This window comes from Pseudomonas sp. Sample_14, from assembly GCF_004307515.1.
Lineage (GTDB): Bacteria > Pseudomonadota > Gammaproteobacteria > Pseudomonadales > Pseudomonadaceae > Aquipseudomonas > Aquipseudomonas atacamensis.
Genome location: NZ_RCOC01000015.1, coordinates 1 through 56,314, shown reverse-complemented (window position 1 = coordinate 56,314; position 56,314 = coordinate 1). Strand labels below are relative to the sequence as shown.

Genomic DNA, 56,314 nt, shown 5'->3' with positions numbered 1-56,314 from the left:
GTCCATGCCATAACCGAAGATGTAGCGGTCGATGCACGGCAGGCCGACGAAATCGGCTTTCAGGTCAGGACGTGCCTTGCGGTCGTGGTCCTTGTCGATCAGCACGGCGGTGTGCACTTTGCGTGCGCCGGCGTGTTTGCAGAAGTCGATGATCGCGCCCAGGGTATGACCTTCATCGAGGATGTCGTCGATGATCAGCACGTCGCGGTCGATGAACGAGACTTCCGGCTTGGCTTTCCAGAACAGGTCGCCGCCGCTGGTTTCGTTGCGATAACGGGTCGCGTGCAGGTAGGACGCTTCCAGCGGGAATTGCAGATGCGTCAGCAGTTTGCCGGAGAAGATCAGGCCGCCGTTCATCACGCAGAACACCACCGGGTTGCTGTCAGCCAGTTGCTCGTTGATTTGTGCACCGACGCGGGCGATGGCCGCCTCGACTTCAGACTCGGTGTACAGGCAGTCAGCCTCTCGCATGATTTGACGGATATGCTCGAGATCAGCGGACATGGCGCTCTCCAGGGGTTGGCGGAATTGGAAAAGCGGGCAAAGGTACGCATCCCGCGAGGTCGAATCAAGCTCTTATGGACTAACGTACAGAATGTCCTATAGGACATCACCCTCGGATAGATTAATCTAGGCCGGTTTTTTTGCCCGCCGCCGGAGCCTTTCCCATGCCCATCCTCGAGATCCGCCATCCGCTGATCCGTCATAAACTCGGCCTGATGCGCCGCGCTGACATCAGCACCAAGAATTTCCGCGAGCTCGCTCAGGAAGTCGGCGCCCTGTTGACCTATGAAGCTACAAAAGATCTGCCGCTCGAATCCTACGACATTGCCGGTTGGTGCGGCACCGTGTCGGTGGAGAAGATCGCCGGCAAGAAGATCACCGTCGTGCCGATCCTGCGTGCCGGCATCGGCATGCTCGAAGGCGTGCTCAGCCTGATCCCGGGCGCCAAGGTCTCCGCCGTGGGCGTTGCCCGCAACGAAGAAACCCTGCAAGCGCACACCTATCTGGAAAAACTGGTACCGGAAATCGACGAGCGTCTGGCGATGATCATCGACCCGATGCTCGCCACCGGCAGCTCCATGGTTGCCACCATCGATCTGCTGAAAAAGGCCGGTTGCCGCGACATCCGTGCCATGGTCCTGGTGGCCGCGCCGGAAGGCATTGCTGCCGTCGAACAAGCGCACCCGGACGTGACCATCTACACCGCGTCCATCGATGAACGTTTGAACGAGCACGGCTACATCATTCCTGGGCTTGGCGATGCTGGTGACAAGATCTTCGGCACCAAGCAGAAGGACGCGTGACCATGCAGCAAGAGTTCAACGATCCGCTCTGGCGCACGGTGCTGTCCGGTGCGCAGATGCTGTTCGTGGCCTTCGGTGCCCTGGTGCTGATGCCGCTGATCACCGGCCTGGACCCGAACGTGGCACTGTTCACCGCGGGTCTGGGGACGATTCTGTTCCAGATCGTCACCGGGCGACAGGTGCCGGTGTTCCTCGCGTCGAGCTTCGCCTTCATCACGCCGATCATTCTCGCCAAGGGCCAGTTCGGCCTCGCCGCGACCATGGGCGGGGTGATGGCGGCCGGTTTCGTCTACACCTTCCTGGGCCTGGCTGTGAAGATCAAAGGCACCGGCTTCATTGACCGTTTGCTGCCGCCCGTAGTGATCGGTCCGGTGATCATCTCCATCGGCCTGGCCATGGCGCCGATTGCCGCGAACATGGCGATGGGCAAGGCCGGCGACGGCACCGAGCTGATCCACTATCAGACGGCGATGATGATTTCCATGCCGGCGCTGCTGACCACGCTGATCGTGGCGGTGTTCGGCAAGGGCATCTTCCGTCTGGTGCCGATCATTTCCGGCGTGCTGGTGGGTTTTGCCATGTCGTTCTATTTCGGCGTGGTCGACACGGCGAAGATTGCCGCAGCGCCATGGTTCGCTCTGCCGCACTTCACCGCGCCCGAGTTCAACTGGCAGGCGATTCTGTTCATCGTTCCGGTGGCGCTGGCCCCGGCGATCGAACACATCGGCGGCGTGATTGCCGTGGGTAGCGTGACCGGTCGCGATTACCTGAAGAAGCCGGGCCTGCATCGCACCCTGCTCGGTGACGGCATCGCCACCACCGCCGCCGGCCTGTTCGGTGGCCCGCCCAACACCACTTACGCCGAAGTGACTGGCGCGGTGATGCTGACCAAGAACTACAACCCGAAAATCATGACCTGGGCGGCGATCTTCGCCATCACCCTAGCGTTCATCGGCAAATTCGGCGCGCTGCTGCAGAGCATTCCGGTGCCGGTGATGGGCGGGATTCTGTGCTTGCTGTTCGGTTCGATCGCAGCGGTGGGCATGAACACCCTGATCCGCCACAAGATCGACCTGGGCGAAGCGCGCAACCTGGTGATTGTTTCAGTGACGCTGGTGTTCGGTATCGGCGGCGTGCTGGTCGGCACCGGCACCGGTCCTGATGACTTCGGCCTCAAAGGCATCGCGCTGTGCGCGGTGGTGGCGATTGCGCTGAACCTGATCCTGCCGGGCAATGATGGCTGGAAGCAGAAGAAGGCGGATGAGCCGCTGATTTAACCCCCCGCAATGATCGTTCCCACGCTCCGCGTGGGGATGCCTCAAGGGACGCTCCGCGTCCAGTGACGCGGAGCGTCACGGGCTGCATTCCCACGCAGAGCGTGGGAACGATCACTGTGTGAGCGGGCTTGCTCAGAGGGCCAGCGGCGCTCTTTCGCAGAGCGTGGCCAACGCCTTGGCCCATTGCGGGTCGTCGTTCAGGCACGGCACCAGCAGCAACTCCTCGCCCCCCGCTTCGCGGAACTGTTCCTTGCCGCGATCGCCGATCTCTTCCAGCGTCTCGATGCAATCGGCGACGAACGCCGGGCACATCACCAGAATCTTTTTCACCCCGCTTTTGGCCAGTTCATCCAGCCGCGCTTCGGTATACGGCTCGATCCATTTCGCCCGGCCCAGGCGCGACTGAAACGACACCGACCATTTTCCGTCCGGCAGGCCCATGCTTTTGGCGAAGGCAGCGGCGGTGCGGAAACACTGCGCGCGATAACAGGTCGCCAATACCGCCGGCGAGGCGGTCTGGCAGCAATCGGCGCCCTTGAGGCAGTGATTGCCCGTCGGGTCGAGTTTGCTCAGATGGCGCTCCGGCAAGCCGTGAAAGCTCAGCAGCAGATGATCGTAATTCTGCTGCAGATGCGGACGCGCACTGGCGGCCAGTGCTTCGATGTATTCCGGCTGATCGTAGAACGGTTGCAGGATCGACAACTGCACATCGAGCTTCTTCTCGCGCAGTACGCGCCGGGCTTCTTCGATCACCGTGGTCGTGGTGCTGTCGGCGAACTGCGGGTACAGCGGCGCCAGCGTGATCTTCTTATGTCCCGCTTTGACCAGACGCAGCAGACAGGTTTCGATCGACGGCTCGCCATAACGCATCGCCAGATCCACCGGGCCGTGTTTCCACGTCCGGGTCATCTGCTCCTGCAAGCGGCGGCTGAGCACCACCAGCGGCGAGCCCTCCTCCCACCAGATCGAGGCGTAGGCATGGGCCGATTGCTCGGGGCGCTTGATCAGGATCAGCGACACCAGCAACCGCCGCAGCGGCCATGGCAGGTCGATCACGTAGGGGTCCATCAGAAATTGATTGAGGTAGCTGCGCACATCGGCCACCGAGGTGGAGGCCGGAGAGCCCAGGTTGACCAGAAGCAAAGCGTGATCGGTCATGCAACGTCCTATTTCAGAGGCGGCTGGAGAGATCATCCAGAGCCGCGCGTAAATCCGTAAAGCGGAAGCTGAACCCCGCTTCCACCAGGCGTGCCGGCGTCGCACGCTGGCCGCCGAGCAATAACAGTGACAGCTCGCCGAGCATGACTTTCAGCGCCAGGGTCGGCATCGGCATGAACGCCGGGCGGTGCAACACACTGCCCAGGGTCTTGGCAAATTCGCGGTTGCGCACAGGTTTCGGCGCGCAGGCATTATAAGGACCGCTGGCCTGATTCCGGTGCAGAAGAAAATCAATCAGGGCGATTTGATCGTCGATATGGATCCACGGCATCCACTGTCGACCATTGCCCAAAGGCCCGCCCAGCCCGAGTTTGAACGGCAGCAACAGCCGCGACAAAAAGCCGCCCTCGGCCGACAGCACCAGACCGGTTCGCACCAGCACCACGCGGACGCCGAGGTTCTCGGCACGCAGCGCGGTCTCTTCCCAGGCGATACACAACTGACTGGCGAAGTCGTCGATGCCGGGCGGTGATTCTTCAGTCAACTCGCGTTCGCCACCGTCGCCGTACCAGCCGATCGCCGAGCCGGAAATCAGCAGCGCCGGTTTCTGCGCGCGAGTTTCCAGCCACGCCAGCAGCGTTTCCGTCAGGGTGATGCGGCTGCTCCACAGCAACGCCTTGCGTCGATGGGTCCAGGGGCGGTCGGCAATCGGCGCGCCGGCGAGATTGACGATCGCATCCAGCGGCTCTTCGCCGAGGTCCTCCAGACGCGAAATTCCGCGCACCTGCGCGCCGCAGATCTGCGCGACTTTTTCCGCGCGGCGACTCCACACCGTCAGCCGATGGCCCTGCTCCAGCCAGTGCCGGCAGAGCTGACGTCCGATCAAACCAGTACCGCCGGTCAGCAATATGTGCATGACATCTTCCTCGCGTGGCGTTTAACCCGGATCACTAGTCTATTTTTATAGGCAGGGATCTTTTCGATCGGGCAGGCTCTATGGTTTAACAATAGGCCAAGCTGTCAGAACGAGAACGCTAGAAGTTATACCAAAAAACAGAATTGTACAGGTTTGATCGACGGCGTAGTCTGTACAGAAAGGTAAACGAGGCCCCTATGACTGTACCTATCGCAATCATCGGCACCGGCATCGCCGGGCTCTCCGCCGCCCAGGCTCTGACAGAGACCGGGCACACCGTTCAACTGTTCGATAAAAGCCGCGGCAGCGGCGGGCGCATGTCGAGCAAGCGCAGCGACGCCGGCTCGCTGGACTTGGGCGCTCAATACTTCACCGCGCGTGACCGGCGCTTCGTCACCGAAGTGCAGCGCTGGCAGAGCCAAGGCTGGGCCGCCGAGTGGGCGCCGCAGCTGTACACCTTCCAGGGCGGCCAACTGAACATGTCGCCGGACGAGCAGACCCGCTGGGTCGGCACGCCGCGCATGAGCGCCATCACGCGCGGCCTGCTCGATGGCCTGGACGTGCAGTTTGCCTGCCGCATCACCGAGGTCTATCGCGGTGAAGAACACTGGCATCTGCAGGACGCCGATGGCTGCACCCACGGCCCCTTCAGCCATGTGGTGATCGCCACACCGGCACCGCAAGCCACCGCGTTGCTGGCCGCCGCACCGAAACTTGCCGGCGTCGCGGCCGGGGTGAAAATGGAACCGACCTGGGCGGTCGCCCTTGCCTTCGAAACCCCACTCGATACGCCGATCGAAGGCTGCTTCGTACAGGACAGCCCACTCGACTGGCTGGCGCGCAACCGCAGCAAACCCGGGCGCGACAGCACTCTCGACACGTGGGTGCTGCATGCAACCAGCGCCTGGAGCCGGCAACACATCGACCTCTCCAAGGAAGCCGTGATCGAGCATCTGCACGGTGCGTTCGCCGAACTGCTGCACAGCGCCATGCCTGCGCCGACCTTCAGCCTCGCCCACCGCTGGCTCTACGCCCGCCCCGCTACCGGCCATGAATGGACCACACTGGCTGATGTCGATCTGGGCCTGTACGCCTGTGGCGACTGGTGCCTGTCGGGCCGCGTTGAAGGCGCCTGGCTCAGTGGTCAGGAGGCTGCACGTCGCTTGCACGAACACCTGCAATGAATCGCATCAATCCGCGCAAATTGCTGCTGTCGAAGTGGACAGCAGCCCATCCGCAAAATCGCGAAAAACATTTTCTGGTCACCGAACTGATCCGCGACGAGGAAGGTACGGTGCTGGAAGTTGAATTGCAGGCGGTGCTGACCCAGCGTAGCGAGAGGCTGGATTGGCAGGTGCTGAAAGACAGCAAGCTCTGGTTACTCGGCTGGAAATAGATTTCCCTTGTGGTGGCGAGCCTGCTCGCGAAAGCGCTCTATCAGAAACAAATTCCTTTACTGACCCACCGCTTTCGCGAGCAGGCTCGCTCCCACAGATCAACGCCGCACAAAAATCTTATACAAATCATTTGACTTGTACATCCATCGATCTATGCTGAGGAAAAGTTGTACAGAGATAACTCTCTGTACAGGTATAGATTCGAGGTGCTCATGTCTACTGCTTCCCTGTCCAAGCCGAAGATCGCCATCAGCGCCTGCCTGTTGGGCGAAGAAGTGCGCTACAACGGTGGGCACAAGGAATCGCGGCTATGCAGCCGTACCCTCACCGAATATTTCGATTTCGTCCCGCTGTGCCCGGAAGTCGCCATCGGCATGGGCATTCCCCGTGAGCCGATCCGACTGGTCGGCGACCCTGAACAACCCGAGGCCGTCGGCACCGTCGACCGGACCATCAACGTCACCAGGCCGCTGGCCGCATACGGCGAGAAAATGGCCGCCGAGTTGCAGGACCTGTCCGGCTACATCTTCATGCAGCAGTCGCCCTCCTGCGGGCTGGAACGGGTCAAGGTCTATCACGACAATGGCGCGCCAGTGAATGGTGGCGGACGTGGCATCTATGCGCAGGCATTCTGTGCCCAACATCCGGATCTGCCGGTGGAAGAAGCCGGGCGCCTCAACGATCCGGTGCTGCGGGAAAACTTCATCACCCGCGTCCTGGCCTACAGCGCCTGGCAGCAAGTGCTCGCCGAGGGCCTGAGCCGCCGCGCCCTCACCGAATTCCATTCGCGCTACAAGTACCTGCTGATGGCGCACAACCCGCTGCAATACAAAAACCTTGGCAAGATGCTCGGCAATATGGCTGACAGCGATCCCGCCGAGCTCGGCCCGCGCTACTTCAGCGAGCTGATGGCCGCGCTGAAGAAATGCGCCACGCGCGGCACCCATTGCAACGTGCTGCTGCACCTCAGCGGTTATTTGAAACAATCGCTGAGCGCCGAAGACAAACAGGAAATGCAGCAGATCATCGGCCAGTATCGCCAGGGCATCGTGCCGCTGGTGGTGCCGTTGACGCTGCTCAAACACCACTTTCGACTCCATCCGGACCCGTACATCGCGCAGCAGGTTTACCTGCAGCCGCACCCGGAAAACCTCAGTCTGCGAAACGCGATCTAATGAACGATAAAACCGACAGCAGCGCCCGGGAAGACCTCGGCGCCGACTTCAAGAAAGCCCTCGACGAGGGCTGGTTGCCGATTCGCGAAGTCGCGCGGCAGACCGGCGTCAACGCCATCACCCTGCGCGCGTGGGAACGTCGCTATGGGTTGGTGGTGCCCCAGCGCACGCCCAAGGGCCATCGACTGTATAGCGCTGAACATGTGCAGCGAATCATGGCCATCCTCACCTGGCTCAACCGTGGCGTTGCGGTCAGCCAGGTCAAGCCACTGCTCGATGCGCCGCAGGCCTTCACGGAAACCGTGGAAAACGATTGGCAGCGTCTGCATCAGACGTTGTTGTCGGCGGTCACCTCGCTCAATGAGCGCGCGCTGGATGACAGCGTCAATCAGGCCATCGCCTTGTATCCGCCACGGACGTTGTGCGAGCAATTGCTGATGCCGCTGCTGGCCGAGCTCGAACAGCGCTGGCAGGGCCAGTTCGGCGCACAGATGGAACGGACGTTTTTCTTTTCCTGGTTGCGCAGCAAATTCGGCGCACGCATCTACCATAACAACCGCCAGCTGCATTCGGCGCCGCTGCTGTTGATCAATCATTCAGACCTGCCGCTGGAGCCGCATCTGTGGCTGTGCGCATGGCTGATCAGCAGTGCCGATTGCCCGGTGCAAGTGTTCGACTGGCCACTGCCGGCCGGTGAACTGGCGCTGACCGTCGAGCATCTGCAAGCCCGTGGCGTGCTGCTGTATTCGAGCAAAGCCATGCAACTGGCGCAGCTGCCCAAGCTGTTGGCGAACGTCAATTGCCCGACCTTGATTGCTGGCCCCACGGTGCACATTCACCACACCGAGTTGTCCGCACGCACCGCCCAGACTGCCGATCTGTTCCTGGCTGAAGATCCGCTTGCCGCACACCAGGCGCTGCTCGAGCGCGGATTGATTTGATGATGGGTTTAATCACATGCAACTGATCTGGCTGCGCAGCGACCTGCGCCAACATGACAACACCGCCCTCGCGGCCGCCGCAGCGCGCGGCCCGACTGTGGCAGTGTATCTGTTGAGTCCGCAGCAATGGCTGGAGCACGACGATGCGCCGTGCAAAGTGGATTTCTGGCTACGCAATTTGCGCGAACTGAGCCAGAGCCTCGGCGCGCTGAACATTCCGCTGTTGATTCGCAGCGCGCCGCACTGGGATCAGGCGCCAGCAGAACTGCTCAAGCTGTGCCGGCAATTGAAGATCGAGGCGGTGCACGTCAACGAGGAATACGGCGTCCACGAAAGCCGCCGCGATGAAGCCGTGGCCGAAACGATGCGGGCCGAGGGCATCGAGTTCCACAGCTATCTGGATCAGTTGCTGTTCAAACCCGGCACGATCCTGACCAAGACCGGCACCTACTTCCAGGTGTTCAGTCAGTTTCGCAAGGTCTGCTACGAGCGCCTGCATCGCTCGATGCCTGCACTTGTAAAGGCACCGGGCAAACAGGCCGCGCTGGGTATCGAAAGTGACGCAATTCCGGAGGCGGTCAAAGGCTTCGCCACGCCAAGCGAATCCCTGCGCGCCTTGTGGCCGGCCGGCGAGCATGAGGCGCAGCGCCGCCTGGACACTTTCACCGACGCGCAGATCGACTACTACCGGAGCGAACGCGACTTCCCGGCCAAACCCGGCACCAGCCAATTGTCGGCGTACCTCGCCGCCGGGGTGATCTCGCCACGCCAGTGCCTGCACGCTGCACTGCAAAGCAATCAGGGCGAGTTCGAAAGCGGCAAGGTCGGCGCAGTGACCTGGATCAACGAGCTGCTGTGGCGCGAGTTCTATAAACACATTCTGGTCGGCTATCCACGCGTCTCGCGGCATCGCGCCTTCCGCCCGGAAACCGAGGCGCTGGCCTGGCGCGATGCGCCGGAAGAACTCAAGGCGTGGCAGGAGGCACGCACCGGACTGCCGATCATCGACGCGGCGATGCGCCAATTGCTCGAAACCGGCTGGATGCACAATCGCCTGCGCATGGTCGTGGCGATGTTCCTGACCAAAAATCTATTGATCGACTGGCGCGAGGGCGAACGCTTTTTCATGCGCCACCTGATCGACGGCGACCTGGCGGCCAACAACGGTGGCTGGCAATGGAGCTCGTCGACCGGCACCGACTCGGCGCCGTACTTCCGTATCTTCAACCCGTTGAGCCAGTCGGAAAAATTCGATGCCGAAGGCGTGTTCATCAAGCACTGGTTGCCGGAACTGGCCGGGCTCAACAAGAAGGAAGTGCACAATCCGGCGGCAGCCGGAGGGCTGTTCGGCGTGGCCGATTATCCGGCGCCGGTCGTTAACCTCAGCACTTCACGCGAGCGTGCGCTGACGGCGTTCAAGAACCTGCCGTCGCGCCAGCCTGTGGGCGGCAGCGATGAGTGAATTCCTGCGCAGCTTCGCCCGCGAGTTTTCCGGGTTGAACAAAGCCAACCTGTATCGCCTCGGCGAGCTGTACAGCGACGACATTCATTTCACTGATCCGCTGCACGAAGTTCAGGGCCTGGCACAACTGCGGGATTACTTCAGTGAGCTGTACGCCAACGTCAGCGATCTGCGTTTCGATTTTCATGGTTTCGACCAGATCCGCGAAGGTGAGGGTTACCTGCGCTGGGTCATGAGTTATCGCCATCCGCGCCTGGCCAAGGGCCGGGAAATCAGGGTCGGTGGCTGTTCGCACCTGCTCTGGCGCGACAAGGTTTATCGCCATCGGGATTATTTCGATGCCGGGGCGCTGCTGTATGAACACTTGCCAATATTGGGCCGGGCGATTGCCTGGCTGAAAAGGAGAATGGGATGAGTCGTACACCTCCACGGCGGTATTGGCTGACCGGGGCCAGCAGTGGCATCGGTGCAGCATTGTGTGAGGACATTCTGAAAAGTGGCGCGCACCTGGCGGTCAGCTCGCGCTCGGCCGCGCCGCTCAAGGTCTTGTCCCAGCGTTATCCGGGCCAGGTGCTGGTGGTGCCCGGCGATCTGACCAACAGTCAGACCGTGCGCGAAATCGGTGAGCAGATCGCCGAGGCCTGGGGTTCGCTGGACAGCGTGATTCTCAACGCCGGCACCTGTGAATATGTCGACGCGCGCCAGTTCGATTCGTCGATCATCGAGCATGTGGTGCGCACCAATCTGCTCGCCAGCAGCTATTGCATCGAAGCCGCCCTGCCGCTGTTGCGCAAAGGCACCGCGCCGCATCTGGTCGGCATGGCCAGCTCGGTGACTTACCTGCCGCTGCCACGGGCCGAAGCCTACGGCGCATCGAAGGCCGGGCTGCGTTACCTGTTCGAATCGCTGCGCATCGATCTGGCGGATGAAGGCATTGAAGTCACCATCATCAGCCCGGGTTTTGTCGAAACGCCGCTGACCGAAAGGAACGATTTCCCGATGCCGCTGAGCTGGCCTGCGGATAAAGCGGCGCGGCACATCTTCGCCAAACTCAAGGACCGTCCGCTGGAAATTGCCTTTCCGGGACTGTTCATGGCCGCTCTGTGGCCGCTGTCGAAACTGCCCGCCCGCGCGCAATTGGCGATCGGCAAACGCATGGTGCGCAAGAACCCTCCGCAGCGGGACCCGATATGAAAATCGCCGTAATTGGCAGCGGTATCGCCGGGCTCACCTGCGCCTACCTGCTGAACCGCCGCCACGACATCACCGTGTTCGAAGCGAGTGACTGGGTCGGCGGCCATACCCACACCGTACCGGTCAGCGTGGCCGGGCAATCGTTCGCCATCGATACCGGTTTCATCGTGTTCAACGACTGGACTTACCCGAACTTCATTCGCTTGCTCAACCAGCTTGGCGTGGCGTTCAAGCCGACCGAAATGAGCTTTTCGGTAACCGACCCGGACACTGGGGTGGAGTACAACGGCAACAACCTCAACAGCCTGTTCGCCCAGCGCAGCAATCTGTTGTCGCCGGGGTTCTGGGGCATGCTGCGCGACATTCTGCGCTTCAACAAAGAAGCCCAGCGCGACCTGATCGAACTGCGCATCGCCGCTGACACCACCCTCGATGATTACCTCAAGGCTGGCGGCTACGGCGAGCGTTTCATCCTGCATTACATCGTGCCGATGGGCGCGGCGATCTGGTCGATGCCGATGGCGGAAATGCTCAATTTCCCGCTGCAATTCTTCCTGCGTTTCTTCAAGAATCATGGCCTGCTCTCAGTCAGCGATCGTCCGCAGTGGCAGGTCATTGAAGGCGGTTCCAGTGCCTATGTGGCGCCGCTGACTGCTTCATTCAGCGACAGGATTCGTCTGAACTGCCCGGTCAAGCGCGTCGAGCGCAACCAGCACGGCGTAGTTATCCACAGCCCGGCCGGCCTCGAACATTTCGACAAAGTGGTGTTCGCCTGTCACAGCGATCAGGCGCTGAACCTGCTGGCCAACCCGAGCGACGCCGAGCGTTCGATTCTCGGTGCCCTGCTCTACGCCGACAACGACGTCGTGCTCCACACCGACACGCGCCTGCTGCCAACGCGCAAACTGGCCTGGGCCAGCTGGAACTATCGCCTCGGCGGCGCCGGCCATACCCGCGCGGCGGTCACCTACAACATGAACATCCTGCAGGGCATCGAGAGCGACACTACGTTCTGCGTCAGCCTCAACCAGACTGCCGGCATCAGCCCGGATAAAGTGCTGGCCCGCTATACCTACGCCCACCCGCAATACACCCTCGCCGCAGCGGCCGCGCAAAACCGTTGGGGCGAACTCGATGGCGAGCAGCACACGCATTATTGCGGCGCCTACTGGGCCAACGGTTTTCACGAAGACGGCGTGGTCAGCGGGCTGCGCGTAGCCGCCGCGTTCGGTGAAACCCTGTGAACAGCGCTCTGTACAACGGCGTCATCGGCCACCGACGTTTTTCGCCGCGCCGCCACGAATTCCGCTATCGCATCGGTTTGCTCTATCTCGACCTGAGCGAACAGGACGCCGTGCTGGCGCTGTCGCCACTGGCCGGGCGCAGCCGCTTTGCGCCGTTCTCGTTTCGCGAAACCGATTACCTGAAAGCCTTCACCGGCAAGGGCATGCGCCTGATCGACGCCGTGCGTCAGCAGGTCGGCGCAGCCATCGGTCATGAGCCACAAGGCGCGGTGTGCCTGCTGACCCAGCCGCGCAGTTGGGGGCTGTCGTTCAATCCGGTGAGTTTCTTCTACTGCCATGAAGCCGACGGGCAACTGGCGGCGATCGTTTGTGAAGTGACCAACACGCCGTGGCGCGAGCGTTATCACTATGTGCTGCCGGCGCAGACGCCGACCAGCCTGGTGGATTTCCATCAGCATTTCGCTGTGGCCAAGGCGTTTCACGTCTCGCCGTTTCTGCCCCGCGACCTCGAATACCGCATGAGCTTCAGCCCCGCTGCGCAAAGCCTTGGCGTGCATATGGCCGATTGGCAGGGCAACGAGAAACTGTTCGACGCCACGCTCAATCTGCGCCGTGAACCGCTCGATCGTCGCAGCCTGCATCGCTACCTGCGGCGCTTTCCGTGGATGACCGCAAAAACCGCTCTGGCGATTTATTGGCAAGCACTGCGACTGCTGCTCAAGCGCGCGCCGATCTTCCCTCACCAGGCTGCCGACGGCAGCTTTAAAACCGCCACTGTGCCTCCGAAGGAGCCGCACCATGAAATCCTCTAGCCTGCCGCTCGGTCGCTTCAGCACCAACGGTTTGACCGGCTCGCTGCTGCGCCGTGGCGTGTTGCGCCAATTGGCCCAGCTCAAACACGGACAATTGATGGTCGTCGAGGATGGCGAACAAATGCTTTTCGGCACCCCGGGCAGTGCTCTGCTCGGCGAAGTCCATGTACTCGACCCGGCCCTGTGGGGCATGGTCGCCAGCAGCGGCTCGATCGGCGCCGGCGAAGCATTCATCCACGGCTATTGGAGTTCGCCGGACCTGACTGCTGTGGTGCGCGTGTTCGTCAGCAATCTCGATGTACTCGATGCCATGGAAGGTGGCCTGGCGCGTCTGGGCCGGCCCTTCGTGCAAGGGCTGCACTGGCTCAATCGCAACACGCGAAAGGGTTCGCAGAAAAACATCGCCGCGCACTACGACCTCGGCAATGAACTGTTCGAACAGTTTCTCGACCCGACCATGATGTATTCCGCCGCCCAGTTCCTTTCGCCGAGCGACACCCTGGAACAGGCGCAACTGAACAAACTTGAACGCATCTGCCAGAAACTCGCGCTCAAGCCCAGCGACCACCTGCTGGAAATCGGCACCGGTTGGGGCAGCATGGCCCTGTACGCAGCGCAGCATTACGGTTGCCGCGTGACCACTACGACGCTGTCGAAAGAGCAGTTCGCGTTCACCGCCAAGCGCATCGAACAACTCGGCTTGCAGGATCGCGTCACCCTGCTGCTCAAGGACTACCGCGACCTCAGCGGCGAGTACGACAAACTGGTATCGATCGAGATGATCGAAGCGGTCGGCCATCGGTTCCTGCCCACCTACTTCAAGCAATGCGCGCAGTTGCTCAAGAGCAACGGCCTGATGCTGCTCCAGGCGATCACCATTCGCGAGCAACGCTACGAACAGGCCAAGCGCAGCGTCGACTTTATCCAGCGCTACATCTTCCCCGGCGGCGCACTGCCCTCGGTGCACAAGATGCTCGATGTGGTCAGCCGCGAAACCGACATGAACCTGCTGCACATGGAGGATTTCGGCCTGCATTACGCCAAGACCCTGCGCCTGTGGCACGAGAACTTTCGCCTCGCCCACGGTCGCCTGAGCGAACTGGGCTACGACGATTATTTCCTGCGTTTGTGGGAGTTCTATCTGTGCTACTGCGAGGGCGGATTCCTCGAACGCACCATCGGCACCGCGCAATTGCTGCTGGCCAAACCGGCGGCGATGACCGCGCCGTTGCTCGGGCGCTTCGATGCGTGAGCGAATCGCCAATGCCGTGCTGTTTCAGCTCGGCTGGCTGGCCTGCGTGCTCGGCGGCAACAGTTTGTGGCTGTTGCTGGCGGTGGCGGCACTGGTGATTCATCTGCGCTGGATCAGCAGTTGGGCGGCAGAAGGTCGTTTGATTCTGTGCGTGGTGATTGTCGGCACGGCGGTGGACAGCGTCTTGCGTTACCTCGACGTGTTCCGCTTTGCAGACGCGTCACCGTTGATTCCGCTGTGGCTGATGCTGCTGTGGGCGCTGCTCGCCACCACGTTGCGCCATTGCCTGGCCTGGAGCGCGCGGCCATGGTGGCTGGCGAGCGCACTTGGCGCGGTGGGCGGCGCATTGTCGTACTACGCTGGCGGACGCCTGGCCGGCGTGCAATTTCCCTACGGCGATATCCCCACGCTGATCTTGATCGGGCTGCTCTGGGCCGCGCTGTTTCCGTTGTTGCACTTGATGGCGCGACGTCTGGCGCCGTGAGCGTCCGTCAGCGCTTTCACACCCACAGCGATCACTGCCTTACACTGCCACGATGAAAACCATCCCCCACACCCAAATCGCCGAACCGGCGGTCACCTGCTCGACCTGTGCGGCGTGCTGCTGCCAGCTCGAAGTGATGCTGATCACCGACACCGGCGTACCTGATCGCTTTATCGATACCGATGAATGGGGCGGTGAAGTGATGCTGCGTCTGGACGACGGCTGGTGCGCGGCGCTGGATCGCGACAGCATGATGTGCACGATCTATGAACGACGCCCGCTGATTTGCCGCGAGTTTGAAATGGGCGCGCCGGAGTGCATCGAAGAGCGCCGGGGTATTGCGACAGCCTACCGCTGATTTCTTTGACAACGCAGAAACAACTGTGGGAGCGAGCCTGCTCGCGAAGGCGGTGTGTCAGCCACCATTTGAATTGACTGACACTCGGCTTTCGCGAGCAGGCTCGCTCCCACGTTGGTTCCGCGTAGCGGCGTGTTACAGCGGCATTGTGTAATGCAGCGCGTAGCTTTCTACACCATCGTTGTCGCTGGACAGGCCGGCGTTGGAGTAGTGCGTGGCGCGGATGCCGACTTCGTGGCCGCCGTTGAAGCGCAGGCCGACACCGATGCGGTCTTCGAACTGGAAGGAGCCGCCCAGCTTGTTGCTTTCGTATTCGGTGTTGGAGAAGAACGCCGCGCCGATACCCGCTTCCACGTACGGTTTGACCGACTGACCGGCAAACTCGTAAACGAATACAGGCGAGAACGACAGGCTGTTGTTGCTGGAAGTCTTGTCACCTTCCCAGTACGTGTAGGCACCGCTCCAGTAGCCAGTCAGGCGACCCACGTCGCTCTGCAGCCAGCTCTTGTCCCAGTCGAAATTCATGCCTAAGCGATACGTCATTGTCGAATCGCTGGTACCGCCGACGGCGAATTCAACGCCAGCGGCTTGTGCAGAAATGCTTTGCCCCATCAGTGCGGCCGCAATCGCGGCCAAGCAGAATAGTCGCTTCACTTTGAAACTTCCTTTTCCGGAACGATCGTTTGGTTTTTAGTTGCTGCTGTCGCTATAGAAATCCGCGCTTGGTCAGAAGTTCAGCGTTTTTTTAGTTATTTCACATTTTTTTTACAAGTCGAAGTTTTGCACATTCGACGCAGTTTGGCCCAGCAACGGTAGGATTTTTCTGAGGGATTGCGGATCGCCGCTGGTCCAGAACTTCACAGGCTGGCTCGGACGTTGCGCCAGCAGATCACGCTCGGCGAGCAGGCGCTGCAACTGCCGGGCCACGGCAGCTCCGGTATCGATCAGGCTGACATCGTCGGCGATCATCGACCTGAGTAACGATTTGAGGAAGGGATAATGGGTGCAACCAAGAATGATTGTGTCGCAGTTTTGCGCCAGCAATGGAGCGACGTAACCTTGCAATAAAGTGCGTAATTCGGCGCTGTGCAGATCACCCGTTTCGATCAGTTCGACCAGTCCCGGACAGGGCTGGGTGATGACTTTTATGTCAGCTGCGAAACGATCGAGCAACGCGGCAAACTTTGCGCTCTGCAATGTGCCGGTCGTGGCCAGGACGCCAACCACGCCGCTTCGCGTGGCCGCTGCGGCCGGTTTGACCGCCGGTTCCATGCCGACAATCGGCCAGTCGGGAAAGTCGCGACGCAAGTCGGCAACACCGGCCACGGTCGCGGTATTGCACGCCAGCACCAACGCCTTGGCACCCTGCTCGCGAAAAAATCCTGCCATCGCACTGCAACGCTGGCGGATGAATTCCGGGGTTTTCTCGCCGTAAGGAATATGCCCGCAATCGGCGACGTAAAGCAGCGATTCGTTGGGCAGCAAGCGCTGAATTTCGCCGAGGACCGACAAGCCGCCGACCCCGGAATCGAACACGCCGATCGGCGCTTCACGCATGGCGGGCGCCACAGACGCTGCAACCCGGATCACGCTTGACCCGTAATTCACGGAAGCGCGAGCCCAAGGCGTCGATCAACAACAGTCGCCCCACCAAGGGTTCGCCAAAGCCGACCAGTACTTTCAACGCTTCCAGCGCCTGCAAGCTGCCGACCAGACCGACCAATGGCCCGACCACGCCAGCCTCGCTGCAGGTCAGTTCGGCTTCGCTGCCGTGTCCGTACAGGCAGTGGTAGCAAGGGCTTTCGGCACGCCGTGGATCGAACACCGACAGCTGCCCTTCCAGACGAATTGCCGCACCGCTGACCAAGGGCTTGCGCGCGGCAACACAGGCGGCGTTGACTGCCTCTCGGGTAGAGAAGTTGTCCGAGCAATCGAGGACCAGATCCACCGCCCCCACCGCTGCGGCGAGGGAATCGGCGTCCAGCGCCTGACGATGGGCGACCAGTTGAATCTCGGGATTGATCGCGCCCAGGCGCTTGAGCGCCGAGTCGACCTTGGACATGCCGACACTGTCGGTGTCGTGAATGATCTGCCGTTGCAGGTTGGTCAGATCGACCGTGTCGAAATCCGCCAGATGCAACTCGCCGACGCCCGCTGCCGCCAGATACAACGCCACCGGCGCGCCGAGACCGCCAAGGCCGACGATCAGCACGCGGCTGGCCTTGAGCTTCAGTTGCCCGTCGATGTCGACGTGTTGCAGCAGAATCTGCCGGCTGTAGCGCAGCAATTCCTGATCATTCAGCACGGCAGGCGCCCCAGACTGATGCGTTGATGGCCGCCCAGATCGGTGCGGCTGTGGACTTCTTCAAAGCCACGAGTGAGCAGCAGATCACGCACGGCTTCGGCCTGATCATAGCCGTGTTCGAGCATCAGCCAGCCGCCGGCTTCAAGATGATCCGGCGCCTGCGCCACAATCAGGCGCAGATCGTCGAGGCCATCTTCACCGGCGATCAGCGCACTGGCCGGTTCGAAGCGTACATCGCCCTCGACCAGATGCGGATCGGCGGCGGCAATGTACGGCGGGTTGCTGATGATCAGTTGAAAGCGCTGGCCTTCAAGGGCGCTGAACCAATGGCTGCTCAGCACCGTAGCGTTGTTCAGGTGCAGACGCTGGCGGTTGCGTTCGGCCAGGGCCACGGCTTCGAGCACGCGATCCACAGCGGTGACCTTCCACGCCGGGCGTTCGCTGGCCAAAGCCAAAGCAATCGCGCCACTGCCGGTGCCCAGATCAAGAACCTTGGCCGGGGTTGCCGGCAGCAGCTCAAGGGCTGCCTCCACCAGCAGTTCGGTGTCCGGGCGCGGAATCAGCGTGTGCGGCGCGACTTCCAGATCGAGCTTCCAGAAGCCCTGCTGGCCGAGAATGTAGGCCACCGGTTCACCGCTACGCCGCCGTTGCAGATATTCGGCGAAGGTCAGCGCAGCCTCGCTTGGCACGATGCGCTCGGGCCAGGTGTGCAGAAAGCTGCGCGACTTGCCCAGTGCGGCGGCCAGGAGCAATTCAGCGTCCAGACGCGCAGTCGGCGAGTCCGGCAACTCGGCAGCGCGCAACAGGCTGGCGATGATGGTCATTTATTCACCTATCGCTGCGAGTTGGTCAGCCTGATATTCGGCCAGCAACGGCTCGATCACGGCTTCGACGCCACCAGCGAGAATTTCATCCAGCGAATACAGGGTCAGGTTGACGCGATGGTCGGTGACCCGACCCTGAGCATAGTTGTAGGTGCGGATGCGCTCGGATCGATCGCCGGAACCGACCAGCAACTTGCGCTCACTGGCAATCGCGTTGGCTGCCGCTGCGTTCTGCTGATCGTTGAGTTTCGCCGACAGCCACGCCATCGCCCGGGCACGGTTCTTGTGCTGGGAGCGTTCTTCCTGACACTCGACGACGGTGCCGGTCGGGATGTGGGTAATGCGGATCGCCGAGTCGGTGGTGTTGACGTGCTGACCGCCAGCGCCAGAGGAACGGTAGGTGTCGACACGCAGATCCGCCGGGTTGATCTCGATGGCTTCGCGCTCGTCCGGCTCGGGCAATACCGCCACGGTGCAGGCCGAGGTGTGGATCCGGCCCTGGGATTCGGTGGCCGGTACGCGCTGGACGCGGTGCGCGCCGGACTCGAATTTCAGCTTGCCGTAAACGTTGTCGCCTTCGATGCGCGCGATGACTTCTTTATAGCCGCCGTGTTCACCTTCGTTTTCCGAGAGGATCTCGACGCGCCAGCCACGCCGCTCGGCATAACGCGAGTACATGCGGAACAGGTCGCCGGAGAAGATCGCCGCCTCGTCGCCACCGGTGCCGGCGCGGATTTCGAGGAAGACGTTGCGCCCGTCATTCGGATCTTTAGGCAGCAGCATGCGCTGCAGATCGGATTCCAGCGTGACCAGCAACTCCTTGGCTTCGCGAACTTCTTCCACGGCCATTTCGCGCATGTCCGGGTCGTTGTCCTTGAGCAGCGCCTGCGCGCCTTCAAGATCGCTTTGTACGCCGAGCAGCTTTTTATAGGCGGCCACTACCGGCTCGAGTTCGGCGTACTCCTTGGAATAGGCGCGGAATTTGGCCTGATCGGCAATGACTTCACCGTCGCCGAGCAGCGCGGTCAGTTCCTCGAAACGGTCCTGGAGAATGTCCAGCTTGTTGAGCAGTGACGCTTTCATTGCGGTTTTTTATCCGAAAAACTATCCGGTGAGCCCTCAAGGGCAAAGAGTTCCTGGGCCATGGCCAGCGCATCGAGGCGGCCTTCGGCAGACAGCTTTTTCAACTGCACGCTGGGCGCATGCAAGAGTTTGTTGGTCAGGCCACGGGCCAGTTGTCCGAGCACGTCTTCGGCGTTGCCGCCGTTGGCCAGCAGACGCAGGGCCTTCTGCAATTCCTCGTCTCGCAAGCGTTCGCTCTGTTGACGATAGGCCTTGAGCACATCGACCGCCGCCAGTTCGCGCAGGCGCACCATGAAATCGTCGGCGCCGACCGAGACCATTTCTTCCGCCGCTTGCGCAGCGCCCTGACGGCTCTTGAGGTTCTCGGCGACCACTTCGTGGAGATCGTCGACGCTGTACAGGTAAACGTCGTCGAGTTCGCCGACTTCCGGCTCGATATCGCGCGGTACGGCAATGTCGACCATGAAGATCGGCTTGTGCTTGCGCAGCTTCAGCGCACTTTCCACCGCGCCCTTGCCCAAGATCGGTAACTGGCTGGCGGTCGAACTGATGACGATATCGCTGCGCACCAGCTCCGCCGGAATGTCCGAGAGCAGCACCGCGTGAGCGCCGAACTGCTCGGCCAACTGACTGGCGCGCTCCAGTGTACGGTTGGCAACGACGATGCGCTTGACCCCCAGCTCATGCAAATGGCGCGCGACCAGCGTAATCGTCTCGCCGGCACCGATCAGCAGCGCCTGGCTGCGTTGCAGATCGCTGAAAATCTGTTTCGCCAGGCTCACCGCAGCAAACGCCACCGACACCGGGTTCTCGCCGATCGCAGTATCGGTACGCACCTGCTTGGCGGCATTGAACGTCGCCTGAAACAGCCGGCCCAGCAGCGGGCCGATGGTGCCGGCCTCGCGGGCCACGGCGTAGGCCGATTTCATCTGACCGAGAATCTGCGGTTCGCCCAGCACCAGCGAGTCAAGCCCGGAGGCGACGCGCATCATGTGACGAACAGCCGCATCGTCTTCATGCACATAGGCACTGGCGCGCAGCTCGTCCAGGCTCAGATGGTGATAATCGGCCAGCCAGCGCAGCACGACATCGGCCGACAGCTGATCCTGTTCTATATAAAGCTCACTGCGATTGCAGGTGGAGAGGATCGCGGCTTCGCGGCTGTCGGTCAGTCGGCAGAGCTGCTGCAAGGCCTCCACCAGTTGCTCAGGGGTAAAGGCCACGCGCTCGCGGACGTCTACTGAAGCAGTCTTGTGGTTAATACCGAGTGCAAGGAAGGCCATTCAAGGTCGCTGGTGGTGACGTGAAGCCGGCAATTGTCCTACTTCGAAAGATTCAGAACAACTACCGCTGACTATTGTCCCAATCGTCAGCCCCTATAATGGCCACAATTGAGTCTCGGTTATGTTTGGCCGAAGGCTTGTGTCATGATGATCCGACCGCAGGTTAGTCGTCCTCTTCCTATATGAATAGATCTTCCGCGTTGCTCCTCGCTTTTGTCTTCCTCAGCGGCTGCCAAGCCATGGCGCCCGTTGCGCCGGACGGCATCCCGCCGGTCGAAGACACCACGCCCGCACCTGAAAAGCCCAAGGTTTACGGCTCATTCAGCGAGGAAACCGTGTTCAGCCTGCTGAGCGCCGAACTCGCCGGCCAGCGCAATCGTTTCGACATTGCCCTGGACAACTACGTGACCCAGGCCATCAACACCCAGGATCCGGGCGTCTCCGAGCGGGCTTTCCGCATCGCCGAATATCTGGGCGCCGATCAACCGGCCCTCGACACCGCGCTGATCTGGGCGCGCAACGCGCCGGACGATCTCGAAGCGCAACGCGCCGCCGCCGTGCAACTGGCCCGCGCCGGGCGCTACGACGACTCCATGGTCTATATGGAGAAAGTCCTGCAGGGCAAGGGCGACACCCATTTCGATTTCCTTGCGTTGTCGGCCGCCGACACCGATCAGGAAACCCGCAACGGTCTGATGAAAAGCTTCGACCGTTTGCTCCAGCGCCACCCGAACAACAATCAGCTGATTTTCGGCAAGGCCCTGCTGTTGCAGCAGGACGGCGACAATCAAGGCGCGCTGACTCTGCTCGAAGACAACCCGCCGGAAGACGGCGAAATAGCACCGATCCTGTTGCGCGCGCGCCTGCTTCAGTTGCTCAACCGTGGTGACGAAGCGCTGCCGCTGTTGCAAAAAAGCATCAGGAAATACCCGGAAGACAAGCGCCTGCGCCTGACTTACGCGCGCATGCTGGTCGAACAGGACCGCATGGACGACGCCAAGGCCGAATTCTCCACGCTCGTTCAGCAATACCCGGAAGACGACGAACTGCGTTATTCGCTGGCGCTGGTGTGCCTGGAAGCCAAGGCGTGGGAAGAGGCCAAGGGTTATTTGGAAGACCTGATCGCTCGCGAAAGCCATGTCGATTCGGCGCATCTGAATCTCGGCCGGATTGCCGAAGAGCGCAATGACCCGCAAGGCGCGCTCATCGAGTATGCCCAGGTCGGCCCGGGCAATGACTATCTGCCGGCACAGCTGCGTCAGGCCGATATCCTGATGAGCAACGGCAAAACCGCCGAAGCGCAGAGCAAACTGGCGGCCGAGCGTGACGAGCAGCCCGACTACGCGATCCAGCTGTATCTGATCGAATCGGAAACCCTGTCGGCCAATAAACAGGACGACAAGGCCTGGAAGGTTCTGCAACAAGCGCTGCAGAAATACCCGGACGATCTCAATCTGCTTTACACCCGCGCCATGCTCGCGGAGAAACGCAATGATCTGGCGCAAATGGAGAAAGACCTGCGCCTGATCATCAAGCGCGACCCGGACAACGCCATGGCGCTCAATGCACTGGGCTACACCTTGTCCGATCGCACCACCCGCTACGCTGAAGCGAAAACGCTGATCGAGCAGGCGCACCAGATCAATCCGGAAGACCCGGCGGTACTCGACAGCCTCGGCTGGGTGAACTATCGCCTGGGCAATCTGGACGATGCGGAGAAATACCTGCGCCAGGCGCTCGAGCGTTTCCCCGACCACGAAGTCGCCGCGCACCTTGGCGAAGTCCTCTGGGCCAAGGGCAATCAACGCGAAGCCAAACAAGTGTGGGGCAAGTTCCTCAAGGATCAGCCCGACAGCACCATTCTGCGCAGCACCATCAAGCGCCTGACCGGATCCGAGAATCTTTAAACCATGCTTTTGCGCCACGTTATTGTTTTCAGCTTCATCGCCCTGCTCGCCGGCTGCTCGGGGTTCGGCACTCGCGAATCGGTCGAGGGCCACGGCAGCCCGGCCCAGTGGGCGGCAAACAAACAGCAACTGACCGGCCTCGACGGCTGGCAGATCGACGGCAAGATCGGCATCCGCGCGCCGAAGGATTCCGGCAGCGGCACGCTGTTCTGGCTGCAACGTCAGGATTACTACGACATTCGCCTGTCCGGCCCGCTGGGTCGTGGTGCGGCACGGCTGACGGGGCGTCCGGGCAAAGTATCACTGGAAGTCGCTAACCAGGGCCGCTACGAATCGCAATCTCCTGAAGCCCTGCTCGAAGAACAGCTGGGCTGGAAATTGCCGGTATCCAATCTGGCCTGGTGGGTTCGTGGCCTGCCCGCTCCGGAAAGCAAAAGTCGCTTGAACCTGGACGCCAACAGTCGTCTGGCCAGCCTTGAGCAGGACGGCTGGAAAGTCGAATACACCGCCTACACCGAACAGAATGGTTACTGGCTCCCCGAGCGCATCAAGCTGCACGGCACCGACCTTGACGTAACGCTGGTGATCAAGACCTGGCAACCGCGCAAGTTGGGGCAATAAAGCATGACCGCTGCACGCCTGACCCTGCCCTCACCGGCCAAACTCAACTTGATGCTGCACATTCTCGGTCGCCGTGAAGACGGTTATCACGAATTGCAGACGCTGTTTCAGTTCCTCGATTACGGCGATGAAATCACTTTCGCCGTGCGCGATGACGGCGTGATTCAACTGCACACCGAGTTCGCCGGCGTGCCCCACGACAGCAACCTGATCGTGCGCGCGGCGAAGATGTTGCAGCAACAATCCGGCTGCGCGCTCGGCATCGACATCTGGATCGACAAAGTCCTGCCCATGGGCGGCGGCATTGGCGGCGGCAGCTCGAATGCGGCGACGACCCTGCTCGGGCTAAACCATTTGTGGCAACTGGGCTGGGATGAAGATCGTCTCGCCGTACTGGGCTTGTCACTCGGTGCCGACGTCCCGGTGTTCGTCCGTGGCCATGCGGCATTTGCCGAGGGCGTCGGCGAGAAACTGACCCCGGTCGACCCCGAAGAACCGTGGTATCTGGTGCTCGTGCCGCAAGTCGCTGTTAGTACGGCAGAAATTTTTTCCGATCCTTTGTTGACACGTAACACACCGCCCATTAAAGTGCGCCCCGTTCCCGAGGGAAACAGTCGAAATGACTGCTTGCCGGTGGTAGCAAGGCGTTATCCAGAGGTACGTAACGCATTGGATTTGTTAGGTAAATTTACCGAAGCAAAGCTCACCGGAACTGGAAGTTGTGTGTTTGGGGGCTTCCCAAGCAAAGCTGAAGCTGATAAAGTCTCGGCCCTTCTGACAGAGACCCTTACAGGGTTTGTAGCGAAAGGAAGCAACGTTTCGATGTTGCATCGCAAGCTGCAAAGTCTGCTCTAAAGGAATCAAGTGCCCGGCACTTGAAAGCAACAGATACAGGGGCGTCGCCAAGCGGTAAGGCAGCAGGTTTTGATCCTGCCATGCGTTGGTTCGAATCCAGCCGCCCCTGCCATTTTCTCTACTCATCCAGGTTACCCTCAGCCTCTAGGTACTGCGCGTGTCCAAGATGATGGTCTTTACGGGGAATGCCAACCCCGATCTGGCTCGGCGTGTCGTACGTCAGCTGCATATCCCTCTCGGTGACATCTCTGTCGGCAAGTTTTCCGACGGCGAAATCACAGCCGAGATCAATGAAAACGTTCGCGGTAAAGACGTCTTCATTATTCAGCCGACCTGCGCTCCGACCAACGATAACCTGATGGAACTGGTAGTGATGGCTGACGCCTTCCGCCGCTCCTCGGCTACTCGTATCACTGCTGTTATTCCTTATTTTGGTTATGCCCGTCAGGATCGCCGTCCGCGTTCCGCACGTGTGGCTATCAGCGCGAAAGTCGTTGCTGACATGCTTACCGTAGTCGGCATCGACCGTGTTCTCACGGTTGATCTGCATGCTGACCAGATTCAGGGCTTCTTCGATATTCCGGTAGATAACATCTACGGCTCCCCGGTTCTGGTGGATGACATCGAAGATCAGCGCTTCGAAAACCTGATGATCGTGTCCCCGGACATTGGTGGCGTCGTGCGTGCACGGGCTGTTGCCAAGTCGCTGGGCGTCGATCTCGGGATCATCGACAAACGCCGTGAGAAAGCCAATCACTCTGAAGTGATGCATATCATCGGTGATGTCGAAGGGCGTACCTGTATTCTCGTCGATGACATGGTCGATACCGCCGGCACCCTGTGCCACGCGGCCAAGGCCCTGAAAGAGCATGGCGCAGCCAAGGTCTTTGCCTACTGCACACACCCTGTGCTGTCGGGCCGGGCCATCGAGAATATCGAAAATTCCGTGCTGGACGAGCTGGTGGTGACCAACACCATCCCGCTGTCCGCTGCAGCACAAGCCTGTGCACGTATCCGTCAACTGGATATCGCACCGGTTGTTGCCGAAGCGGTTCGCCGCATCAGCAATGAAGAATCGATCAGCGCGATGTTCCGTTAAGGGCCCTGCCCTTCGCGAAATGTCTCGTTGACGAAAAGCGCCCCGCCCCGGCATTCCTGTCGGGGCGGGGCTTTTTTGCCCATACCGTGTTCGGCGCTGGTCGCAAACGCCACTCGGTCATGGCTATTTTGGAGATACAAAATGAACGATTTTACTCTGAATGCTGAAGTGCGTTCCGACCTGGGGAAAGGTGCGAGCCGCCGCCTGCGTCGTCTCGCCGCTCTGGTTCCAGCTGTTGTTTACGGTGGCGACAAAGCCCCTGAATCCATCAGCATGCTGGCCAAAGAAGTTGCCAAACTGCTCGAAAACGAAGCGGCTTACAGCCACATCATCGAGCTGAACGTTGGTGGCACCAAGCAGAACGTCATCATCAAGGCTCTGCAGCGTCACCCGGCCAAAGGCCACGTGATGCACGCTGACTTCGTACGCGTTGTTGCCGGCCAGAAACTGACCGCCATCGTGCCTGTACACTTTGTTGGCGAAGAAGCTCCAGTGAAGAAAGGCGGCGAAGTTTCGCACGTTGTTGCTGAAATCGAAGTGACCTGCCTGCCAAAAGATCTGCCTGAGTTCATCGAAGTCGATCTGTCGAAAGCAGAAATCGGCACCATCATTCACCTGTCGGACCTCAAAGCTCCTAAAGGTGTTGAGTTCGTTGCTCTGGCACACGGCGATGACAAGGCTGTTGCCAACGTCCACGCTCCACGTGTTGCTGCAGAACCTACCGAAGAAGGCGAAGCAGAGTAATTCACTCTGTCATGCCGGAGTGAGCAAGTAACATCGCGGACTGGAACGTAGCGAGAAAGCGGGCGAGAACGCGGAGTTTACATCCATGGTAAATGAGCATTTTTCGTCCACTTTCGCCGCTTTCCCCGATCGCGGCGATGTTATCCACCACTCCAAGGAAGGGCCCCTATCGTGACTGCCATCAAACTGATCGTTGGCCTGGGAAATCCAGGCGCTGAATACGAACAGACCCGGCATAACGCAGGGGCCCTTTTTGTTGAGCGCATCGCCCATGCACAGAATGTGAATCTTGTGGCCGATCGCAAATATTTCGGCCTGACCGGGCGCTACTCGCATCAAGGTCAGGATGTTCGTCTGCTGATTCCCACCACCTACATGAACCGCAGCGGCCAGGCCGTGGCGGCACTCGCCGGTTTCTTCCGCATCAAGCCTGAAGAAATCCTCGTGGCGCATGACGAACTCGACTTGCCTCCGGGCGTTGCCAAGCTCAAGCAGGGCGGCGGCCATGGCGGTCACAACGGGTTGCGCGACATCATTGCGCAACTGGGCAATCAGAATACGTTCTACCGCCTGCGGCTTGGCATCGGCCACCCGGGCGTTGCCAGTATGGTTTCAAATTTCGTCCTGGGTCGTGCGCCACGCGCCGAACAGGAAAAACTCGATGCCAGCATCGACTTTGCCCTCGGCGTGCTGCCGGATATCCTCGCCGGGGAATGGAACCGCGCGATGAAAAACCTGCACAGCCAGAAGGCCTGACTTTTACCCGAGGGGAAACACCATGGGATTCAATTGCGGCATCGTCGGCCTGCCTAACGTCGGCAAGTCCACCCTGTTCAACGCCCTGACCAAATCCGGTATCGCGGCCGAGAACTTCCCCTTCTGCACCATCGAGCCGAACAGCGGCATCGTGCCGATGCCGGATCCGCGTCTGGAAGCGCTGGCGGCCATCGTCAATCCCAAGCGCATCCTGCCGACCACAATGGAATTCGTCGACATCGCCGGCCTCGTCGCCGGCGCCTCGAAAGGTGAAGGCCTGGGCAACAAGTTCCTGGCCAACATCCGCGAAACCGACGCTATCGCTCACGTGGTGCGCTGCTTCGAAGACGACAACGTGATCCACGTGTCCAACAGCGTCGACCCGAAACGCGACATCGAAATCATCGACCTGGAACTGATCTTCGCCGACCTCGACAGCTGCGAGAAGCAACTGCAGAAAGTCGCGCGCAACGCCAAGGGCGGTGACAAGGACGCCGTGGTTCAGAAGGCTCTGCTCGAGCAACTGATCGCGCACTTCACCGAAGCCAAGCCGGCACGCAGCCTGATGAAAAACATGAGCGCGGATGAGAAAGCCGTGATCAAGGGCTTCCACCTGCTGACCACCAAACCGGTCATGTACATCGCCAACGTGGCTGAAGACGGCTTCGAGAACAACCCGCACTTGGACGTGGTCAAGGCCATCGCCGAAGAAGAAGGCGCCATGGTCGTTCCGGTGTGCAACAAGATCGAAGCGGAAATCGCCGAGCTCGACGACGGCGAAGAGAAGGACATGTTCCTCGAGGCCTTGGGCCTGGAAGAGCCTGGCCTGAACCGCGTGATCCGCGCCGGCTACGAAATGCTCCACCTGCAGACCTACTTCACCGCCGGTGTCGAAGAAGTCCGCGCCTGGACCGTCAAGGTCGGTGCCACCGCCCCACAGGCCGCTGGCGTGATCCACACCGACTTCGAAAAAGGCTTCATCCGTGCCGAAGTCATCGCCTACAACGACTTCATCCAGTACAAAGGCGAAGCTGGCGCCAAAGAAGCCGGCAAATGGCGTCTGGAAGGCAAGGATTACATCGTCAAGGACGGCGACGTGATGCACTTCCGTTTCAACGTCTAAGCAACAGCTGCACAAAAAAGCCGCGTTTAATACGCGGCTTTTTTTTGCCTGAAATTCAGTGACTGAGGACATTTCCCTGTGGGAGCGAGCCTGCTCGCGAATGCGGCGTGTCAGCTAAGCATTCGTCAACTGACACACCCATTCGCGAGCAGGCTCGCTCCCACAGTTCGATTCGTCTGTTCAGGGCTTTCTGGTACGCGGTAAAAAGATCGCCAACACACCAAACAACGGCAGAAACGAGCACAGGAAGTACACGTACTCAATCCCGTGCACATCCGCCAGATGCCCGAGCAGCGCCGCGCCAATCCCGCCGAAACCGAACATCAGGCCGAAGAAGATCCCGGCAATCATCCCGACATTACCCGGCACCAGTTCCTGCGCGTACACCACGATCGCCGAGAATGCCGACGCCAGAATGAAGCCGATCACCACGCTGAGAATGCTGGTCCAGAACAGATCGACATGCGGCAGGATCAAGGTGAACGGCGCCACCCCCAGGATGGAAAACCAGATCACTGCCTTGCGCCCGATCTTGTCGCCAATCGGCCCGCCGAAGAACGTCCCCGCCGCCACTGCGCCCAAGAACAGGAACAGATGCAATTGCGAGCTGGCCACCGACAGGTCGAACTTCTCGATCAGGTAGAAGGTGAAGTAGCTGGTGAAACTGGCCATGTAGAAATACTTGGAGAACACCAGTAGCCCCAGCACCACCAGCGCACTGGTCACCCTGCCCTTCGACAAGCCGTGCGTCGCCGCCTGACCGGCCTTGAGCTTGAACAAGTTGAGGTGATTGGCGTACCAGCGGCTGATGCGGTACAGCACGAACAGCGCAAACACCGCGAACAGACCGAACCACGCCACATTGCCCTGGCCGAAGGGAATGATGATCGCTGCAGCCAGCAGCGGGCCGAACGCGGAGCCGGCATTGCCGCCGACCTGAAAGGTCGATTGTGCCAGACCAAACCGGCCGCCCGAGGCCAGCCGCGCAACACGCGAGGCTTCCGGGTGAAAGGTCGACGAGCCAATGCCGATCAGCGCCGCCGCCAGCAGAATCAATGGGAAGCTGCCGACCACCGACATCATCAGAATGCCGATCAACGTACACACCGTGCCCGCCGGCAACAGCCACGGTTTGGGGTGGCGATCAGTGTGATAACCGACCCACGGCTGCAACAGCGACGCGGTCAACTGGAAGGTCAAGGTGATCAGGCCGACCTGGGTGAAGGTCAGGCCATAGTTGGCTTTGAGCATCGGGTAGATCGACGGCAGAACCGACTGGATCAGGTCGTTGATCAAATGCGCCAGCGCCACCGCGCCGATGATGCGCATCACCAAGGGGCTGCTTTGCGGAGCAGCGGTCGCCGAGGCAGCGGCGGTCTGAACGTTGCTGATAGCCATGGAAAATTCCGGACAGCAGATGGGTGCCCGCAGGCAGGTGCGCCAATGTGCCATTTTTCGGTGCGCTCGCGCTATCCCCTTAGGCAGCTAACTAACTGACTGGTCGTCGAGCAAACGGTGATAGCGCAACGCCATGGTCTGAATCTTGCCTTGCTTCTGCCCTTGAACACGATCGCCTTACAAAGGCGCTCGACAATGGGAAGTTTCGCTACAGAGCCGGCCTACAGAGCGGGCATGAGTGAACTTTCGAGGCCTTTTAGAGGGCACAGGTCGCAGCCGAAAGGTTCGCGATGCACGCCAATGGTGCGTGGTGTCCAGAGGAGTCATGAGGCATGCAGGCTTTCCTTTCACCGGGGATCAAATTGCTGGGGCGGTTTGGCTTCGCAGGTAAATTCCAATTGTTGTTTCTGCTGTTCATTCTGCCGCTGGCCGGCAGCCTGTTGATGATCGGCCATGACTATCGCGAGAAGCTCAATCTGATCTCGGGCGAACGTGCCGGCGTGCGTCAATTGCTCGCGCTGGATGCACTGGACAACCTGCTCGCCGCGCAACGCGACCGCGCCGCCCGCTGGCGCGCCACCGAGACCAATCGTCAGCCGACACCGGCCACCCTCGCCGCCATGGCTGCCTTCGACGGCGTGCAACCGGCGGTGCTGCAAGCCACCACCGAGCTGGGCAATGCCCTGAACCAGCAAGGCGCCGACGGCGCAATCCTCGAACGCTTTCAGGCGCTGCAAACCGCACTCAATGGCCTGGATACGAAAAGCCTCAGCAGTGTCGGCTGGTGGCCGGACGGTTATGACCGCTTCACCAATGCCCTGGGCGCGCTGCAAGCCTTGCGCGAGCAGATCGTCATGGACAATCGCCTGACCCTCGCGCCGTGGCTGGAAACCTACCTGCTGACGCAGATTTCCACGCAGCACGCACCGGACCTGATCGAGCGGGTCGGGCGTCTCGCCGCAGTCGGCCAGGCTTCGGTGGTCTCCGGGCAGTTCACCCTGCAGAGCCGCTTGCAGTTGCGCGACCTGCGCAGTCGCATTGGTGACGCCCGCGAGCAACTGGTGAAAACCGCCGGCCTGCTGGAGGCGCGTCTGCCAGCCGAGCTGCAAGCCTGGGCCGGTCAGTATCATGACAGCCTGAAACACCTCGACAGCGGCCTGAAAGTTCTCGACGACGGTGTGTTTGGCGGCAGCATCAACCTCAAGCCAGAGGACTTCGAACGCAGCCTCGACGCGCTGCTCACCGACCTTGCTTCCCTGCGCCAGCAATCCCTGGTCGCGCTGGATCAGCGGCTCGATGCTTATTACAGCTCGGCGATCCGCCAGTTCATTGTTGTCGCTGCTATCTTCGGTTGCCTGCTACTGGCCGCGTTATACCTGTTCGTCTGCCTGCAAGCCTCGATCCGCCGCAGTGCCAGCGGCATCACCCTACTCGCCGAAGCTTTGCGCGACGGCAACCTGAGCCTGCAAGTACCGGTGGTGGGGCGCGATGAGCTGGCAGCGATCAGCACCGCGCTCAACGTCGCCGTGGTGCAACTGCGCAGCAGCATGCTCGGCGTCGACCACGAGACCTCGCAGTTGAGCAACGCGGTACGCAGCCTCAACCAACACTCCAGCGGCGCCCTCGGTGAAGTTGAGGCGCAGCAGTTGCAGATCAGCCAGATTGCCGCTGCCGCCACGCAATTGGCCGCGACCTCGCAAGGCGTCGCGCAGAGTTGCGAACAGGCCTCCGGCAGCGCCCAGCAGACCCGGCGCATCGCCGCCGACAGCAGCCGCGACAGCCAACGCACCACGGCCAGCATTCAGCAGCTCAATCAGCGCCTGAACGACACTGCCGCCGCACTCGGCCGGGTCAGCGAGCAAGGCCAGCAGATTCAACTGGTCGTGGACACCATTCGCGGCGTCGCCGAGCAGACCAACCTGCTCGCACTCAACGCCGCCATCGAAGCCGCCCGCGCCGGCGAACAGGGTCGCGGCTTTGCCGTGGTCGCCGACGAGGTGCGCAGCCTCTCGCAACGCACGCAATCGTCCACCGCGCAGATCGCCGGCACCGTCGACAGCCTGCGCGCCACGGTCAACGAAGCGGTGAGCCTGATGGAAGCCGCCTGCGGCCAGGCGCAATCGGATGCCGAAGCGGTCACCGGACTCGGCGAACGCCTGGGTGAAATCGCCAGCGCCGTGCAGAGCGTCACCGACACCCTCGCGCAGATCGCCACGGCGGTTGAAGAGCAGGCGAGCACCGCCGATGAAGTCAGCGGCAATATCCAGCAGGTCGACCAAGCGGCGGTGCGTTTGCTTGAAGGTGCACGCGCGGTGAACCTCGCGGCGGACACCTTGAGCCAGGGCAGCGAAGCCCTGAGCGCCAATACCGCCAGATTCCAACTGCGCTGACGCCCTCCCCGGCCCCGATTTTCGGGGCTGGAGGATAAGCGGTTGAAAACAGGAAGAAATATTTTCGATTTACGCTTGACGCTTTGCCATTTCAGGGGAATAATGCGCGCCACTTGGCTACATAGCTCAGTTGGTTAGAGCATAGCATTCATAATGCTGGGGTCCGGGGTTCAAGTCCCTGTGTAGCCACCAAGTACTAAAAACGGCTTACCGAAAGGTAGGCCGTTTTTTTATGCCTGCAATAATTCCCCCTCCGGTTCCCCACCCACAGAAGGTCTATCTTCAGCCCTTTCGATTGATCAGTGGGCTCGCAGCCGCTCATCCGTCAGACTTTCTTACAGTTTGCACTGCGCCTTTTTTCATATAAGCCACATATCAAATTCAAGATAATGCCTTCCTCCCAACCAGGCTTTTAGCCAGGTATTACGGGCCCCGCCCGCCATAAAACTCTAGATAATCAAGAGCGCTATATGAGAAAAAACGCCGCTATCCCTTGAGGGTTAGCGGCGTTTTTCCTACGCAAATGGCGTTGCGGCTGTACTTGGATGATTCATCTATTCCGCTGTAATCACCAGACACCCTTTCATCACACGCACTTTGACGTTCTCGTTCACCTCGAATCCTGCCTGCCGTAACCACAGGCCGCGCAGTCTGATCCAGGGTACGGGTTTGGCGGGGCTGTAGGGCTTTTCCTTGGTGTGGACCGGGTAAAAATCAGCGGCGATTTTCAACCGGCGTTCAGTGATGGGGGTTGATGACGTATGCTTGGTTTTAGCCATGATCAGCTCCTGTTTAGCTGCTTGTGGTTAGCGGAGCCAGGGTGTTGGCGCACCCTGGTTCCGCGTTCTTAGGGTTACTTCAAATTTCTCTTTCTTCGTTGCTTGTTTTGGTCGCTGCCTGTGCGATCAGCGCGTCAAGCATCTGCGCAATCACCTTCTGTTGGACCTTCGAAAGCTCATTGATGGACTGCAGCCGTCGATACCACGTCGAGGTCAAGCTGCGTCTGGGCGTCTCCGTGTACGAGGGAACCCCGAGCAGGTCTTCAACGGGAACGCGAAGCGCAAATGCCATCTTCACCAGTGTCGTGACCGGCATGCTGCGCGTGCCCTCCTCGTAACCCTGAAAGGTCTGCCGGGAAAGACCTAAAGCCCTTGCAAACCGCGTCTGTGTTATCTCGTGCACCGTGCGTAAATGTGCAATGCGACTGCCCAACGCCACCAGAAAATCACGATCCTCATTGGAAATGCTCATGACAGCGGCCGACTGAAAATAAAATCGAATGGCAACGGACTCATCCTCTTCATCTGATATCCATCCTGGAAAAACTACAGAAACCATCCTCAGGCAGCGGCGCGTAGGTTGTCGACCTGAATAATCTGTAAGAGAAATCCGGCGTAATCCGCCATTCATACGAAAAGACTACAGGCGCGACCGACGATAATTTCGCCTGAATCAGGCGCAAAACCGACGCACTGAGATAGCCCTGTAGGAAGCAGGCTCTGCTCACGTAAGAACTAGATTTTTCGTCATTTCAAGTACCCGCCCCTCTCTCCCCGAACTCCCCCTGGACCGACAAGCTTCCCCGGCTCGATTCAAAGCCATACAGGGAGTTGTCATGGCTCGATTCAAATCTCTTTTCGACGAAGACTGGGCTTGGGCACGCGATTACGGCGGTGCGTCATGGGGCGGGTGGTTGCCACCTCGAGCGCCGGAGGAGTCGGTGTACATCGAGAAGGACGAGTGGCCTGCGCCCAGGCCACGCGAAGACAGGGTCTTTGCCAAGTCCTGCACGCCGGACAACTGGTGTCGCACGGACGCTGGCACTGCCAAGGAGCCAGCCAGCAACTTCGGCAAGATCATGGTCGCCGGCGCCATGCTCATGCCCTCCGCCAGTACCGCGGTCGCGACGGCGATAGGTGCTGACCTGGCTTTGGGGCGTCTGGCCGGCGGCGGGATTTTGCAACAGCGCCTGAACTGGGCCATCCGTGGCGCCGGCGGGCCGGCCAGCGTGTTTGTGCTGGGAATGCTGCCGAGCAAAATGGCCGACGGCACGCTTCACACCGACGAAGAACTACGCCGCATGAGCCGCGCCACCACGCGCGTGCGCTTCCAGTTTCGTCGTGATGCCGAAGGTGTTCTGCGGGTTTACGGCATCCATTCCGGCGCCTCTGGCGACGACGCCGTACGCACGGTGAACGTCAAGTGGAACGCCGACAAGACAGCCATGGAGGCCAAGCTCAACGGCATCACCATTCTCTGGACGCCGCAACGCGGGCCGCTGGGGTCGATGCCTCCGCTGGTTTATCCCGACCACGGTGAGGCACTCGACCCGATCCTCGTCCACCCGATCCCGGACAACACCGATAGCCAGATTGAGGGTCTGCCGGGCGAGGATGTAACGGCCGAGGATTGTATTCTGGTGTTCCCGGCGGACACCGGGCTGAAGTCGTTATATGTGGTTTATTCGAGGCCGGCGAGGCAGACGCCGGGGATCGTTACGGGGGTGGGGGAGGATGTGGGCGGTATTTGGCTTGACCATGCTCAAGCTCAGGATGGCGCCCCTATTCCGACCAGCATCGCGGATAAACTCAGAGGGAGCGAATATTCTAGTTTTGATTCGTTTAGGCGGGCTTTTTGGGCCGTTGCCTCAAAAGACAGCGCAGTGGCACAACAGGTCAGCGAAGATAATCTACGACGTATGCGCAACGGAAATGCGCCCCGCGCCCGCTTAGGTGATGCAGCAGGGAAAAGGATCTCTCATGAGATTCATCATGTGGAACCGATATCCGAAGGTGGTGATATCTACAACGTAGATAACCTAAGGGTCTACACACCCAAAAACCATGTCGACGTACACCGTAAATAAGGGCATAGCATGAGCGACCCATTCATCAAAAGCAGCTTTTCCGACTATACCGAGCAGGATTTCATTGATCTCATAGATGAAATAAGAAAGGAAGATATAGCGCCGACAGATCTCCGTGCAGATGCATTGATTCTGCACTTCAACAAGATAGTAGGACATCCGAGCGGGATGGATCTGATCTACTACCCCGAGCCCGGAGCAGATACAACATCTGCCGGAATAGCTCGTACAGTCATGGCATGGCGCGAAGCGAATCGACTACCCGGGTTCAAGACATGAATCCTGCCGCCCGTTTCATTTGAGCTGTGGAACTTCAACTTGAGAACGTTATGACTAACATATCCGACTACACCGAAGCAGAATTCTTGAAATTTGTGCAATCTGTTCTTGCAGCCAACACAAGCCCAGACGAGATTCTCGATCCGCTGTTATTTGAATTTGTACGTCTGTGTGAGCACCCAGCGGGCACTGACCTCATCTATTGGCCCGAGGATATGAAACAACAAACAGCCGAGGGCATTACCAAAATTGTGAAAGACTGGCGTTCTACCCGTGGTCTGTCCGGCTTCAAGCAATAAATTACCCTGCAATACTCTCAAGAAGATCGCACCACCCTAGCTACCGCTTTCGCGAGCAGGCTCGCTCCCACAAGGGCATCGTTTTCGGCCAATCGATTGGCGCGGCCGCTGAGCGGGAGTGCTGTAATCCTCACGCAGTTTGCACCCCGCCGGCCCGCTCGATAAAGTCCCCCAAGACTTCTACCCCACGGACGGAGATCCCGCGTGTTTCCAGCCCAGCCTTTGAAGCGCTTTCGCCTGCCAGCCCTGACACTGCTTGTCAGCGCTCTGACCCTCACCGCATGCAACGCCCCGCCCTCTTCTTCATTGCCGCTGGCACCGGAAGCTGCATCCGGTTACCGCACTGATCTGCAAACCCGGCACGCCAATAAACACATGGCTGCCGCTGCCAATCCGCTCGCGGCCGAAGCCGGGCGGGAGATGTTGCGTCAGGGTGGTTCGGCGATTGATGCGGCGATTGCGATGCAGGCGGTGTTGACGCTGGTTGAGCCGCAGTCTTCCGGGATCGGTGGCGGGGCGATGATTGTGTTGTGGGATGGCAAGCAGGTGCGCACCTATGACGGCCGCGAAACGGCGCCGGCCGGGGCCACCGAGAAGCTGTTCCTGAAGGCTGACGGTAAACCGATGGCCTTTACGCAAGCGCAGATCGGCGGGCGCTCGGTCGGTACGCCCGGGGTATTGCGCGCGCTGGAGCTGGCGCATCGGCAGCACGGTCGCTTGCCATGGGCGAAGCTGTTTGAGCCAGCGATCAAACTGGCCGAGCAAGGCTTTGCGATTCCCCCGCGTCTACATTCGCTGCTGACTGCCGATCCACTGATACGCCAGTCGCCAGACATGGCTGCGTACTTCCTGAATGAGGATGGCAGCGTCAAAGCTGTCGGCACACGCCTGCAAAACCCGAAGTTGGCCGCCGTGTTCAAACGTATCGCCAGCGAAGGTGCCGATGCGCTGTACAAAGGTCCGATCGCCGAAGAGATCGTCGCCAAGGTTCAACAGCACGCCAACCCCGGCAGCCTGTCGCTGACCGATTTGCAGCGTTATCAGGCCAAGGAGCGCGCGCCGCTGTGTACCGACTACAAGCGTTGGCAGGTCTGCGGCATGCCGCCACCATCGTCAGGCGGAATTGCCGTAGCGCAGATTCTCGGCACGTTGCAGGCGCTGGAGACTCGCGACCCACGCCTGTCGCTGACGCCGCTCAAACCGGTGAACAGCAATAGGCCGGCCGGCATCGAACCGGCGCCGCAAGCGGTGCATCTGATCGCCGAGGCTGAACGTCTGGCCTATGCCGACCGTGCGCAATACGTGGCCGACACCGACTTCGTCCCGGTGCCGGTCAAAGGGTTGCTCGATCCTGCCTACCTGGCCAGCCGCGCCAGCCTGATCGGCGAGCGCAGCATGGGCAGCGCCAAACCGGGCACACCGCCGGGCGTACAGGTTGCCTACGCACCGGACCGCTCGCCGTTGCGCATCTCGACTTCGCAAGTGGTTGCGGTTGATGATCTCGGCGGCGCCGTGTCGATGACCACCACCATCGAAGCCGCGTTCGGCTCGCACCTGATGGTTCAAGGTTTTCTGCTGAACAACCAGATGACCGACTTCTCCTTCATCCCCGAAGAGAACGGGCAGAAAGTCGCGAACCGCGTCGAACCCGGAAAACGCCCACGCTCGTCGATGGCGCCGACGCTGATCTTTGATCGCAACACTGGTGAATTTGTCGCCACGGTCGGCTCCCCCGGCGGCTCGCAAATCATCGAATACGTGGCGAAAACCACTATCGGCCTGCTCGACTGGAACCTCGATGCACAAAGTGCGATCAACCTGCCCAATTTCGGCAGCCGCAACGGCTCCACCGAATTGGAACAGGGACAGTTCAGCCCAGCGCTGATTCAGGCGTTGAAAGACAAAGGGCACACGGTCAGTGAAATCGACATGACCAGCGGCACCCAGGCGATCGTGCGGGTGAAGGACGCGCAGGGCAAAGCGACCTTGACGGGGGGTGCCGATCCTCGGCGTGAGGGAGAAGCGTTGGGGGATTGAGTATTACGAAGTGGGCAGAAAAGGCTTACCGGGAGGTAGGCCTTTTTTTGCGCACAGCGATTGCTCTCATTGATCAGCGATTCGCCACCAAATGCACCCCAAACAACAAATAGCACCCACCTGCCAACCGATCCAGCCACTGGCGTGACCGCTCGTAGACACCGGCAACCCGGCGGCTGGCGAAGAACAGAGCGACGCTGCAATACCAGCTGAACGACAGCGTGGCCATGGTCAGCACGGCCAGCGCCAGCAGTAGCGGCGGCACGTGGGGCGGCATGGCGGTGGCGAAGATGGTGGCGACAAAGAGTGCCGATTTCGGATTAGTCATGTTGCCCAGGAAACCGCGAGCGTAGACGCCGAAATAAGTCTGCCGGGGCGCAGCCGATGCACCGGGGGCAATCGCAGCCTTGCGCTTGAATTGCTTCAGCCCCAGATAAATCAGATAGCAACCGCCGGCAATCTTGAAGCCCAGATAGAGGGTCGGCGCGGCGTTGAACAGCGTCTTGATTCCCAAGCCGCCAGCAAGGCCCCACAGCACCGTGCCGGTGGCCACGCCCAGCGCAGCCACCACGCCATGTCGGCGCGAGTGACTGGCCGCGAGTTGCGCGATGTTGAAGAAATTTGGCCCGGGCGTGACCACCGCCACTGTCCACAACAGCGCCAGCGACAGCAACGGGGCAAGATAACCGGCAACAGAAACGTCCATGAGCGTTGCGCCTGAGCAGTGGAATCAAGCCTCTACCTTGCTACATCCGCTGACGGTTTTCCATCAACGTCATTTAAACCGCCAACGTCTTGCCATCCACCCCATCCCCAATCTTCAGGAAATGCCCGCCCGCCACGTGGTGCAAGGTACGCAATCTATCCTGCCCCTCGAAATGCCAGCGCCCGTCGCTGAACACACGCTCATCGGCTTGGGCGGCGATGACTTCGGCGAGGAACAGGTCGTATTGCTCGTGATTGCGCGGCTCCGGCAGCAGGCGGCATTCGAGCCAGGCGACACAGCCCTCAAGCAGCGGCGCTTCAATCTGTTCGCCAGCGAAGGTTTGCAGGCCGTACGCCTGAAACTTGTCCTGACCTTGGTTGCGGGTGATTTCCAGGCCGGAGGTGTTGCCGACGGTTTGCACGATATCGGCCTGATTGACGCAAGGCACGTTCAGCACAAAAGTGCCGGAGGCTTCGAGCAACTGGCGGGTCCAGGTGGATTTGTCGAGGACGACGGCGACTTTTGGTGGTTCGAAATCCAGTGGCATGGCCCAGGCGGCGGCCATGATGTTGCGCTGGCCGTCGTGAGCGGCGCTGACCAGCACGGTCGGCCCGTGGTTGAGCAGGCGGTAGGCTTTGTTCAGGGGCACCGGACGGCGGTGGGAGACGCTCATGGGATTTGCTCCGGAGGAAAAGGAGCCGATTGTAGCGCTGTCACTGGAGAATCGCAGAACCTGTGGGAGTGAGCAGATGCGGCGCTGCCCCTCGGTGATCGTTCCCACGCTCTGCGCGGGAATGCATCCTGTGACGCTCTGCGTCACGCCAGCGAAGGAAAGCGGAGCGTCCCGGGCGGCATTCCCAAGCAGAGCGTGGGAACGATCAGTGCGGTGTCAGTGAGAGAGCTGATTGGCAAACTGGCCGACCGCATCCACCACTTTCTGCGCACCGTCCTGAATCTCGACGATCACCGTGCCCGCCTCCGCCGCCAGCGCCAGGCCCTGTTCAGCCTGAAGCTTGCCGTCGGTCATCAGCGCCACGGCATTGCGCGCCATTTCCTGGTTCTGCCGAACCACGCCGACGATTTCGTCCGTCGCCTGGCTGGTGCGCGAGGCCAGTTGCCGGACCTCGTCCGCGACCACGGCAAAACCACGGCCCTGCTCGCCGGCCCGGGCGGCTTCGATCGCGGCGTTGAGCGCCAGCAGGTTGGTCTGTTCGGCAATGCCGCTGATGGTTTTGACGATCGTGCCGATCACCAGCGACTGCTCGTTGAGGGCTTCGATTCCTTCGCCGGCGGCTTGCATGTGCCGCGACAAATCACGCATCACGTTGACCGCTTCGGTGACGACCGTGGTGCCACGTTGCGCGGTGCTGTCGGTTTGTTGCGAGGTGCTGTAAGCGATGCTCGCTGCGTCGGCAACCGCCTGCTCGCGGTTGACCTGATCGGTGATCACCGTGGCGAATTTCACCACTTTGTACAGTTTGTCGTTGGCATCGACCACCGGGTTGTAGGACGCTTCCAGCCACACCGTACGACCATGGCTGTCGATACGCTTGAAGCGGCCAGCGACAAACTCACCGCTGTTCAAGCGCCGCCAGAAGTTCTGGTACTCGGCGCTGTTGTACTCATCCGGGGCGCAGAAGGTGCGGTGATGTTTGCCTTTGATCTGCGCCAGGCTGTAACCCATGCCGTTGAGGAAGCGATCATTGGCGCTGAGCACATTGCCGTTGAGATCGAACTCGATCACGGCGGTAGAGCGCACCAGCGCGCCGATCAGGTTCTCATGCTCGCGGGAGGCTTCGATGGTGCGGGTCAGGTCGCTGGCGTAGAAGGAAATGTGTCTGATCCGGCCATCGGACGAGCGTACCGGTTGCACGATGGAACGCAGCCACGCCTCGTCGCCATTGCCGCGCAACAGGCGCACGGCGCCGGCGAAGTGCTCGCCACGGCTCATCGAGTTTTTGAAGCGCTGATGGAATTCGTCGGTTTTGACGTGGGCCGGCACGATGTCTTCAATTGCCCGGCCGACCAGGTCCTGGCTCTTGTAGAGCATTTCATCGAGAAAATTCTGGTTGACCGAACGAATCCGCCCGTCGGGCTCAAGGGTCAGCGCGAGCATTTCGCTTTCCAGGCTTTCCTTCACTTGTACAAGGCTGGAGAGTTCTTCGCGCAGAGCGGCCAGCTCTTGTTTCAAGCGTTTATTGAACATGGGAAAGCACCGATGGCAGGGTAGTTAGCGGATACAACCTAGCCATCGGCCTTGCGCAGCTTTTCTGAAGCCAGCGCCAGACCCGTCAGTCGAAAATAATCCGGCGCTTGCGGTTCAGGCAGCGCCGGCAGCCTGACACGGTCCGGTACGTGGCATGCGCGCACCGAAATACACCGCCGTCAGAACTCCCACCGCGCCCATCACTGCACAGAAGATTACGCAGACCCAGGGGCTCCACGGCATCAGACCAATCAGCAACAGCGGTGTGATACTCGCCCAGGCGGCGTAGGCAATGTTGTAGGTGAAGGAAATGCCCGACACGCGAATCCGCGCCGGGAACAACCCGACCATCACCGAAGGCACTGCACCCGCTACCCCACAAGCGAGACCGGCGACCGTATAGGCCATGCCGATCCAATGCCCGCCCATGATCAGACAGCCATACAGCACGCCAATGCCCAATGGCAGCAACAGGCTGTAGAGCATGACCGTGCGCCAGGCGCCGATGCGGTCGACCAGCAGACCGGCGATCACGCAGCCAATGTTGAGAAAGACGATGCCCAAGGCACTGAGGCCGAAGGTGTAGCTGGCGGTCATGCCGAAGGTTTTCTGCATCATGGTCGGGGTGATGACCACGAAGACCACCACCGCCGAGGTGAGTACGCAGGTGAGCAACATGGCCGGGAGCATGGCCAGACGATGCTCACGCAACACCGTGCGCAGCGGCAGTTCGACCCGCGCCTCGCGTTGCGCCTCCATGGCCATGAACACCGGGGTTTCGCTGAGCCAGCGGCGCAGATAAACGCCCACCACGCCGAACACGCCGCCGAGCAGAAACGGATAGCGCCAGGCGTAATCGAGAATTTCGGCAGGCGTGAAAACCTGCGCGAGGAAGCTCGCGGTGAGTGCGCCGATCAAGTAACCGAAGGTCAGGCCGGCTTGCAGGAAACCGAGGGCGTAACCGCGATGGCCGGTCGGGGCATGCTCGGCGACGAACACCCAGGCACTTGGCACTTCGCCGCCCACCGCAGCGCCTTGCAGGATGCGCAGCGCCAGCAACAGCAAGGGCGCGAAATAGCCGATCTGCGCGTAGGTCGGCATGATCCCGATCAGCAGGCACGGCAGGGCCATCATCAGGATGCTCAGGCTGAACACCTTTTTGCGGCCCAGACGATCGGCGAAATGCGCCATCAGAATCCCGCCCAGCGGACGCGCCAGATAACCGGTGACGAAGATGCCGAAGCTTTGCAGCAAACGCAGCCACTCGGGCATTTCCGGGGGGAAGAACAGCTGACTCAGGGTCAGTGCGAAGAATACGAAGATGATGAAATCGTAGATTTCCAGCGCCCCGCCGAGCGCGGCAAGGCCGAGGGTCTTGTAGTCGGAGCGGCTGAACGGCGCCGGTCGGGCTGGAGAATTGGCAGTCATGACAAAGAACTCAGGCATCGGCAAAAACCAAGGCGCTCATGGTCTACGCAAAAGCGCGGATCGACAACCCGTCAGACCATAGTCTCGGTTTGCGAAAACCTGCTCAACAAAAGGGCGGCGCTTGATTTACTGTTAGCGCCTGTCCAAGGGACCACGCCAACAACGAACAGCTCCCACAGGGGATCTCTGTGGCTGTCGAGCCGGGCGACTGCTCCCACGGATCAAAATAACCATAAAAAATCCGAGGTACTTCCCGTGGCCGTTGATATCGAAGATAGCCGCTCCGCGCGCTTTGCTCTGCGCTGTTCCAGTTTTGCCGAACGCTGGTTTCCCGACTCCTGGGTGTTCGCCGCGTTGGCCGTGATCATCGTTGCGCTGGCCACTCTGGCCATGGGCGCCAAACCCACCGCTGCAGCGATGGCCTTCGGCGACGGTTTCTGGAGCCTGATCCCGTTCACCATGCAGATGGCCTTCGTGGTGATCGGCGGCTATGTCGTCGCCAGCTCTCCGCCCGCAGTCAAACTGATCGACAAACTGGCACGCATCCCGAAGAACGGCCGCTCCGCCGTGGCCTGGGTGGCGTTGATCTCGATGGTCGCATCGCTGCTCAATTGGGGTCTGTCGCTGGTATTCGGCGGGCTGCTGGTACGCGCCCTCGCCCGCCGCACCGATCTGAAAATGGATTACCGCGCGGCCGGTGCTGCGGCATACCTTGGCCTTGGCGCGGTGTGGGCGCTGGGCTTGTCATCGTCGGCCGCACAGTTGCAGGCCAACCCGGGCAGCCTGCCGCCGTCGATCCTGTCGATCACTGGCGTGATCCCGTTCACCGAAACCATTTTCCTCTGGCAGTCCGGGGTCATGCTGCTGGCGCTGATCGTGATTTCGATCATCATCGCCTACGCCACCGCGCCCGGGCCGAATTCGGCACGCGACGCCAAGGCCTGCGGCATCGACCCGGCGTTCAACCTGCCGCCGCTGCAACCGCGCACTCGCCCCGGTGAATGGCTGGAACACAGCCCGTTGCTGATCATTGTGCTGGTGCTGCTGGCGGCGGGCTGGCTGTTCCACGAGTTCTCGACCAAACCGGCGATCACTGCGATTTCCGGCCTGAACACCTACAACTTCCTGTTCATCATGCTCGGCGCGCTGTTGCACTGGCGCCCGCGCAGCTTCCTCGATGCGGTGGCCCGTGCGGTGCCGACCACCACTGGCGTGTTGATCCAGTTTCCGTTGTACGGCTCGATCGCCGCGCTGATGACCACCGTCAAAGGCGCCGACGCGCAAACCCTCGCGCATCACATCTCGACCTTCTTCGTCAGCATCGCCTCCCACGACACCTATGCGCTGCTGATGGGCGTCTATTCGGCGATTCTCGGTTTCTTCATCCCGTCCGGCGGCGGCAAATGGATCATCGAAGCGCCCTACGTGATGCAAGTCGCCAATGACCTGCAATACCACCTCGGCTGGGCAGTGCAGATCTACAACGCCGCCGAAGCCTTGCCGAACCTGATCAACCCGTTCTATATGCTGCCGCTGCTGGGCGTGCTCGGGTTGAAGGCGCGGGATCTGATCGGCTTCTCGTTCGTGCAACTGCTGGTGCACACGCCACTGGTGCTGCTGTTGTTGTGGGCGCTGGGGACGACATTGGCGTATACGCCGCCGGTGATGCCGTAGCAAAAACGAGCCAGGCCTGTGGGAGCGAGCGCTCGCTTGCACAGGTCTGGCGTGGAAATCATGAAATCCACACTCAACCGCTTTTCTGTCAAACACCGCTGATCCACTATGAAGCGCCCCCAAATCGAGGGGAACCCACGCTGAAAAGGATCTGAGCATGTTCAAACTCGCAGGACTTACCCTCGTTGCACTGACGCTAAGCGCCGCCGCTCACGCCGATGTCGACGTGAAACTGGGCAGCACCGAGCGCGTCACCCGGCTCTTCGCCTACCCCAACAATTGCAGCGTGATCTGCTTTCGCAACTGGACGCTGGAGCAGACCGTTGCTCACTATCTGAGTCAGAGCGTCCAGCGCGACGGTTACGCCGATGCCAAGGTGCTGGTGAAGACCGACAACGATCAGCTCTACGCCGAGATCACCGGTGTGCCGGACGGCTATGACAAGCCGCTGTCAGCGTTGCTCGACGCCGGCGATCTGGCTTATGCCGGCGCCAGCAAGCTCAATGCCGATGGCAAATGGGCCTATAGCTGGTATCTGTTCCTGCCGTTGGGCATGGCCCTGGAGAATCGCAAGAGCGTCGAGTTGCTGCACTTCCCGCCTGACTACTCGCTGACCCAGGCGCAGGACTACCTGCGCTCGAACACCACCGATCGCTGGGCGACGTTGCTGACCGATAACGGCATCCCTGCCGGGCAGACGCCGGCCTATCAGACCATCATCGACATCGCGCCGATTGCCGCGCCGTCCAATGCCGGCGGGGATCTGGAGGACGTCTACGACTACTTCAAGGATTACCAGACCACGCTGGTCAAGCAGTTCAGCCAGACCGCCAGCGGCACGACGTTGCCGATGGTTGCGTTCGGGGCGCCGGTGCGCAACTGGATCAAGGAACAATATGGGCCGACGGTGGGCGTATTGGGGCTGGCAAGCATCAGTCCGGCCGAAGGGGTGAATGTGCCAGTGCTCGGTTCCAACCATCCGAGCTATATCTGGTACGCCGCCGATCCGAAGAGCTATACCGGCGACGATGCCCAGGCCAAGGCTGACGCGGCGGGCCTGAAAGTCATGGGCCAGGATTTGAGCGCGGCTTGCTGGCAGGCCGGGATGGGCAGCAAACCGGGCAGCGATGCGCAGGCCACACTGAACAGTTGCACGCAAACATGGCAGGTGACGCAAAAGGTCAAAACCTGCGAGTTGTTCTACACCTCGATCCGCAACCTCAGCGCTGAACAAGCGGCTGCCAAGTGCGCCACGCGACCGGTCAAGACACAACTGCAGCAGCTGAAAGCGCCACTGCCTGCGGCCGCCGTGCCCGCACCCGCTCTGTAGTCGCTGCCGGAGCCCCGTGTCAGCCAATGCTGACGCGGGCCAACGGTGATCGCGCCTGTCAGGTTTGACAGTAGACCGGTACCTTCAATTGCGCGACGCTTGGATCCAATCATGCTTCGCCTGGCGAGGCATGGGCACAACCCGGAGGCAACACTCAACAACAAGGATCGTTATGAACAATCAAGCCATGGGCCGGCACCTGCCGCGCGACACAGAAGGCATCTATCCGTTCGCCGGACTTCCGGTGCGGCTGGGTTTTCCATCCTGCGACGACTTCCAGATCATCCACGACGAACGTGGCATGGCCACGGCGGTGGTCGCGCGTCGCGAATTTCTGCGTATCAGCCGAATGTGCCGGGTTTCGGGGCAATTGCTGCCCTATCGCTGTCGACAGACACGCCAGTTGCAAACCGGCATCCACGTTTACGATCCGCGCTTTTGCGGGGTGCTGGAACACGCCTGCGACCCGAATGTATTTCTCGACATGAGTGAGTTGTGGCTGTGGGCCTTGAAAGATATCCACAGCGGCGAACATCTGAGCATCGATTACGCATCGACCGAAGACAAACTGCTACGCCAGTTCGCCTGCGATTGCGGTTCGTCGCGCTGCCGTGGCTGGATCACCGGTCACGACGAACCACCCACGCCTGAAGGCCAGCGCTTTTTACAGCGCTGGCGGCATCCAGGCCGAAGCTGAAAGCTGCGGTTACGGCGCGCCGACCGGACGCAAACGGTATTGCGGCGGCAACTGTTCGAAACCACTGATGGTGGTATTGAGACTTTTCCAGCGGCCATCCTTGATCCCGTAGATGCAGCCATGGATCGACAGCGGCTGCCCGCGATGCCAGGCGTTCTGGATGATGCTGGTGTGCGCGACGTTGGCCACTTGCTGGATCACGTTGAGTTCGCACATGCGATCGACCTGCTCTTCTTCGGTCGCCAGCTTCGCCAGCTCTTCGCGCTTTTCGTAGTACAGATCGCGGATCGAGCGCAGCCAGCCGTCGATCAGGCCGAACTGGCGATCCTGCATCGCCGCGCGCACACCGCCGCAGCCGTAGTGGCCGGTGACGAGGATGTGTTTGACCTTGAGCACATCAACCGCGTACTGGATCACGGACAGGCAGTTGAGGTCGGTGTGCAGCACGACGTTGGCCACGTTGCGGTGCACGAACAGATCGCCCGGCAGCATGCCGACGATTTCATTGGCCGGTACGCGTGCGTCGGAGCAGCCGATCCATAGATATTCCGGAGTCTGCTGGCGCGCCAGTTTGGCGAAGAAATCCGGGTCTTCCTTGGTGATCGCGTCAGCCCAACGCTCGTTGTTATCAATCAGGTCTTGTAGATCGTGCATGGATAAGGCCTCAAGAAAGATGCGCAGATTTGATAGACGACCACCCGTCGAAGTCACGCCGCCAGCGCAAAGTGTTTTCGTTGGAATTCTCGCGCGCCCGGTGAGTCCACTCAGTAAGGCCCACACTATGAGGAATTGCCATGACTGATTCACGACGCCCTTATGATGCGGTGCAACCGGAACCCATCGATGATAACGAAGACCGCATGGGCTCGGTGCACGAGCTGGATTTCGACGATGAAGAGCCCAGCGCGAAGATCGGCGATGAGCTGCCCGAGCGTGAACGTGAACAATTGATGCCTGCTGAGCGAGTGCGTGAGGCGGGTATGACCGGGGCCTCGGTGGACGATCACCAGCCGACTGACGATGACCTGAGCCCGGAAACGTTGATTCGCGAGGATGGTGCGCGCGATGCCGAGGAAGTCGGTGAAGGTAATCAGGCGGATTGGGATCTGAGCGTGGTCGATGAAAATGACATCGGCGGCGGTGACGGGCTGGATGAAGCAGAACTGGCGGATCTGGATCCGCTGGATGGCAAGCGCTGATCCGCTGACTTGAAATTTGCCCCCTGTAGGAGCTGCCGAAGGCTGCGATCTTTTGATTTTGCTTTGGATCTTACAAAAACAGGATCAAAAGATCGCAGCCTTCGGCAGCTCCTGCATGGCCTCAGTCAACCAGGGTACAGACCATCACCACCGCATCCTCACGCCCACCCACCGCCGGATAATAATCGCGACGCCGGCCGATCTCGTTGAAGCCATACCGCTCATACAACCTGAACGCAGCAGTATTGCTGTCGCGCACTTCGAGAAAGCATTCCCGAGCCTCGGCCGCATACGCCCGCGACATCAAATGCTCAAGCAACGTCAGCCCCAACCCGCGCCCCTGATTTTCCGGCTTGACGGTGATATTGAGCAGGTGCGCCTCATCAAGAATGATCTGCACCACACCGTGGCCCACCTGCTGCTGCCCTTCGAACATCAGCCAGATCTGGTATTTGCCCAGGCCATCGAGAAAGATGCCCCGGGTCCACGGATGGCTGTACGCGGCGTATTCGATCTTCAACACAGCGTCCAGATCCGCCTCGGTCATCGGGCGAAAGGTTACAGCCTCACTCATCGGATTGTTTCCAGCGCGCCATCAGCCGACGCATGGCTTGCCACACAGCGGCCTTGCGCTGTGGCTCTTCCATTAACAGTTCCAGACCGGGAATCGCCCAGGCCAGGCCCAGACCTTCGATCTGCAATTCACTATTGAACGCTTCGGCGTCCGCTTCCCCGGCAAATTTCACCGCCGGCAGGCCGATCAGCCACAGACAGGCGCAAGGAGCCGCTTCCATCTGCACCGAGAGAAAACCCTGCACGAAGTCGCGCGCCGCTTCCGGGCCTTGATCCAGCGTGCCGCGATTGAGCCACGGCCAGCGCACAGGTTCGCCGACGATTTGCGGCGCATCCGGCAGACCGGCGGCGCGCAGCATGTCCTTGAGCAGTAGGTAGGCCGGATCGCGACTCTGAAACGCTTCGCCTGTGGGTAACTCGACCAGCAGCAGGCAGCGCCCGGCGCGCAGCAGTTGCAGGGCGAAACGCGGTGGCGGCACTGGCGCTGGCTTGACCACCACCGGCGTGTCGTCGACTTCTTCCACCGGTTTCGCGCCGTTGCGGGTACTGGCCAGCGACGGACGCGGCACCTCGATTTTCGGCCGCTCGACCTGACGCGCGGCAGGCTGCGCCGGTGCTTCGGCCTGAGGCGCCGGAGCAACCGGCACCTCAAGCTCAGGCTCGGGCATCTCCAGCAGCTCGGGCCGCGACGGTGCGGCGAAAGGCAGTTCGGTGCGCGGCAGCCAGTTGACCACCTGCATGGCGTTCAAATAGGCGCGGCGGCGGGACTCGATAAGCAAAGGTCGGCCACTTGTGGATAACGGAAAGTGCGCTGATTCTACCGCCCTTCGCACAAGATCGCTCGCTGTTGATCGATACCCCGCGCTGCGCTGCGCCGCTGCCCTTTGGGCAAAGAATGCGACAGCCCGTCCCGAGAGTGAATCGCCGCGCCTGTGATGCAGTACAATCGCCGCTTTTAATCGCCAACCAGCCGGCCATTCCGATGATCGAACCCAAGCGCGTCTTGCGCGCCCTCGCTGAACACTGGGCACTTCTGGAGCCACTGTGCGAGCACTTCGACCAAGGCACCCTGAGCCTCAACGAACTGCGCACGCAACTGGCCGCCCAACAACTCGACAGCACGCCGCAGGACATCACCAGCCTGCTCGACGTGTGGATTCGCCTCGATATTCTGGTTCCGGTGGCGAAAAGCCCGAACCGTTTCGAGCTCAACGCGCAGATCCACGACTTCCTCGCCTACCTGCGCCGCGAACACCGCCTCGGTCTGTGCCTGGAAATCGAAGCCTACTTGCGTCACCTGGAGCGTCTGGCCGGTTACATCCAGGACGCATTCGACGTTCGCGACGGCAATGATCTGGCGCGCCAGCTGCGCTTGCTCGACATGCGCGTGCGCGACGTACTGAAGAAACTCGACAACGATGAACAGGCCCTGGTGGCAGTCGCCGAACGGGCGAAGACCAGCGACCGGCAGATTCCGCTGCGTCAGCGTTACGCCGAAGTGCTGGCGACGTGGGACGAATACGTCGAGCCGATGATTGATCTGGTCAACGCCGACGGCGCCTTCGAACAAGGCGTGCGCAAGGTCGAAACGGTGCTGCTGAAGATGCTCAGCGAACAGCAGCGTCTCGGCCATCTGGTCGATGACGACATGCTCCTGCGCACCCACGCGCGCATCCTCGAAATGCAGACCAGCGCGCAACTGACCCTGCGCCATGCCCGCGAACTGCTGCTGCCGTTGCGTGAAGAAGCGCGTCGGCATAACGCCGTGACCCGTGGCGCCGCACTGGCGCTGGCGGCGATCCGGCGTAAAGGCATCGACGCCGTGCCGCAAGCGGCGATGCCGCTGTTCACCCGCCCACAGAGCACTTTCCTGGGCAGCGCCAGTCAGGTCGAAGCCTACGTTTATGCGCTGGCGCGTTTCGAGCCGAAACCGGCGCGCTTCCCCAAGGCGCACAAAACCCAAAAGGCTGGCGACGCGCCACGTGCACCGCGCACCGTGCGCGAGATGGTCGATCGGTGCGAAGAGTCCCTGCCGATGCCGGACCTGATGACCTGGCTGCTGGAGCAGGAACCGGATGGCGCCACCGACGAATTGCTTTACTGGTTCTCGCGCCTGTCGCGGGAAAAACGCTTCAAGCGCGAGCGTCTGGAACGCCGCGAATACCACACTCACGAGCATCAGGTCAGCCTGCGCTCCTTCGCCCTGCTCTCGGCCAGCGACACCGCCGCCGAGGATTCTGCGAGCATCCCAAATGCATCTTGATCTTTCCGAACTGTCGCAACTGGCGCCGATCTTCCGCGAGTTGTTCAAGGGTTACCACGTCAGCCGCCGTGATCCTGAGCTGTACGCACAACTGTCGAATTTCCAGGACCAGTACCGCACGCTGTTCAAGGCGCTGGGCTTTGAACTGGTCTGCGACACCCGTGGTTTCTACTATTTCGTGCCGGACATGGCCGCCGCAGCGGTGAACAAGACCGCCCAGCGTCTGGCGCTGTTCACCTTCATCCTCGTCGAGCACCTGGCCGATCAGGGCCGCGATCCGATTGCCGTGCTCGATGGCGGCAGCCTCGGCCGCGAAGAATTGCCGTCGCTGCTGGATAAATACCGCGACCTGTTCATTCAGGCCGAAGTGCAGACCGTCGAAGAGCTCGAAGAAAAAATCATGCGCCGCATGACTCAGCTCGGTTTCGCCGGCGAAGAAAACGGTGTCTACCGCTTCCTGCCGCCGATGCACCGTTTCCTCGACGTGTGCCTGTCGGTACAACAGGACCGCGACCTGGCAGCCAGCGTCCACAGCGTTCTGCCGCTGCCGGCGCCGGTGCTGATCGACGAAGAAGCCGAAGCGAAATTCCTCGAAACCGACGATCCGCTCGATCTTTCCGAATTTGAAGAAGAAAGCGAAGAAGACGCACTGGCCCGCGCCATTGCCGAAGAACAGGAGTCCGATGCATGAGCCAGGAACGCTACGGCATCCGCCGCTTTGCCCTTTTGAACACCGCCGGTTACAGCCTCGGTCTGTTCCCGCTGGAAGAACCGTTGTCGGTTTACGGCGCGAACAACCTCGGTAAATCAGCGTCGATCAACGCCTTGCAGTTCCCGATTCTGGCGCGCATGTCGGACATGAGTTTCGGCAAGTACAGCCTGGAACAATCGCGGCGCTTCTACTTCGCCTCCGACACCAGTTACATCCTCGTCGAAGTCAACCTGCCCCACGGCCCGCACGTGATCGGCGTGGTCGGTCGCGGCCCGGGTGGCGGTTTCGGTCACCAGTTCTTCGCCTATGCCGGCAAGCTCGATCTGGCCCATTACCAGAAAAACGACACCTGCCTGCGCCAGAAAGAGCTGTTCAGCAATCTTGAAAAAGAAGGCTTGAAGGCTTACGAACTCAAGCCGGATGAACTGCGCCGCTTGCTGGTTGGCGGCCACACTTCGATCCCGCTCGACCTGACGCTGATCCCGCTGCGCTCCACCAGCGAGCAGAGCCTGAAGACCTTCCGCGCGCTGTTCATCAACCTGCTGCACATGCGTGAAATCACCGCGGCCAAGCTCAAGCAACTGTTCCTCGATGCCTTCGAACACAGCCTGCGTTCGGGCAGCGTCGATTACATCGCTGCGTGCGAAGAAGCCTTCCGCGACGTGCGGCGCATGGAGCAGGACTACAACTCGCTGGTCGCCGCCGGCCCGTTGGTTGAAGCGCTGGCCAACGGCGTGAAACAGCGCGATGTGCTGCGCGGCAAACTGCATCGCCTGTCGCCGCTGCTCGATTCCTTGCTCGGCACCTGGTCGGACTACGCCACGGCGCGCAAGGAAGAGCTGACCATCCAAGCTGAGCACTACCGCCGCGAGCAGGACGATTTGCAAAATGATCAGCGCGGCGGCACTCAGGAACTGATGCGTCTGGAGCGGGAAATTTCCGGCATTCAGCGCTGGCTCGGTGAGCTGTCGGTGCTGAAGAACCGCTTCGCCCTGGTCGATGACGTCAAAGTGCTCGAGCAACAATTGCTCGCCGCCAAGGATGCTCACGATGAACTGGCAGGTGCCCTGGCGCAGTCGCGTCAGTTCAGCGCCGAAGATCTCGAAGAGCGTCTGCGCGATCTGGAAAAACGCCTGAAGTCGGTGAAGCAGCAACTCGATCACGCTGATAACAACAGCTACGCCCGTCTGCGCGAAGAGTTCTCGCAACAGGACGTCGAACGCCTGATGCGCCTGTTCAACAGCGCGCTGTTCAGCCTGCCGCTGGGTGAACATGGCATCACCCTCGACGAGAACGGCGAGTGGGTCAAATCGGTCGAGCTGATTCTTGACGGCTTCAAGGGCGAGCGCTTCGAAGTGCCGGGCCTGTCCATCGACATCTCGCACATCGAGCCGCCGGCCCTGCAAGCGCTGGCCGACCGCGCCGCGTTGCGCGATCAGAAGGAGCGTCTGGAAAAAGAGCTCAAGCAACTGAAAACCCAGCAAGCCGTGGCCGCCGACCGCGCCGCGAGCAAGACCCAGACCGAGGCGCTCTATCAGCAGGTGCTGGACGCGCAGAAGGCGCTGGAAGATTTCCGTCGCACCCAGACCCTGAGCGCCGAAGAAAGCGACAAACTCGAACAACTGGCGCAGATGGAAGCTGCGCAGGACGAACTCAAGCGCTCCAGCGATGCCTTCACCGAGCGCGTCCAGCAACTGTCGGCCAAGCTGCAACTGGTCGGCCGGCAGATCGCCGACATGGAAGCCAAGCAACGCACCCTCGACGATGCCCTGCGTCGTCGTCAGTTGCTGCCAGCGGATCTGCCGTTCGGTACGCCGTTCATGGATCCGGTCGATGATTCGATGGACAACCTGCTGCCCCTGCTCAACGACTATCAGGACAGCTGGCAGGGTCTGCTGCGTGCCGATGGGCAGATCGAGGCGCTGTATGCGCAAGTCCGTCTCAAAGGCGTGGCCAAGTTCGACAGCGAAGACGACATGGAGCGGCGTCTGTCGCTGCTGATCAACGCTTACGCACACCGCACCGATGAAGCGCTGACCTTGGGCAAGGCGCGGCGCGCGGCGGTCACCGACATCGCCCGCACCCTGCGCAACATCCGCAGCGATTACGACAGCCTCGAGCATCAACTGGCGCTGTTCAACCGCGAGATCAACAAGCGTCAGGTTTCCAACCTGCAGAGCTTCCGCATCGTCCTCGCGCCGAACAAGGAAGCGCTCAAGCACATCGACCAGATCATCCACAGCGCCGGCCAGTATGAGGAAGGCGAAACACTGTCGGTGTTCGACCTCAGCCAGAGCGCCGAGCAGGACAACAAGAACGAAGAGGCCAAGGAATACCTCGCGCGGCTGGTGGCAGCGAACCACAACCAGCTCGGCCTCAAGGACTTGTTTGAACTGGCCTTCGAGATCACCAAGGTCAACGGCCAACCGGTGATCCACACCGATATCGACGGCGCGGCGTCCAACGGTACGACCATGACCATCAAGGCGCTGACCAACATGTACTTGTTGCTGCACTTGATGGATCGCGATCTGGCCGGTCGCGTGCGTTTGCCGTACTACCTCGACGAGGCGGCGGACATCGACGAGAAGAACCAGGCGGCGTTGCTGGAAACCAGTCTGCAACTGGGCTTCGTGCCGATTCTGGCGAGTGTGAAGCCGCAAGTCTGCGCCAGTGTCGCGATCGACCTGGAAGGCGGCAGCGGCCCGGCAGGCATCTACATCGATGAAGCGGACTGGAAGTACATCCGCCGGCATGATGTGGTCAAGGCCACGCTGAATGTGCAGGCCGATGAGCCGGAGCTGGATGCGGTTTGATCGGCTTTAGCTGAAGGCAAAAAAAGGGCCGCGATCTGATGGGATCGCGGCCCTTTTTTATGGTCTGGATTTTGTGTTGATATGGCTGGCCCCTTCGCGAGAAGGCTCGCCCCCACGATTGGAATGCGTTCCCCTGCTCGCGAAGGCGTCTCAACAGACGCTGCTATTTACCAAGCTGAATCTTCGGCGCCCACGTCAGCCATTCATCCTCGAACTTGTCGAACAACGGGAACGTCTGCTCGGCCCGCGCCGGATTGCCCATGCGCTCGCCATCCGGTGTGGCGAAGGCAATCCCGCCCTGAATCAGTGTCTCCAGCGACTCGGTGCGCACCGTCACGCCTTTGAACAACCCATAATCGAAGCCCACGCCGCTGGTGTTCCAGAAGCGGCTGCCGCTACGCACCAGTGGCGCATACTTCGGCTCGATCAGGATGTGCACCAATACACGGTCAGCGGTCTGGCCCAATTCATAACCGGTCACCTTTCCGACGGTGATCTCACGGTAGGTCACTGGTACGCCAGGCTTAAGCGAACCACGACGTGCGGCGCTCAACACCAGACTCAAACCGGCTTCCTGTTTGGTGACTTCCGGCGCCTCGGCCAAGGCAACAAAGTTCTTCTGCGGGCCGAGATTCTTCGCCGCCGGCTGGACTTCGATGTATTTACCGGTGACCAGCGTTTCCAGATTCTGCGTCTTGATCAGGCCCAGCTCCGGCTTGACCACCCAGAACTGACTGCCGACCCGAGCAATCTTCTCCGGCACTTCAGTGATGCGAGCGGTGAGGATTACCGACTGCATGTCATCGGTCAGATCGACGCTTTCAATCTTGCCGACATCCAGCCCCTTGAAACGCACCGGCGTACCGCTGCTCAAGCCGTCAGCGCGATCAACCTTGATCGTCACTACCGCGCCTTTCTTGTTCGCCTCATCGTGGTCGGCGAACAGACGGAAGCGCGGGATGCGTTTCTTCAATGGCGCATTGGCTTGCGGCGTTTCGAACGCGATACCGCCGGCCATCAGAGTTTGCAAAGATTCACTCTTGACCTGAATGCCGCCGGTCAAGCCACCCGTGAGGGTAATGCCGCTGACATTCCAGAAACGCGTCGAGGCGTTGACCAGGTTTTCGTATTCCTTCTCGATGTGCACGCCGATGACCAGCTGCTTCTTGGTTCGGGAGAACTGGTAGCTCTGCACCGAACCGACCTTGACCTGCTTGTACAGAATCGGACTGCCGACATCGATCGAACCCAGCGAATCGGTAAACAACACCAGATGCAGGCCCGGCGAACGCAGATCCAGCGGCGGAGCTTTCGGTCGCGCTTCGAACTCGCGTTTCGGCGCAGCGCCTTTGTCGCCCGGACGCACGGCGATGTAGTTACCTTTCACCAGCGCTTCCAGGCCGGTAATACCCGCCAGAGAAATCGACGGCTTGACCACCCAGAACTGCGTGCCCTCAACCAGATAGTCTTCGGCCAACGGATCAAGGGTCAGCTCGGCTGTTGCACTGTTCAGGTCCGGATCGACTTTGAGCGCTTTCAGGTTGCCGACCTGAATGCCTTTGTACATCACCGGTGTGCGACCCGCCTGCAGGCCCTCGAAATCACTAAGTTTGACCTTCACGCGAATTCCGGCAGCGGCGGCGTCGAAGTCTTCATAGAGACGAAATGGCAGGCTCGGATCGGTCGCTGGGCTGTCCTTGCGATTCTCCGGCGTGGCGAAGGCGATACCACCGGCGACGATGCTGGCCAGGGATTCGCTGCGCACTTTCACGCCGGACAGGTTAGCGTCGATGCTGATGCCGCTGGCGTTCCAGAAACGAGTATGTTTGCGCACCAGTTTGGCGTAGGTCGGCTCAATGAACACCTTCAGTTCAACGGTGCTTTGATCCTCGGAAAGCACATAGCTTTTGACCTGACCGACCTTGATTTGCTTGTAGAACACCGGGCTGCCGCGATTCAACGAACCGAGGCGATCAGCCTTGATGGTCAGGTGCAGTCCGGGCTTGGCGTCGGACAGCGGCGGCTCTTCGGCCAATGCCTTGAACTTGCGCACGGGCTCGCCTTCACCGGGACTGATCGCAACATAGTTACCCGAGACCAGCGTTTCCAGACCAGTAATACCGGCCAGGGTCACGCTCGGTTTGACCAGCCAGAACCGCGTGCTGGTCTTCAGGTATTGCTCGACGTCCTTGTTCATTTCGATAGTGGCGATCACTCCTTTGGAGTTGCCTTCATCGTCGAGCTTGAGCGTCTTGACCTTGCCGACCGGCATGCCTTTATAGACCACTTCGGTCTTGTTGGCCTGGATGCCTTCGCCGCTTTCGAAGCGCACCTGAATTTCGATACCGGTCTCGGAATAAGCACGCCAGCCGAGCCAGCCGCCGATGATCAAAGCGATCAGAGGCAGCACCCAAATGGCCGACCAGTTCGAAGCCGGTCGGGTTTTCGCTACAGGCAAATCAGTCATGGTCGTCGTCCGACTCCGTGTTATCCCAAATCAGTCGGGGATCGAAAGTTACTGCGGCGAGCATCGTCAGAATCACCACAGAGGCAAAGGCGACGGCGCCCAAATTGGCTTCGACACTGGCTATACGGCCGAAGTTAACGACCGCCACGAGAATGGCGATCACAAAAATATCGAGCATCGACCAGCGGCCGATGAACTCGATGAAACGGTACATCCAGATACGCTGACGGGCCGACAATGGCTGCCGACGCTGCACTGAAAACAGCAACAACGCGATGCCGACCAGTTTGAACGTGGGCACCAGAATACTGGCGATGAACACCACGCTCGCGATTGGAATCATGCCGTGCTGCACCAGTTCAATCACGCCGGACATGATGGTGCTCGGTTCACCCTGGCCCAGGGAGCTGACCGTCATGATCGGCAAGACGTTGGCCGGAATATAGATAATGGCTGCCGTGATCAACAGCGCCCAGGTGCGGGTCAGGCTGTTGGGGCGGCGAGCGTGAACCTGCGCGCCGCAGCGGGTACAGCTTTGCTCATCGACGTCAGCTTCCTGCTTGTTCAGTTCGTGGCATTCGGTGCACACCAGAATGCCCGCATCAATCGCCCGCATGGGCATCCTCTCCTGATAATGCCTGCCAGATCTGATGCGGTGACATCACCACCTCTAGCCAGACTTGTACCAACAACAAGCCAATGAAACATGCCAGCCCGAGGCCGACGGTGATTGCTGCCATGTCCGCCAGCTTCACGATCGCGACGAGCACGCCCATGAGGTAGACCTCGAGCATGCCCCAGTCTCGGAGGTGGTGGTAAATACGATAGAGCAGCAAACCGTAGCTTCGGCCGACATCGAAACGAATCGTCAGTAACACAAATAGCTGGCACAGCAACTTGAGCAACGGTATCGCCATACTGCAGAGGAAGACGACAATCGACACTCCTTGCATGTCGGTATTGAACAGACCGACCACGCCACTCCAGACAGTATCCTGCGAAGATTGCCCGAGGATATTGAGTTGCATGATGGGTAAAAAGTTTGCCGGTACGTAAAGTAATAACGCGGCGATTACCAGGGCGAGGCTGCGCTGCACCACGTTATGGCGGTGGGCGTACAGTTCATAACCGCAGCGCGGGCAGAGCGCTTTCTCACCATGGGCAAGTGTCGGCTTGCGCATCAGCAAGTCGCACTCATGGCAGGCTATCAAGTCTTCCAGCGGTAAATCTGACAGCCCGGGGGTGTCAACCGATTCTGACATACAGGCTCTGACTCCGATAAAGATGGGGCTATTCTAGTGTTCTGATTCGAAAATAACTGTGCAATTTTGTTCGCCATAGCGCTGAAAACTTTCTCGCAGGCAAAACAAAACCCCAACTGCTTTCGCAATTGGGGT

The 56,314-nt window shown here is 60.5% G+C and carries 55 protein-coding genes and 2 tRNA genes (1 of these 57 cut by a window edge); 35 read left to right on the top strand and 22 right to left on the bottom strand.

All coding sequences use genetic code 11. The features are described 5' to 3' along the window. Positions 1 to 504, bottom strand: partial view of a hypoxanthine-guanine phosphoribosyltransferase gene (locus D8U61_RS03105; RefSeq protein WP_016773231.1) — the 5' portion only. 54 nt of this gene lie to the left of the window's left edge; the window shows 504 of its 558 coding nt (coding positions 1-504); its start codon is at positions 502 to 504; the stop codon falls past the left edge of the window. Positions 505 to 668: 164 nt separating this feature from the next. On the opposite strand from D8U61_RS03105, the gene upp reads away from it, so the two are divergent. Together upp and D8U61_RS03095 are read left to right on the top strand one after the other, a co-directional pair. Further along, on the top strand, positions 669 to 1,307 hold the full coding sequence (upp, locus tag D8U61_RS03100; protein WP_024014279.1) for a uracil phosphoribosyltransferase: 639 nt from the start codon (positions 669 to 671) through the stop codon (positions 1,305 to 1,307). 2 nt (positions 1,308 to 1,309) lie between these two features. Then, positions 1,310 to 2,584, top strand: coding sequence for a uracil-xanthine permease family protein (locus D8U61_RS03095; protein WP_016773229.1), 1,275 nt, complete (start codon positions 1,310 to 1,312; stop codon positions 2,582 to 2,584). A gap of 132 nt (positions 2,585 to 2,716) precedes the next feature. Here the strand turns inward: D8U61_RS03095 and hemH are convergent, their stop codons facing one another. Together hemH and D8U61_RS03085 are read right to left on the bottom strand one after the other, a co-directional pair. Beyond that, the gene (hemH, locus tag D8U61_RS03090; RefSeq protein WP_130902213.1) at positions 2,717 to 3,742 is read right to left on the bottom strand and encodes a ferrochelatase; all 1,026 of its coding nucleotides are present in this window, start codon (positions 3,740 to 3,742) and stop codon (positions 2,717 to 2,719) included. Positions 3,743 to 3,755: 13 nt separating this feature from the next. Further along, positions 3,756 to 4,658 carry a TIGR01777 family oxidoreductase gene (locus D8U61_RS03085; RefSeq protein ID WP_130926399.1) on the bottom strand — a complete coding sequence of 301 codons (903 nt, stop codon included), beginning with the start codon at positions 4,656 to 4,658 and terminating at the stop codon, positions 3,756 to 3,758. Positions 4,659 to 4,855: 197 nt separating this feature from the next. On the opposite strand from D8U61_RS03085, the gene D8U61_RS03080 reads away from it, so the two are divergent. The 12 genes from D8U61_RS03080 to D8U61_RS03025 all read left to right on the top strand — a co-directional run bounded on the left by D8U61_RS03080 (position 4,856) and on the right by D8U61_RS03025 (position 14,977). Next, positions 4,856 to 5,842, top strand: coding sequence for an NAD(P)/FAD-dependent oxidoreductase (locus D8U61_RS03080; protein ID WP_024014282.1), 987 nt, complete (start codon positions 4,856 to 4,858; stop codon positions 5,840 to 5,842). Beyond that, positions 5,839 to 6,054, top strand: coding sequence for a TIGR02450 family Trp-rich protein (locus D8U61_RS03075; protein WP_016773224.1), 216 nt, complete (start codon positions 5,839 to 5,841; stop codon positions 6,052 to 6,054). The genes D8U61_RS03080 and D8U61_RS03075 overlap by 4 nt, the downstream gene beginning before the upstream one ends. Positions 6,055 to 6,267: 213 nt before the next feature. Further along, the gene (locus D8U61_RS03070) at positions 6,268 to 7,230 is read left to right on the top strand and encodes a DUF523 and DUF1722 domain-containing protein (RefSeq protein WP_125925720.1); all 963 of its coding nucleotides are present in this window, start codon (positions 6,268 to 6,270) and stop codon (positions 7,228 to 7,230) included. Then, a complete protein-coding gene (locus D8U61_RS03065) occupies positions 7,230 to 8,171 on the top strand; it encodes a MerR family transcriptional regulator (protein ID WP_016773222.1) in 942 nt (313 codons plus the stop codon). Before D8U61_RS03070 ends, D8U61_RS03065 begins: the two co-directional genes overlap by 1 nt. A gap of 16 nt (positions 8,172 to 8,187) precedes the next feature. Continuing rightward, complete coding sequence (phrB, locus tag D8U61_RS03060; protein WP_130926398.1) at positions 8,188 to 9,633, top strand: deoxyribodipyrimidine photo-lyase; 1,446 nt, start codon at positions 8,188 to 8,190, stop codon at positions 9,631 to 9,633. Beyond that, positions 9,626 to 10,048: a nuclear transport factor 2 family protein gene (locus D8U61_RS03055; protein ID WP_130926397.1), complete on the top strand. Its 423-nt coding sequence runs from the start codon at positions 9,626 to 9,628 to the stop codon at positions 10,046 to 10,048. The genes phrB and D8U61_RS03055 overlap by 8 nt, the downstream gene beginning before the upstream one ends. Beyond that, complete coding sequence (locus D8U61_RS03050) at positions 10,045 to 10,827, top strand: SDR family NAD(P)-dependent oxidoreductase (protein ID WP_016773219.1); 783 nt, start codon at positions 10,045 to 10,047, stop codon at positions 10,825 to 10,827. Before D8U61_RS03055 ends, D8U61_RS03050 begins: the two co-directional genes overlap by 4 nt. Continuing rightward, the gene (locus D8U61_RS03045) at positions 10,824 to 12,071 is read left to right on the top strand and encodes an FAD-dependent oxidoreductase (RefSeq protein WP_016773218.1); all 1,248 of its coding nucleotides are present in this window, start codon (positions 10,824 to 10,826) and stop codon (positions 12,069 to 12,071) included. Before D8U61_RS03050 ends, D8U61_RS03045 begins: the two co-directional genes overlap by 4 nt. After that, a complete protein-coding gene (locus D8U61_RS03040) occupies positions 12,068 to 12,883 on the top strand; it encodes a DUF1365 domain-containing protein (protein WP_016773217.1) in 816 nt (271 codons plus the stop codon). The genes D8U61_RS03045 and D8U61_RS03040 overlap by 4 nt, the downstream gene beginning before the upstream one ends. Then, positions 12,870 to 14,135, top strand: a complete 1,266-nt coding sequence (locus tag D8U61_RS03035) for a cyclopropane-fatty-acyl-phospholipid synthase family protein (RefSeq protein WP_016773216.1) — start codon at positions 12,870 to 12,872, stop codon at positions 14,133 to 14,135. The genes D8U61_RS03040 and D8U61_RS03035 overlap by 14 nt, the downstream gene beginning before the upstream one ends. Further along, a complete protein-coding gene (locus D8U61_RS03030; RefSeq protein ID WP_130926396.1) occupies positions 14,128 to 14,619 on the top strand; it encodes a DUF2878 domain-containing protein in 492 nt (163 codons plus the stop codon). Before D8U61_RS03035 ends, D8U61_RS03030 begins: the two co-directional genes overlap by 8 nt. A 52-nt stretch (positions 14,620 to 14,671) precedes the next feature. Beyond that, a complete protein-coding gene (locus D8U61_RS03025; RefSeq protein WP_024014290.1) occupies positions 14,672 to 14,977 on the top strand; it encodes a YkgJ family cysteine cluster protein in 306 nt (101 codons plus the stop codon). 135 nt (positions 14,978 to 15,112) lie between these two features. On the opposite strand, the gene D8U61_RS03020 is transcribed toward D8U61_RS03025, so the two are convergent. From D8U61_RS03020 to hemA, 6 genes are all read right to left on the bottom strand, one after another. Beyond that, complete coding sequence (locus D8U61_RS03020; protein ID WP_122507863.1) at positions 15,113 to 15,631, bottom strand: acyloxyacyl hydrolase; 519 nt, start codon at positions 15,629 to 15,631, stop codon at positions 15,113 to 15,115. A gap of 111 nt (positions 15,632 to 15,742) precedes the next feature. Further along, a complete protein-coding gene (murI, locus tag D8U61_RS03015; RefSeq protein ID WP_130902210.1) occupies positions 15,743 to 16,534 on the bottom strand; it encodes a glutamate racemase in 792 nt (263 codons plus the stop codon). Beyond that, complete coding sequence (locus tag D8U61_RS03010; protein ID WP_130926395.1) at positions 16,527 to 17,282, bottom strand: molybdopterin-synthase adenylyltransferase MoeB; 756 nt, start codon at positions 17,280 to 17,282, stop codon at positions 16,527 to 16,529. Before D8U61_RS03010 ends, murI begins: the two co-directional genes overlap by 8 nt. Then, the gene (gene prmC / locus D8U61_RS03005) at positions 17,276 to 18,106 is read right to left on the bottom strand and encodes a peptide chain release factor N(5)-glutamine methyltransferase (RefSeq protein WP_016773211.1); all 831 of its coding nucleotides are present in this window, start codon (positions 18,104 to 18,106) and stop codon (positions 17,276 to 17,278) included. Before prmC ends, D8U61_RS03010 begins: the two co-directional genes overlap by 7 nt. Then, on the bottom strand, positions 18,107 to 19,189 hold the full coding sequence (gene prfA / locus D8U61_RS03000; RefSeq protein WP_016773210.1) for a peptide chain release factor 1: 1,083 nt from the start codon (positions 19,187 to 19,189) through the stop codon (positions 18,107 to 18,109). It lies immediately after the preceding gene. Continuing rightward, entirely contained in the window at positions 19,186 to 20,472 is a 1,287-nt protein-coding gene (gene hemA / locus D8U61_RS02995; protein ID WP_016773209.1) for a glutamyl-tRNA reductase, read from the bottom strand. The genes prfA and hemA overlap by 4 nt, the downstream gene beginning before the upstream one ends. A gap of 182 nt (positions 20,473 to 20,654) precedes the next feature. On the opposite strand from hemA, the gene D8U61_RS02990 reads away from it, so the two are divergent. From D8U61_RS02990 to ychF, 8 genes are all read left to right on the top strand, one after another. Next, a complete protein-coding gene (locus tag D8U61_RS02990) occupies positions 20,655 to 22,379 on the top strand; it encodes a tetratricopeptide repeat protein (RefSeq protein WP_130926394.1) in 1,725 nt (574 codons plus the stop codon). A 3-nt stretch (positions 22,380 to 22,382) separates the two neighbouring features. Continuing rightward, positions 22,383 to 23,000, top strand: coding sequence for a lipoprotein insertase outer membrane protein LolB (gene lolB / locus D8U61_RS02985; RefSeq protein ID WP_123444159.1), 618 nt, complete (start codon positions 22,383 to 22,385; stop codon positions 22,998 to 23,000). Positions 23,001 to 23,003: 3 nt separating this feature from the next. Further along, entirely contained in the window at positions 23,004 to 23,855 is an 852-nt protein-coding gene (gene ispE / locus D8U61_RS02980; protein WP_130926393.1) for a 4-(cytidine 5'-diphospho)-2-C-methyl-D-erythritol kinase, read from the top strand. Between the two features lie 37 nt (positions 23,856 to 23,892). After that, positions 23,893 to 23,967: transfer RNA gene (locus tag D8U61_RS02975), tRNA-Gln, on the top strand. A 45-nt stretch (positions 23,968 to 24,012) separates the two neighbouring features. Continuing rightward, the gene (locus D8U61_RS02970; protein ID WP_003171603.1) at positions 24,013 to 24,954 is read left to right on the top strand and encodes a ribose-phosphate pyrophosphokinase; all 942 of its coding nucleotides are present in this window, start codon (positions 24,013 to 24,015) and stop codon (positions 24,952 to 24,954) included. 141 nt (positions 24,955 to 25,095) lie between these two features. Then, positions 25,096 to 25,698: a 50S ribosomal protein L25/general stress protein Ctc gene (locus tag D8U61_RS02965; protein WP_024014298.1), complete on the top strand. Its 603-nt coding sequence runs from the start codon at positions 25,096 to 25,098 to the stop codon at positions 25,696 to 25,698. Positions 25,699 to 25,869: 171 nt separating this feature from the next. Next, positions 25,870 to 26,454: an aminoacyl-tRNA hydrolase gene (gene pth / locus D8U61_RS02960; RefSeq protein WP_016773203.1), complete on the top strand. Its 585-nt coding sequence runs from the start codon at positions 25,870 to 25,872 to the stop codon at positions 26,452 to 26,454. Positions 26,455 to 26,476: 22 nt separating this feature from the next. Beyond that, positions 26,477 to 27,577, top strand: a complete 1,101-nt coding sequence (ychF, locus tag D8U61_RS02955) for a redox-regulated ATPase YchF (protein ID WP_016773202.1) — start codon at positions 26,477 to 26,479, stop codon at positions 27,575 to 27,577. Between the two features lie 180 nt (positions 27,578 to 27,757). On the opposite strand, the gene D8U61_RS02950 is transcribed toward ychF, so the two are convergent. Next, positions 27,758 to 28,975 carry an MFS transporter gene (locus D8U61_RS02950; protein WP_024014299.1) on the bottom strand — a complete coding sequence of 406 codons (1,218 nt, stop codon included), beginning with the start codon at positions 28,973 to 28,975 and terminating at the stop codon, positions 27,758 to 27,760. A gap of 332 nt (positions 28,976 to 29,307) precedes the next feature. On the opposite strand from D8U61_RS02950, the gene D8U61_RS02945 reads away from it, so the two are divergent. Together D8U61_RS02945 and D8U61_RS02940 are read left to right on the top strand one after the other, a co-directional pair. After that, positions 29,308 to 31,365 (top strand): methyl-accepting chemotaxis protein, encoded by a 2,058-nt coding sequence (locus D8U61_RS02945; RefSeq protein ID WP_125927927.1) that lies wholly within the window; start codon positions 29,308 to 29,310, stop codon positions 31,363 to 31,365. Positions 31,366 to 31,480: 115 nt separating this feature from the next. After that, positions 31,481 to 31,557 (top strand) — tRNA-Met (locus tag D8U61_RS02940). Between the two features lie 362 nt (positions 31,558 to 31,919). On the opposite strand, the gene D8U61_RS02935 is transcribed toward D8U61_RS02940, so the two are convergent. Further along, positions 31,920 to 32,144 (bottom strand): SymE family type I addiction module toxin, encoded by a 225-nt coding sequence (locus D8U61_RS02935; RefSeq protein WP_123444155.1) that lies wholly within the window; start codon positions 32,142 to 32,144, stop codon positions 31,920 to 31,922. A 79-nt stretch (positions 32,145 to 32,223) separates the two neighbouring features. Then, positions 32,224 to 32,616 (bottom strand): helix-turn-helix transcriptional regulator, encoded by a 393-nt coding sequence (locus D8U61_RS02930; protein WP_232013042.1) that lies wholly within the window; start codon positions 32,614 to 32,616, stop codon positions 32,224 to 32,226. Positions 32,617 to 32,980: 364 nt separating this feature from the next. On the opposite strand from D8U61_RS02930, the gene D8U61_RS02925 reads away from it, so the two are divergent. The 4 genes from D8U61_RS02925 (at position 32,981) to ggt (ending at position 36,846) form a co-directional block, all read left to right on the top strand. Beyond that, on the top strand, positions 32,981 to 34,231 hold the full coding sequence (locus D8U61_RS02925) for an S-type pyocin domain-containing protein (RefSeq protein ID WP_130902203.1): 1,251 nt from the start codon (positions 32,981 to 32,983) through the stop codon (positions 34,229 to 34,231). Positions 34,232 to 34,240: 9 nt separating this feature from the next. Beyond that, positions 34,241 to 34,510, top strand: coding sequence for a bacteriocin immunity protein (locus D8U61_RS02920; RefSeq protein WP_130888171.1), 270 nt, complete (start codon positions 34,241 to 34,243; stop codon positions 34,508 to 34,510). A 50-nt stretch (positions 34,511 to 34,560) separates the two neighbouring features. Continuing rightward, positions 34,561 to 34,809: a bacteriocin immunity protein gene (locus D8U61_RS02915; RefSeq protein WP_130888170.1), complete on the top strand. Its 249-nt coding sequence runs from the start codon at positions 34,561 to 34,563 to the stop codon at positions 34,807 to 34,809. 204 nt (positions 34,810 to 35,013) lie between these two features. Further along, complete coding sequence (ggt, locus tag D8U61_RS02910; protein WP_130926392.1) at positions 35,014 to 36,846, top strand: gamma-glutamyltransferase; 1,833 nt, start codon at positions 35,014 to 35,016, stop codon at positions 36,844 to 36,846. A gap of 73 nt (positions 36,847 to 36,919) precedes the next feature. Here the strand turns inward: ggt and D8U61_RS02905 are convergent, their stop codons facing one another. The 4 genes from D8U61_RS02905 to D8U61_RS02890 form a co-directional block, all read right to left on the bottom strand. After that, a complete protein-coding gene (locus D8U61_RS02905; RefSeq protein WP_130888168.1) occupies positions 36,920 to 37,552 on the bottom strand; it encodes a LysE family transporter in 633 nt (210 codons plus the stop codon). Between the two features lie 73 nt (positions 37,553 to 37,625). Then, entirely contained in the window at positions 37,626 to 38,225 is a 600-nt protein-coding gene (locus tag D8U61_RS02900) for a flavin reductase family protein (RefSeq protein ID WP_130926391.1), read from the bottom strand. 216 nt (positions 38,226 to 38,441) lie between these two features. After that, positions 38,442 to 39,758, bottom strand: coding sequence for a PAS domain-containing methyl-accepting chemotaxis protein (locus D8U61_RS28190; RefSeq protein WP_110602983.1), 1,317 nt, complete (start codon positions 39,756 to 39,758; stop codon positions 38,442 to 38,444). Positions 39,759 to 39,872: 114 nt separating this feature from the next. Continuing rightward, entirely contained in the window at positions 39,873 to 41,186 is a 1,314-nt protein-coding gene (locus D8U61_RS02890; protein ID WP_130926390.1) for an MFS transporter, read from the bottom strand. Positions 41,187 to 41,441: 255 nt separating this feature from the next. Between D8U61_RS02890 and D8U61_RS02885 the strand changes: the two genes are divergently transcribed. The 3 genes from D8U61_RS02885 (at position 41,442) to D8U61_RS02875 (ending at position 44,887) form a co-directional block, all read left to right on the top strand. Next, positions 41,442 to 42,860, top strand: a complete 1,419-nt coding sequence (locus D8U61_RS02885; RefSeq protein WP_016773194.1) for a TIGR00366 family protein — start codon at positions 41,442 to 41,444, stop codon at positions 42,858 to 42,860. A 157-nt stretch (positions 42,861 to 43,017) separates the two neighbouring features. Then, on the top strand, positions 43,018 to 44,190 hold the full coding sequence (locus tag D8U61_RS02880; protein ID WP_130926389.1) for a hypothetical protein: 1,173 nt from the start codon (positions 43,018 to 43,020) through the stop codon (positions 44,188 to 44,190). Positions 44,191 to 44,362: 172 nt separating this feature from the next. Further along, positions 44,363 to 44,887, top strand: coding sequence for a lysine methyltransferase (locus D8U61_RS02875; RefSeq protein ID WP_130926388.1), 525 nt, complete (start codon positions 44,363 to 44,365; stop codon positions 44,885 to 44,887). A 9-nt stretch (positions 44,888 to 44,896) separates the two neighbouring features. Here D8U61_RS02875 and can read toward each other — a convergent pair whose 3' ends face one another. Beyond that, positions 44,897 to 45,541 carry a carbonate dehydratase gene (gene can, locus D8U61_RS02870; protein WP_122747852.1) on the bottom strand — a complete coding sequence of 215 codons (645 nt, stop codon included), beginning with the start codon at positions 45,539 to 45,541 and terminating at the stop codon, positions 44,897 to 44,899. Positions 45,542 to 45,681: 140 nt separating this feature from the next. Between can and D8U61_RS02865 the strand changes: the two genes are divergently transcribed. Next, a complete protein-coding gene (locus D8U61_RS02865; RefSeq protein WP_122611786.1) occupies positions 45,682 to 46,086 on the top strand; it encodes a serine kinase/phosphatase in 405 nt (134 codons plus the stop codon). A gap of 121 nt (positions 46,087 to 46,207) precedes the next feature. Here D8U61_RS02865 and rimI read toward each other — a convergent pair whose 3' ends face one another. Both rimI and D8U61_RS02855 read right to left on the bottom strand, forming a co-directional pair. Then, positions 46,208 to 46,660 carry a ribosomal protein S18-alanine N-acetyltransferase gene (gene rimI / locus D8U61_RS02860; RefSeq protein ID WP_024014312.1) on the bottom strand — a complete coding sequence of 151 codons (453 nt, stop codon included), beginning with the start codon at positions 46,658 to 46,660 and terminating at the stop codon, positions 46,208 to 46,210. Then, complete coding sequence (locus D8U61_RS02855; protein ID WP_130926433.1) at positions 46,653 to 47,399, bottom strand: energy transducer TonB; 747 nt, start codon at positions 47,397 to 47,399, stop codon at positions 46,653 to 46,655. The genes rimI and D8U61_RS02855 overlap by 8 nt, the downstream gene beginning before the upstream one ends. A 242-nt stretch (positions 47,400 to 47,641) precedes the next feature. Between D8U61_RS02855 and mksB the strand changes: the two genes are divergently transcribed. Genes mksB through mksF form a run of 3 tightly spaced genes read left to right on the top strand, consistent with a single transcriptional unit; the run spans position 47,642 to position 52,450 of the window. Further along, positions 47,642 to 48,922 (top strand): Mks condensin complex protein MksB, encoded by a 1,281-nt coding sequence (gene mksB, locus D8U61_RS02850; RefSeq protein ID WP_160768349.1) that lies wholly within the window; start codon positions 47,642 to 47,644, stop codon positions 48,920 to 48,922. Beyond that, entirely contained in the window at positions 48,912 to 49,613 is a 702-nt protein-coding gene (gene mksE, locus D8U61_RS02845) for an Mks condensin complex protein MksE (RefSeq protein ID WP_016773189.1), read from the top strand. The genes mksB and mksE overlap by 11 nt, the downstream gene beginning before the upstream one ends. Next, complete coding sequence (mksF, locus tag D8U61_RS02840) at positions 49,610 to 52,450, top strand: Mks condensin complex protein MksF (RefSeq protein WP_041480021.1); 2,841 nt, start codon at positions 49,610 to 49,612, stop codon at positions 52,448 to 52,450. The genes mksE and mksF overlap by 4 nt, the downstream gene beginning before the upstream one ends. Before the next feature lie 163 nt (positions 52,451 to 52,613). On the opposite strand, the gene D8U61_RS02835 is transcribed toward mksF, so the two are convergent. Genes D8U61_RS02835 through D8U61_RS02825 form a run of 3 tightly spaced genes read right to left on the bottom strand, consistent with a single transcriptional unit; the run spans position 52,614 to position 56,179 of the window. Then, complete coding sequence (locus D8U61_RS02835) at positions 52,614 to 54,917, bottom strand: MlaD family protein (protein WP_016773187.1); 2,304 nt, start codon at positions 54,915 to 54,917, stop codon at positions 52,614 to 52,616. Beyond that, positions 54,910 to 55,533 (bottom strand): paraquat-inducible protein A, encoded by a 624-nt coding sequence (locus D8U61_RS02830; protein WP_071173597.1) that lies wholly within the window; start codon positions 55,531 to 55,533, stop codon positions 54,910 to 54,912. The genes D8U61_RS02835 and D8U61_RS02830 overlap by 8 nt, the downstream gene beginning before the upstream one ends. Beyond that, positions 55,520 to 56,179 (bottom strand): paraquat-inducible protein A, encoded by a 660-nt coding sequence (locus D8U61_RS02825; protein ID WP_101162251.1) that lies wholly within the window; start codon positions 56,177 to 56,179, stop codon positions 55,520 to 55,522. The genes D8U61_RS02830 and D8U61_RS02825 overlap by 14 nt, the downstream gene beginning before the upstream one ends. Positions 56,180 to 56,314: the final 135 nt, after the last annotated feature.

Bases quoted from the DNA above. Each gene is read 5' to 3' on its own strand.
- D8U61_RS02990 (WP_130926394.1), top strand. From the start codon at position 20,655: ATGAATAGATCTTCCGCGTTGCTCCTCGCTTTTGTCTTCCTCAGCGGC.
- D8U61_RS02830 (WP_071173597.1), bottom strand. From the start codon at position 55,533: ATGCGGGCGATTGATGCGGGCATTCTGGTGTGCACCGAATGCCACGAA.
- D8U61_RS02855 (WP_130926433.1), bottom strand. From the start codon at position 47,399: ATGCAGGTGGTCAACTGGCTGCCGCGCACCGAACTGCCTTTCGCCGCA.
- D8U61_RS03065 (WP_016773222.1), top strand. From the start codon at position 7,230: ATGAACGATAAAACCGACAGCAGCGCCCGGGAAGACCTCGGCGCCGAC.
- mksB (WP_160768349.1), top strand. From the start codon at position 47,642: ATGATCGAACCCAAGCGCGTCTTGCGCGCCCTCGCTGAACACTGGGCA.
- D8U61_RS03030 (WP_130926396.1), top strand. From the start codon at position 14,128: ATGCGTGAGCGAATCGCCAATGCCGTGCTGTTTCAGCTCGGCTGGCTG.
- D8U61_RS03035 (WP_016773216.1), top strand. From the start codon at position 12,870: ATGAAATCCTCTAGCCTGCCGCTCGGTCGCTTCAGCACCAACGGTTTG.
- D8U61_RS03025 (WP_024014290.1), top strand. From the start codon at position 14,672: ATGAAAACCATCCCCCACACCCAAATCGCCGAACCGGCGGTCACCTGC.
- D8U61_RS02915 (WP_130888170.1), top strand. From the start codon at position 34,561: ATGACTAACATATCCGACTACACCGAAGCAGAATTCTTGAAATTTGTG.
- D8U61_RS02880 (WP_130926389.1), top strand. From the start codon at position 43,018: ATGTTCAAACTCGCAGGACTTACCCTCGTTGCACTGACGCTAAGCGCC.
- D8U61_RS02950 (WP_024014299.1), bottom strand. From the start codon at position 28,975: ATGGCTATCAGCAACGTTCAGACCGCCGCTGCCTCGGCGACCGCTGCT.
- D8U61_RS02890 (WP_130926390.1), bottom strand. From the start codon at position 41,186: ATGACTGCCAATTCTCCAGCCCGACCGGCGCCGTTCAGCCGCTCCGAC.
- D8U61_RS02905 (WP_130888168.1), bottom strand. From the start codon at position 37,552: ATGGACGTTTCTGTTGCCGGTTATCTTGCCCCGTTGCTGTCGCTGGCG.
- hemA (WP_016773209.1), bottom strand. From the start codon at position 20,472: ATGGCCTTCCTTGCACTCGGTATTAACCACAAGACTGCTTCAGTAGAC.
- D8U61_RS02945 (WP_125927927.1), top strand. From the start codon at position 29,308: ATGCAGGCTTTCCTTTCACCGGGGATCAAATTGCTGGGGCGGTTTGGC.
- D8U61_RS02875 (WP_130926388.1), top strand. From the start codon at position 44,363: ATGAACAATCAAGCCATGGGCCGGCACCTGCCGCGCGACACAGAAGGC.
- upp (WP_024014279.1), top strand. From the start codon at position 669: ATGCCCATCCTCGAGATCCGCCATCCGCTGATCCGTCATAAACTCGGC.
- rimI (WP_024014312.1), bottom strand. From the start codon at position 46,660: ATGAGTGAGGCTGTAACCTTTCGCCCGATGACCGAGGCGGATCTGGAC.
- hemH (WP_130902213.1), bottom strand. From the start codon at position 3,742: ATGACCGATCACGCTTTGCTTCTGGTCAACCTGGGCTCTCCGGCCTCC.
- D8U61_RS03055 (WP_130926397.1), top strand. From the start codon at position 9,626: ATGAGTGAATTCCTGCGCAGCTTCGCCCGCGAGTTTTCCGGGTTGAAC.
- murI (WP_130902210.1), bottom strand. From the start codon at position 16,534: ATGCGTGAAGCGCCGATCGGCGTGTTCGATTCCGGGGTCGGCGGCTTG.
- prmC (WP_016773211.1), bottom strand. From the start codon at position 18,106: ATGACCATCATCGCCAGCCTGTTGCGCGCTGCCGAGTTGCCGGACTCG.
- ispE (WP_130926393.1), top strand. From the start codon at position 23,004: ATGACCGCTGCACGCCTGACCCTGCCCTCACCGGCCAAACTCAACTTG.
- D8U61_RS02900 (WP_130926391.1), bottom strand. From the start codon at position 38,225: ATGAGCGTCTCCCACCGCCGTCCGGTGCCCCTGAACAAAGCCTACCGC.
- D8U61_RS03070 (WP_125925720.1), top strand. From the start codon at position 6,268: ATGTCTACTGCTTCCCTGTCCAAGCCGAAGATCGCCATCAGCGCCTGC.
- D8U61_RS03045 (WP_016773218.1), top strand. From the start codon at position 10,824: ATGAAAATCGCCGTAATTGGCAGCGGTATCGCCGGGCTCACCTGCGCC.
- D8U61_RS03075 (WP_016773224.1), top strand. From the start codon at position 5,839: ATGAATCGCATCAATCCGCGCAAATTGCTGCTGTCGAAGTGGACAGCA.
- D8U61_RS02965 (WP_024014298.1), top strand. From the start codon at position 25,096: ATGAACGATTTTACTCTGAATGCTGAAGTGCGTTCCGACCTGGGGAAA.
- can (WP_122747852.1), bottom strand. From the start codon at position 45,541: ATGCACGATCTACAAGACCTGATTGATAACAACGAGCGTTGGGCTGAC.
- D8U61_RS02835 (WP_016773187.1), bottom strand. From the start codon at position 54,917: ATGACTGATTTGCCTGTAGCGAAAACCCGACCGGCTTCGAACTGGTCG.
- lolB (WP_123444159.1), top strand. From the start codon at position 22,383: ATGCTTTTGCGCCACGTTATTGTTTTCAGCTTCATCGCCCTGCTCGCC.
- mksE (WP_016773189.1), top strand. From the start codon at position 48,912: ATGCATCTTGATCTTTCCGAACTGTCGCAACTGGCGCCGATCTTCCGC.
- D8U61_RS03095 (WP_016773229.1), top strand. From the start codon at position 1,310: ATGCAGCAAGAGTTCAACGATCCGCTCTGGCGCACGGTGCTGTCCGGT.
- D8U61_RS02920 (WP_130888171.1), top strand. From the start codon at position 34,241: ATGAGCGACCCATTCATCAAAAGCAGCTTTTCCGACTATACCGAGCAG.
- ychF (WP_016773202.1), top strand. From the start codon at position 26,477: ATGGGATTCAATTGCGGCATCGTCGGCCTGCCTAACGTCGGCAAGTCC.
- mksF (WP_041480021.1), top strand. From the start codon at position 49,610: ATGAGCCAGGAACGCTACGGCATCCGCCGCTTTGCCCTTTTGAACACC.
- D8U61_RS02935 (WP_123444155.1), bottom strand. From the start codon at position 32,144: ATGGCTAAAACCAAGCATACGTCATCAACCCCCATCACTGAACGCCGG.
- D8U61_RS02930 (WP_232013042.1), bottom strand. From the start codon at position 32,616: ATGAGCATTTCCAATGAGGATCGTGATTTTCTGGTGGCGTTGGGCAGT.
- prfA (WP_016773210.1), bottom strand. From the start codon at position 19,189: ATGAAAGCGTCACTGCTCAACAAGCTGGACATTCTCCAGGACCGTTTC.
- D8U61_RS02925 (WP_130902203.1), top strand. From the start codon at position 32,981: ATGGCTCGATTCAAATCTCTTTTCGACGAAGACTGGGCTTGGGCACGC.
- D8U61_RS28190 (WP_110602983.1), bottom strand. From the start codon at position 39,758: ATGTTCAATAAACGCTTGAAACAAGAGCTGGCCGCTCTGCGCGAAGAA.
- D8U61_RS03085 (WP_130926399.1), bottom strand. From the start codon at position 4,658: ATGCACATATTGCTGACCGGCGGTACTGGTTTGATCGGACGTCAGCTC.
- phrB (WP_130926398.1), top strand. From the start codon at position 8,188: ATGCAACTGATCTGGCTGCGCAGCGACCTGCGCCAACATGACAACACC.
- D8U61_RS03080 (WP_024014282.1), top strand. From the start codon at position 4,856: ATGACTGTACCTATCGCAATCATCGGCACCGGCATCGCCGGGCTCTCC.
- D8U61_RS02825 (WP_101162251.1), bottom strand. From the start codon at position 56,179: ATGTCAGAATCGGTTGACACCCCCGGGCTGTCAGATTTACCGCTGGAA.
- D8U61_RS03050 (WP_016773219.1), top strand. From the start codon at position 10,045: ATGAGTCGTACACCTCCACGGCGGTATTGGCTGACCGGGGCCAGCAGT.
- D8U61_RS02865 (WP_122611786.1), top strand. From the start codon at position 45,682: ATGACTGATTCACGACGCCCTTATGATGCGGTGCAACCGGAACCCATC.